A 54,920-nucleotide genomic window follows, 5' to 3' on the forward strand; every position below is an offset into this window, starting at 1 on the left:
TGCGCCGAAGGCCGCCAAGGCCGAGGCTGGCGAGGAGGAGGCCGAGAAGCCGAAGAAGGCCGCGGCCAAGAAGGCCCCTGCCAAGAAGGCCAAGGGCGAGGCGTCCGAGGCCTGAGACCGGATTTCCCGGCGCAGATAATCCGCGCCGGATCACCATTGCCGAGACTGTTCGTCCCGGTCTGTCGCTCCTGACAGAATGGTGCTCCGGCATTTCGTATCCGAGACGGGTGGCTTTCGCCGCCGATTCGGGTTAGAGAGACACGACAAGTTTTGAGGTAGGGCGTTATGGCTCACAAAAAGGCAGGCGGCTCGTCGCGTAACGGCCGCGATTCCGAAAGCAAGCGACTCGGCGTGAAGCGCTTCGGCGATCAGGCCGTCGTTGCCGGCAACATCATTATTCGTCAGCGCGGCACCAAGTGGCATGCCGGCGCCAATGTCGGCATGGGCAAAGACCATACCCTCTTTGCGACGACGAATGGCCGCGTCCGATTCACGACGAAACTCGGCCGAGCTTTCGTGAACGTAGTCCCGGCCCAAGAGGCCGCAGAGTAAAAGGCGGATAGGGAATTCTCTCGATCCGCCGGTTCCATCGAACCGAACGGATCAAGGGTAGAAGGCCCGAAACGGGTCTCCCGAAGGTCAGCGAAGGGGAGATGGGACCGAAGTCCCAGCTCCCTTTTTTCGTTTGCGCCGACGGAGAGACGAGAATGTTCCCCGAACTGACCCGCGACGATGTCTTCCGGCTCGAGACCCGCCGTCTCTGGCTGCGCTGGCCCCGCATCGCCGATGCCGACGCCATCCTTCGCCAGGCCGGCGAGAAGGCGGTGGCGGAAATGACGGCATCGATCCCCCATCCCTATCCATCCCAGGCGGTCGAGCCCTTCATCTTCGGCGCCCGCAAGGGCAATGCGTTGGGCGAGCACCTCGTGCTGGCCATCACCCCGCGGTCGAAGCCCAACGAGCTGATCGGCATGATCGGCGCGCACAAGCAGGCCTCCGGCGTGCCCTTCATCGGCTACTGGCTGGGCACCCCGCATTGGGGCAAGGGCTATGCGACCGAGGCGGTGCAGGGCCTGATCGACACGCTGTTCTCGCTGATCGACCTGGCCGCGATCGAGGCCGACACCCGCGTCATCAACCCGGCCTCGCGGCGGGTGCTGGAGAAGTCCGGCTTCCGGTCGGAGGGCTCCTTCCTGAAGTCGCTGCCGGCACGCGGCGGGCTGTTCCCGTGCGAGCAGTTCCGCCTCGACCGTTCGACCTGGTCGGCGCTCAAGAGCTGGAGTGCCAGCGGCTGGGCGCATGCGCCCGAGCTGGCCGAGGAGGCATCCGACGCACCGGAGCCCGAGCTTCCGCCCCGGCTGCAGCAGTCGCAGTCCCTGGCCGAGCCCTGTCCGGCCTGACGATCGCGGGAGGCGATGACCGGATCCGGACCGGCTGTCGCTCGCAGGGCTCCCAACATGAAATGCCCGGCTCAGCGCCGGGCATTTCTTGTTTGTGTCGTCGGGGCACAGCCGACCTGTCGGCTTGCCGCGTCACTTCACGAAGGTGCCGTGGAGCTCGTCCTCGATATGCACGCGGATGATCTCCTCGAAATTGGCTTCCGCCTTGAAGCCGAGCGCGAGGGCACGCTGCGGGTTGAAGTTTTGCGGCCAGCCGGCAACGATCTTGTCGATCACAGGGTCCGTCTCGCGCTTGATCCGCTTCACCACGTTCTCGCCGGCCACCTTGCGCAGCGTCTCGATCTGCTCGGCGACGGTGCAGGAATAGCCCGGCATGGTCAGCGCCCGGCGCGGACCGATCGCCGCGGTATCCATCGTCGCGGCATGGACGAGGAAACCGACGGCCGAGCGCGGTGAGGCATGCCAGTGGCGCACCTGGTCCGAGACGGGAAGAACGGCTTCCTCGCCATTGAGCGGCTCGCGGATGATGTTGGAGAAGAAGCCCGAGGCCGCCTTGTTGGGCTTGCCCGGCCGCACGCAGATCGTCGGCAGGCGGATGCCGACACCGTCGAAGAAGCCGCGCCGCGAATAGTCGCAGAGCAGGAGCTCCCCGATCGCCTTCTGCGTGCCGTAGCTCGTCAGCGGCGTGGTGAAGAACTCGTCCTCGATCTTCTCATGGAAGGGAGCGCCGAACACCGCCACCGACGAGGTGAAGACCAGCCGCGGCGCATAGCCCTCCGTCCTGCGGATCGCCTCGAACAGATAGCGGGTGCCGTCGAGATTGATCCGGTAGCCCTTGTCGAAATCGGCCTCCGCCTCGCCGGAGACGACCGCAGCCAGATGAATGATGACCTCGGGCCGCGTCGCGATGAGCTTCTCGGCCTCGCCCTCCATCGACAGGTCGGAAACCACGGTTTCGAAGTCGAAAGGCGCAGCCGGTGGCGGAGCGGCCGGCACCACGTCCTGCGCGGTCACGCGCGTGACAGGCTTGCCGCCCAGCCCGCCGTCGCGGGCCAGCCGCTCGATGAATTTGCGCCCGACCATGCCGGCGCCGCCGAGAACGAGGATATGCACGCTTGCCTCCCTGATATCTTATATGTCCGCTGAGTGCCGGCGTTCCGCAGCCATCCCGGCTTCCGGCCGGAACGGCATGCAGGCCGGCGCGTCCGGCGCGCCTCAGAGGGCGAAGCCGCCGTCGGCGAGATGGATCTGGCCGGTGGTATAGGTCGACTCGTCCGAGCCGAGATAGACGGCAAGCCAGGCGATCTCCTCGGCCGTGCCGAGCCGGCCCATCGGCTGCCGGTCGATGAAGGCCTGGCGCGCCGCCGCTTCGGTCACGCCGGTCGAGGCGGCCAGGTCCTTGATGCGCTGGTCGAGCGAAGGCGACTGGATCGTTCCCGGGCAGATCGCGTTGGAGCGGATGCCCTTCTTGATGAAATCGGCCGCAACCGCCTTGGTCAGGCCGATCACCGCCGCCTTGGTCGCGCCATAGGCATAGCGGTTCGGGATGCCGCGCACCGAGCCGGCGCCGGAAGCGATGTTGACGATCGAGCCGGCCCCCTTGGCGAGCATGCCCGGCAGGAAGGCCTGGATCGTGCGATGCATCGCCTTGACGTTGAGGTCGAAGGAGAAGTCCCACGCCTTGTCGTCGGTGTCGAGCACCGTGCCGTGATGGACGAAGCCGGCGGCGTTGACGAGGATATCGATCGGCCCGACCTTCTCGGCGAAGGCGTTGACGGCCTTGGTCGACAGCACGTCGAGCTTGCGCTTCTTCGCTTTCGGAATGCCCTCGAGCAGGGTGACGTCCTTGTCCGTCGCCCAGACCGTGGCCCCCTCCGCGACGAAGGCCTCCGCGATGGCCCGGCCAATGCCCTGCCCCGCTGCGGTGACCACCGCGACCTTGCCCTTCAAACGACCCGCCATGCTCTTGTCCTCTTTTTAGCCGGCTTTAGAAAATGTCTTGCGCATATGGGTGAGGCGCCGGTCGGCCATCTCCTCATGATGCGTGATGGTGAAGCCGAGGCGCTCGTACCAGCCGATGCGCTGGCTGAGGCTGGCGTGGGTGTAGAGGTGGACCGATTCGTAACCGAGCCCGCGCGCCCGCTCCTCGGCGAAGGCCATCAGGGCCGCGCCGAGCTTGCGGCCTGCGGCGCGCGGCGAGACCGCGATGCTCCAGATCGTGAAATCGTCGGCGTCGATCTCCAGCACCAGCACGGCCTCGAGCCAGCCCGCGCTGTCCAGCAGCCAGACCTCATGCTCGGCCAGCACCGCATTGTAGTCGGCGAGGCGCGGCAGCGACGGCACGCCGATGATCGCTTCGTTAGGCAGATAGGCCGCCTCCGTCAGCGCGACGATGGCCGGAATATCGGCGGGCGTGGCGCGGCGCGGCGTCATCGTCAGGCGTCGGCCTTGGCGAGATCGGCGAGAGAGGCTTTCTGCCGGCCCTCGGCATCGAAATTCTCGGGCGCCAGCCAGGCCCGGAAGGCGCGCGCGCGCGCCGGCCATTCGGAATCGAGGATCGAGAACCAGGCGGTATCGCGGTTTTCGCCCTTCACGACCATATGTTGCCGGAACAGGCCCTCGAACTGGAAGCCGAAGCGCAGGGCGGCCCGTTTAGAGGGTTCGTTGAGATTGTTGCACTTCCATTCATAGCGGCGATAGCCGAGCGAAAAGCCGTAGTCGCCGACGAGATAGATCGCCTCCGTTGCCACACGCGTGCGCTGCAGGGCTGGCGAGTAGGTGATCCAGCCGACCTCGAAGACACCATGGGCCGGCCTGATCTCCATGATCCAGAGATGGCCCTTGGCCTTGCCGTCCGCCTTGTCGATCACGGCCAGCGGCACGATGCCGGCGGTAGCCGCCATCGTCTCGAGCAGGGCGCGATAGTCGTCCTTGCTCTTCGGCGGCTTTGCCGGCAACCAGTCCCACATTGCGTCATGGCCTGCGGCAGCGGCCCAGATATCGTCGAGATGCCTGCTGACGTCGAGCGGCTCGAGCCGGCAATAGCGCCCTTCCAGCACCTTCGCCGGCGGGAACGGCGGCGCCTTCCAGTCCGCCGGAAGCATGGACTGCGCGGGCGGTGCGATCATCGGCATCATGGCTTCGTCATCTCCTGCCAGCCGGTGAGATCGGCGGTCACGGTCCACCCGGGCCCCAGCTCGCCGCGGATAGCCTCGACGATGGCTGCCCCCTCCGCCTCCCAGGCCAATTGCTCGACGGCATCGGGAAAGCGCGAGCGCGCCTCGTCATCCTCTTCATAGATCGCGTCGAACGCGTCCATCCAGGCTTCCAGCCGATCCGCAAGCTCGTCGGACAAGCCCGCATCCTCGGCATCGACGGCCTTGCGCCGGCCCTTGGGATCAACCATCCAGAGGCCGCTGCGGCCGAGCCAGGCCGGGGCGATCAGGAGCGTGTTGCTCATGAGCGCTCCGCGAGGTCTTTGGTGAAGAACGGGTTGAGCGGCGCCGAGGGACCGTTGCCGGCAAAGCCCTTGAAGCTGCCTTCCTCCGCGATCAGTCGCGTCGCCTCGATGAAGGCGGCCCAGGCGGCCCGCGCCAGCGCACCGCCGATCGAGATGCGCCGCGCACCGGCTGCCGCGATATCGGCGACGGTAAGCCCGAAATCGCCATAGACCAGCGCGTTGACCGGCTTGCCGCCGGCGGCGTTCACGATGGTGCGGATGTCGGCGACCGTCTTGGGCCCCGGCGCATAGAGAACGTCGGCGCCGGCCGCCGCATAGGCCTCGATGCGCCGCGCCGCTTCTTTCAGCGGCTCGGGATGGCCGGTCAGGAAACATTCGGCTCGCGCCGTCAGGACGACACCGGAGCCGGTCTCGTCGATCGCCTTGCGGGCCGCACGGACGCGCTCGACGGCCAGCTCGAACGGATAGAGCGGGTCTGCCTCCCGCCCCGTCGCGTCCTCGATCGAGAGCCCCGCGACGCCGGTCGCCACGCAGAGCTTCACATTGGCGGCGACCCCGTCGGGCGTATCGGCATAGCCGTTCTCGAAATCGGCGTTGACCGGCAGGTCGGGCACCGCCTTCACCAGCTCGGCGATGTGGGCGAGCATCATGTCGCGCGGCACATCCTGGTCGGCCCTGCCTTGCGTGAAGGCGAAGCCGGCACTGGTCGAGGCCAGCGCCTTGAAGCCCTGCCCGCGCAGCCAGCGTGCCGAGCCGAAATCCCAGGGGTTCGGCATGACGAAGCAGCCGGCCTCATGCAGCTTGCGGAACGATTCGACCTGCGGGGAATAGCTCATTTTAAATCGTTTCAGATCAGCGGGAACCGCGGGCTGGCATAGTGTCGGGCGCCGGACGGTTTGTCAGCCCCATCCCCGCGCATTCGTCGGCGGGGGTCTTTGCGCAGGCGGAATAGCCGCGGCGTCGTCCCGCACGCGCTGCGGCAGAACATGCCGCGGCGCAGAGGCGGGATCGCCTTCGGAAAGAATGGCGTACCGCGCTGGCAGCGAGCTCGCGTAGAGCGCTCCGGCGGCTGCACCGCCGCGCTTGATGCGGCAGTGCAGCCAGGAGTGACATCGCTCAGTGATTGTCGCGCGGCACGCCGAATTTCTTGTTGATTTTCTGATACTTGACCGCAGGTTTGAGGACCATGCCCTCGGAGAGCTCGTCGACGATCTTGCGCTGGATCTCCTGCCAGGGCGTCTGGCTCTTCGGATATTTGTAACCGCCCGCCGCCTTGAACGCAGCCTTGCGCTCGGCCAGCTCGGCATCCGAGATCAGGATGTCGGCGGTGCGCTTGTTGAGGTCGATGCGGACCTTGTCGCCCGTCCTGAGCAGCGCGAGCCCGCCGCCGGTCGCCGCTTCCGGCGAGGCATTGAGGATCGAGGGTGAGCCCGAGGTGCCTGACTGGCGCCCGTCGCCGACGCAGGCGAGCGCGGTGACGCCCTTCTTGATCAGGTAGTCCGGCGGCCGCATGTTCACGACCTCCGCCGCACCGGGATAGCCGATCGGCCCGACGCCGCGGATGAACAGGATGCAATGCTCGTCGATCGCGAGCGCCGGATCGTCGATGCGGTGGTGGTAATCCTCCGGCCCGTCGAAGACGATGGCGCGGCCCTCGAAGGCCATCGGGTCCTTCGGGTTCTCCAGATAGCGCTTGCGGAACTCCGGCGTGATCACGCTGGTCTTCATGATCGCCGAGTCGAACAGGTTGCCGGAGAGGTTGAGGAACCCGGCCTCCTTCTTCATCGGCTCGTCATAGGCCTTGATGACGGCGCGGTCGCCCGAGAAGGCGCCGGCGCAGTTCTCCTCATGGGTCCGGCCGTTCGCGGTGATGGCGGGCTTGAGCTTGCCCTTGGCGAGCAGTTCCGCGATCACGGCAGGCAGGCCGCCGGCGCGATAGTAGTCCTCGCCGAGATATTCGCCGGCCGGCTGCATGTTGACCAGAAGCGGCGTGTCGTAGCCGATCTTCGTCCAGTCCTCGTTGTCGAGCTTGACGCCGATATGCTTGGCGATGGCGTTGACGTGGATCGGCGCATTGGTCGAGCCGCCGATCGCCGAATTGATGACGATGGTGTTCTCGAAGGCCTCACGCGTCAGGATGTCGGAGGGCTTCAGGTCCTCCCAGACCATCTCGACGATGCGCTTGCCGGTGAGATAGGCCATCTCGTAACGGTCGCGATAAGGCGCGGGGATCGCCGCCGCGCCGGGCAGTGTCATGCCCATCGCCTCGGCCAGCGCATTCATCGTCGAGGCCGTGCCCATCGTGTTGCAATGGCCCGCGGACGGCGCCGAGGAAGCGACCAGATCGACGAAGCCCTTGTAGTCGATCTCGCCGGCCGCCATCATCTGGCGCGCCTTCCAGACGATGGTGCCCGAGCCGGTGCGCTCGCCGCGGAAGGAGCCGTTCAGCATCGGCCCTCCGGGCAGCGCGATCGCCGGGATGTCGACCGTCGCGGCTGCCATGATCTGCGCCGGCGTTGTCTTGTCGCAGCCGGTGGTCAGCACCACGGCATCGATCGGATAGCCGTAGAGGATCTCGACGAGGCTGAGATATTGCAGGTTGCGGTCGAGGCTCGCGGTCGGCCGCTTGCAGGTTTCCTGGATCGGATGGATCGGGAATTCGAAGGGCACGCCGCCCATCTCGCGGATGCCGTCGCGGATGCGCGGCGCGAGCTCGAGATGATGCCGGTTGCAGGGCGCGATGTCGGAGCCGGTCTGGGCGATGCCGATGATCGGCCGGCCCGACTGCAATTCCTCGCGCGACAGGCCGAAATTCATGGTGCGCTCGATGTAGAGCGCGGTCATGTCGGCATTGGCCGGGTTGTCGAACCAGGCTTTCGAGCGAAGCTGCTCGGGCTTGATGCGGCGCCGGCCCTTCCGCTTGGGGATCGCCACGGGGCGGTCCTGCCGCGGCACATTGCTCTCCGGGGTCTTCGCCATCGGACGCTCCTCTCCCGCGCTGCCGTCAAAACCCTGCGGCAGCGCTCTTTTCTTTAGAACGATATGACGATTATCCGGCTCGTTCCGGCCGCCCGCAAGGGGCCTTGTCACGATAAATCATACTATTTTTCATGCGCGCCCTGCATGGTCCGGAGGTCGGGCGGGCTTGCATCCCGGCTCGCTTTCCGGCGAAGACTGTGGCCAAGGCCGCATGCAGGCCGTTGGAAACGCTCACGTCGAGGCCATCATGCCCCTTCATGTCGCCCCCGCCTTCGCCCGCATCGGCGAGGAAAACGCCTTCGCCGTGCTGGCGCGCGCCACCGAACTGCAGCGGCAGGGCAAGGACATCATCAATCTCGGCATCGGCCAGCCGGATTTCTCGACGCCGGAGCATATCGTCGAGGCGGCGGTGAAGGCCCTGCGCGACGGCCACCACGGCTACACGCCGGCCAACGGCATCCTGCCGCTGCGCGAGGCCGTGGCCGCCGATCTGCACAAGCGCTTCGCCGTCGAGGTCTCGCCCGAGAGCGTGATGATCGTGCCCGGCGGCAAGGTCACCATGTTCATGGCGATCCTGATGTTCGGCGAGCCCGGCGCCGAGATCCTGTATCCGGACCCCGGCTTTCCGATTTACCGCTCGATGATCGAATACACCGGCGCGACGCCGGTCCCGGTGCCGATCCGCGAGGAGAACGGCTTCGCCTTCTCGGCCGAGGAGACCCTCGCCCTGATCACGCCGAGGACGCGGCTGCTGATCATCAACTCGCCCGCCAACCCCACAGGCGGCGTGACGCCGAAGGCGGAGATCGACAAGCTCGTCGCAGGGCTGGCCAACTTCCCCGATGTGGCGGTGATGTCGGACGAGATCTACGACCAGATGGTCTATGACGGCGAGAAGCATGTCTGCCTGCTGAGCTATCCCGAGATCCGCGACCGGCTGATCCTGCTCAACGGCTGGTCGAAGACCTATGCGATGACCGGCTGGCGCATGGGCTGGTCGGTCTGGCCCAAGCCGCTCTACGACAACGCCCGCAAGCTCGCGGTAAACTCGCATTCCTGCGTCAACGCCCCCGCGCAATGGGCCGGGCTCGCGGCGCTCACCGGCCCGCAGGATGCCGTCCACGCCATGGTCGCCGAGTTCGACCGGCGCCGGAGGGCGGTGGTGAAGGGGCTGAACGGCCTGCCGGGCGTCTCCTGCATCACGCCGAAGGGCGCCTTCTACGCCTTTCCGAACGTCTCCAAGACCGGCTGGAAGGCGAAGAAGCTCGCCTCGGCGCTGCTTGAGGATGCCGGCGTCGCCACCATCGGCGGCCCCGATTTCGGCATTCATGGCGAGGGCTATATCCGGCTCTCCTACGCCAACTCGCTGCAGAACATCGAGACGGCGCTGGAGCGGATGAAGGGCTTTCTGGAACAGGCCAAGGCCGCGTGAAGGACGCGCCCGGCTATCTCTGGCTGGCTGGTGCGATCATCAGCGAGGTCATCGGCACCTCCGCGCTGAAGGCTTCGCAGGAGTTCACGCGGCTCGTGCCGTCGCTGGTCACGGTCGTCGCGTTCCTCTGTGCCTTCTACTGTCTCTCGATCACGCTCAGGACCATTCCCGTCGGCATCGCCTATGCGATCTGGTCCGGCATCGGCATCGTGCTGATCAGCCTGATCGCGCTGGTGCTCTTCGGCCAGAAGCTCGACGCACCGGCCATGACCGGCATGGCGCTGATCATCGCCGGCGTCGTGGTCATCAACCTGTTCTCGAAATCAGCGGCCCATTGAGGCGCCGGCCGCGGCAGGCCGCGCTAGTTGCGCGCGGCGCTCGCCGTCACGCCCGGATCGACCTTGAAGCTTGACGCCTCGATCACCGCCGTGCCGATCATCGTCTTCACCGAGATGCGCACCGGCACCATCACGTCGGTCCCCGCCACCGGAGCGAGCCAGGTGGTGATGTCGCGATTCTCGGCCATGAACTTCGTGCTGGGCCTGAGGGCCCTGTGCCCGGCAATCGGGACATAGCGCGCCTGGCAGACGGAAACCGGGCCGCTATAGCCTTCCAGCTTGACGTGGCGCGTACCGGCACTCGTCAGCTTGATGTCGTAGCGGGCGGCACCATCGAAGATCGGCAGGGTGCGATTGCAGGCGCCGTCGCGGCCCTTGCCGTTGACGGGCATGATGAAGGCGCTGAGCGGATCGACGATGTTGCGCTTGTCACGCTCGCTCAGCGGCACGCGGTCCGGCTTCTCGTCGATCGGCGGCTCGATATCGATGCCGGCCACGCTGTTCTCGGCGAGCGCCATACGCACCGTGCGGCTCTCGCTGGAATTGGCGGAGCTGACGGCGAAGGTCTTCGGCGAAAGCCGCCCGCCGACCAGCGCGCCGGTCGCCGCACCGGAGCCACGCCCGCCGGTGACCCCGCCGACGACCCCGGTGAGCTTGGCGACGAGGTCGAGCTTATAGGCGGCGCCGTCGATATTGCCGCTCAAGCCCGCCTTGCCGAAGGTGATTCCGAGCAGCGAGACGTCGTACCTGGCATCGAGCGATGCCGCCGACGCCTGGGCGGCGAAAGAGGTCGCGAAGATCACACCTGCCAGGGACGATGCGACGGCGGGCTTCATCCAGTTCCTCCGGAGCGGCCGGTCATGCCGCGACATGCACTGCGAATCCGCCCGAATCGTGACGCCTGGCGGTGCTTTCGGTCGGCTTTCCATATCAGCATCCGGCCCGGCGCTTTACGATCCGTTAACGCTGGCGGACGGCTGCCGCCGGGGCCGGAGTTTTTCTTGACGCAGGCTCCGGCCTTGGCTATGGAACCGCGACTTCAATTTGACTTCCGGTGCTCGATGGCCGGCACGTCGCGTGTCGGCATTTTTATTTGAGCCCCCCGGGGATGCAAGGAACGATAACCATGGCCCGCCGTTGCGAACTGACCGGGAAAGCCACCCAGACCGGCCACCTCGTCAGCCACTCGAACCGCAAGACGAAGACCGTCTTCCGTCCGAACCTCGTGAACGTCACGCTGCAGTCCGACGCGCTTGGCCGCTCGGTGCGCCTGCGCGTCTCGGCCAACGCCCTGCGTTCGGTCGAGCATCGCGGCGGCCTCGACGCCTTCCTGCTCAAGGCCGCGGCCGGCGACCTCTCGACCGGCGCGCTTTCGCTGAAGCGCGACCTCGAGAAGAAGCTCGCCGCGAACTGAGCGAGCGACCTTTTCGGGTTTGAAGGAAGCGGCCGCAAGGCCGCTTTTTTCGTGCTTGGCTCGTCGTCGCGCTTGCCCGCATCGCGAACATTCACGCCGTGAATCGGCCTTTCCGGACCAAGATGCGGAGGGCCGGGACGAGCCCGGCCATCTCGGCAACGACGTCGTCCCTCAGGCCAGCTCGAATTCCAGCAGCAGCGTCCGCTGCAGGAACGAGAAATTGTCGTCCGAGATCAGGGTGAGAATCGTCCGCCCATCCTCGATATGGACCGACAGCCCCTCCATGTTGTCGATCTCGAACCCGAGATCCGCCTCGATCAGATACGTCCCGTCGAGCAGTGCTCCGGCCTTGAGATCGCGCCCGGCGATTCGCCTGATCCGCATGCCGACGCCCCGTAGCGGCTGATACCAGCGCTCGAGCAGCAGCATGTCGCCGGAAGGCAGGAAGGCGAGGTCGGTGATGTCGTAGCCGTCGTGCCGCGCCACCTTGAACAATCCGGGCTTCGGGCCGCCGAGGATGACGCCGAGCGTCGGCTCGTCCTGCTTGCCCGAACGCTCGGCGACGGCGACGAGCGCGCCCTTGAGCGGTCCACCCGGCACGACGCCGAGGGCCTCCAGCCCGCGGTTGCGCGGCAGCCGCTTGATCTCCGCCGGTACAGGCACCGAGCGTGCCCGCGCCTCCATTCCCTGCGCGCCCCAGTCGAACCGCACGATCGCGTGCCGGCGCTCGATCCCGACATAGGCAACACCGTTGGCGATGCAGAGGCTTTCTGCATCGTACAGCCCGGAGCGGGTCAGGGGGCGCCCCGAAGTACCGAGGATCGCCGCCATCTCGGCGTCTGCGAGCGCGATTGGCCGGCCACCTTCCGCCGCGGCCTTCGCGGTCAGCCAGTAGCCGCGATCGCTGACCGAGACGAGCTCCCGCCCGTCGACGGAACGCCACAGCCCCGAGAAGCCGCCGAAACGCGGATGCCCGCAGGAGAGCGCCAGCCCGCCCCGGAAAGTCAGGGGGCCGAAGCGCCGCTTCTCGGGGTTGCGCGGCTCGAAGGCCGCGATGCGCCGGGCGCCGATCGCGACGGGAAAGCGATGCTGCTCGATCGCCAGCGCCGCGCGCGGCAGTGCGAGCGAACCCAGCCCCGCGAGCAGGCCGCGACGGCTGAGGCGCATCAGTGCAGACGGCGCGAACCGGACGACGACCCCGAAGCCGGGCCGTCCTCCTCGAACAGCTCGGCGAGCTTCTCCGTCATCACGCCGCCGAGCTCCTCGGCATCGACGATGGTGACGGCGCGGCGATAGTAGCGCGTGACGTCGTGGCCGATGCCGATGGCGATCAGCTCCACCGGCGAGCGCGTCTCGATCTCGGCGATGACGTGGCGCAGATGCCGCTCGAGATAATTGCCGGCATTGACCGAGAGGGTGGAATCGTCGACCGGCGCACCGTCCGAGATCACCATCAGGATCTTGCGCTGCTCCGGCCGTCCGAGCAGGCGCTTATGCGCCCAGTCCAGCGCCTCGCCGTCGATATTCTCCTTGAGCAGCCCTTCTCGCATCATCAGCCCAAGATTCTTGCGGGCGCGGCGCCAGGGGGCGTCCGCCGCCTTGTAGATGATGTGCCTGAGGTCGTTGAGGCGGCCCGGATTCGCCTGCTTGCCCGACTGCAGCCAGGCCTCGCGCGACAGACCGCCCTTCCAGGCGCGGGTCGTGAAGCCGAGCAGTTCGACCTTGACGCCGCAGCGCTCCAGCGTCCGGGCCAGGATGTCGGCGCAGGTCGCCGCGACCGTGATCGGCCGCCCGCGCATCGAGCCGGAATTGTCGATCAGCAGCGTGACCACGGTGTCGCGGAAGTTGACGTCCGATTCCTGCCGGAACGAGAGCGGCTGGAACGGATCGAGGATGATGCGCGGCAGGCGGGCCGGATCGAGCGCGCCCTCCTCCAGGTCGAACTGCCAGGAGCGGTTCTGCTGCGCCATCAGGCGCCGCTGCAGCCGGTTCGCAAGCCGCGCAACGACGCCCTGGAGATGCGCGAGCTGCTTGTCGAGATAGGCGCGCAGGCGGGTCAGCTCCTCGGCGTCGCAGAGCTCCTCGGCGGTGACCGTCTCGTCGAACTTCGTCGTGTAGGCCTTGTAGTCGGTCGCCAGGCGGCCGTCGTTCTTGCCCTCGCGCGGGCGCGGGGCCTCGCCGGCCTCCTCGGATTCGGAGTTCTCGTCCTCCTCCTCCCAGTCGCCGGCCGGGGCATCCGTCGACTCGGAGGCGCCCTCCTGCAGTTCCTCGGTCGCGTCCTCGCTGACCTCGACCTCGGAGCGCTCGGAGCCGCTCTCCTGGTCGGATTCGCCTTCCTGCTGCTGCTGATCCTCGGAGGACTGGTCCTGATTGTCCTCGTCCTCGTCGGCGTCGTCGCCTTGCGCCGTCTGGTCGGCCATGTCGAGCGCCGCCAGCATGTCGCGCACCGTGCGCGCGAAGCCGCGCTGGTCCTCGATCGTCTTCGACAGCCGGTCGAGATCGTCGCCCGCCTTGGCCTCGATCTGCTCGCGCCAGAGATCCACGATCTTCTCGGCCGCCTTGGGCGGTTTCAGCCCGGTCAGCCGCTCGCGCACCATCAGCGCCAGCGCGTCCTCGAGCGGCGCGTCGGCGCGATCGGTGATCTCCTCATAGCGGCCGCCGCGATGGTAGCGGTCCTCCAGCATCGCGGTGATGTTGCCGGCCGTGCCGGACATGCGTCGCGCCCCGATCGACTCGACCCGAGCCTGCTCGATGGCGTCGAAGACGGCGCGGGCGGCATCGCCCTCCGGCGCCGCACGGCGATGGATCGCCGCGTCATGGCAGGCGAGGCGCAGCGCCATCGAATCGGCATGGCCGCGCAGGATCGCGACATCGCCGGCGGTGAGCTTGCGCGGCGGCTCGGGCAGCCGCGCCCGCTCGCCGACCAGCGAGGGCTTGTCGGCGGCGAAGACGATTTCCATCTCCGGCTTGCGTGCGATCGCCTTCATCGCGCCCGAAATCGCCCGCTTCAGCGGCTCGGCCGGGGCTTCCTTCGGCGTTCCGGGCTTGCGGTTCGAGATGCTCATAGCGCCTTCGTGAAGTGATGCAGCGTTTGACCGGCCACCGGATAATCCTCCATGCGGCCGCATTCGCGATAGCCGAGCTTGGGGTAGAAGCCCGGCGCCTGGATGCTCATCGTCGAAAGATAGACGCCGCGCGCGCCATAATCCTTCGCCTCCTGCTCCGCCTGGGCCAGCATCGCCGCCCCCATGCCGGTGCCGCGCTGGTTCCCGTCGATCCAGAACAGGTCGACATGAAGCCATTCCCACTTCAGTTCGCCAACCAGCCCGCCGAGAATCGCACCCTTGGCGTCGCGCAGGCTGATCGTCAGCGGCTTGCCGTTGCGCGGGCCGACCCGGTCCTGGTTATGGGCGCTGAGGCCCCGCAGCACCGCGGCGCGCGTCTCCTCCTGCTCGGGTTCGACCGTGATCGCGACCATCGCTCCCCCTAGCGCGAGCGCCCGTCGAACATCGTCGGCGAAAGCTCGGTCGGCTCGACCCCGGCGAGGCAGCGTACATTAACCGCGACCATCGGCGTGCCGTCGGGCCCGTTCGCCTTCGCGAAGGACTCGATGCCGCAGGTCTCGCAGAACAGGTGCTGGATCTTCTGCGTATGGAAGCGGTATTCGGTCAGCGCGTCCTCGCCCTTGGTCAGGGCGAAGGCGCTGGCCGGCGCGAAAGTCAGGATCGAGCCACGGCGCTGGCAATAGGAGCAGTTGCAGGTGAGCGTCCGCCCGAGATCGGTCTCGACCTCGTAGGCGACCCGCCCGCAGTGGCAGCTGCCCTGATACTGCGCCATGGCTTGCGTCCTCTCGTTAGCTGAGCACCACGTTCGCGGCGCTTTCCGGCAGTTCCTTGCCGAAGGAGCGCTGGAAGAACTCGGCCACCAGCGTGCGCTCCATCTCGTCGCACTTGTTCAGGAAGGTGACGCGGAAGGCGAAGCCGATATCGCCGAAGATCGCCGCGTTCTCCGCCCAGGTGATGACCGTGCGCGGGCTCATCACGGTCGAGAGATCGCCGTTCATGAAGGCGTTGCGGGTGAGATCGGCGACGCGGACCATCTTGTTGACGATGTCCTTGCCCTCGGCGGTCTTCTGGTAGTGCTTCGACTTGGCGAGAACGATCGCGACTTCGTTGTCGTGAGGCAGATAGTTCAGCGTGGTGACGATCGACCAGCGGTCCATCTGGCCCTGGTTGATCTGCTGGGTGCCGTGATAGAGGCCCGACGTATCGCCGAGGCCGACCGTGTTCGCCGTAGCGAACAGCCGGAAGGCGGGGTGCGGGCGGATGACGCGCTTCTGGTCGAGCAGCGTGAGCTTGCCGGACTGCTCCAGCACGCGCTGGATCACGAACATCACGTCCGGGCGGCCGGCATCGTATTCGTCGAAGACCAGCGCGATGTTGTTCTGCAGCGCCCAGGGCAGGATGCCGTCCTGGAACTCGGTGACCTGCTTGCCCTCCTTCAGCACGATCGCGTCCTTGCCGACGAGGTCGAGGCGCGAGACGTGGCTGTCGAGGTTGACGCGGACGCAGGGCCAGTTGAGGCGGGCCGCGACCTGCTCGATATGGGTCGACTTGCCGGTGCCGTGATAGCCCGAGATCATCACGCGCCGGTTATGCGCGAAGCCGGCGAGGATCGCGATGGTGGTATCGCGGTCGAAGCGGTAATCCGGGTCGAGATCCGGCACATGCGGATCGGCTGCGGAGAAGGCCGGCACCTCGAGATCCGTGTCGATCCCGAAAGTCTGGCGCACCGACAGCTTCATGTCGGGCAGGCCGGGCGCAGTCGTCGTCGTCATCTTCTTGTCTCCGGGCGCAGGGCCGTGGCCGGCAATTGCCGGTTGCCCAGTGCCGACCGAGGAGGGAGGCGGATGCTTCCTCATTAGAGCGAAAGACCGGAAGCGGCAATTCGCAAAGCTGCACCCCGGCCCTCGCAAAGGGCATGCCGGCTCACGGTCCCGAAGGAATCAACGCCGCTCGTCGAGCAGCCGTTTCACCACTGCGACAGCGCGTCCAGCATCGTCGGGACGCGGTCCACCAGCCGGCACCGCCCCTCCGATTCGTGTTTCGATCGCGCGAACCAGCGCTTCCGCCGTCAGCGGTCGCAACCCCGAGAGACGCAGGCACAGCGCCAGCCCGGCCTGCTCCAGCGCCTCGGCCCGGACCGCCTGCTCCGTCTCCGCCCCTTCATCGAAGGGCACGACGATGGCCGGCCGCCGTGCCGCGACGAGGTCGAGCACGGTGTTGTAGCCGGCCTGGCTGATCGAGAGCGCGCAGCCGGCGAGCAACACCGGGAAATCGGGGCGCGCCCGCTCGACGACGACGCGGTCCGATGCCGCGCCAGCAAGGCACAGGAAGGCTTCCTCGGACACGCCGCGCCCGACGAGGACGCGCCAGCGCCAGCGCGCCGGCCCGAGCCGTGCAGCCCGCAGGGCAAGCGCGAACAGCGGCAGGGCGGCGGCGGAGCCGCCACCGGAAACGAGGATCTCGCCATGATCCGGCGCGGCCGTGAGCGCTGGCACATCGGCGAGATAGCCGGTGTAGCGCAGCTTGCCGGCGAGCGCGGCATCGACCGGCCAGGATCGTTCGAGCGGCAGGAAGCTCTCCTCGCCATGCACCAGCACCGCGTCGAACAGGCGTGCGAGGCGCTCCTGCGCTTCCACGATCCGCGCCGGCTTGGGCGTCACCAGCACGTCCCGCACCGACGACAGGACAAGGGCCCGCGGGTTGGCCGCCTTCGCGGCGGCGATCACCGCCAGGAATTCTTCGGCCAATTGCCGGCGGCCGAAGGGGAAATGCTCGGTGACGACGACATCCGGCCGCAGCCGCGTCGCCAGTTCCTGCAATGCCGCCGTGCGGGCTGCCATCCGCCCTGGCTCGACCGCCCTGCCTGCCTCGTCGACCAAAGTCCGGAAATCGACGCCTTCGGTCCTGACCGCTGGCAATTGCGCGAAGGCGAAAGGCTCCCCCTCCATCGGTCGCAGCTTCATGCCGCCACTGGCGAGCGTCACCGCGAGGCCACCTCGCGCCAATGCCCGCGCCAGATGCGCCGCCCGTACCAGATGCCCGCTGCCGAGCAGATGCGTGACGACGATCAGCGCGGTGCCGCTCATGCGCCCTCGCCTGCAGAAGCGCGCAACTTGGCAGCGATCCTGTCGAGCCCCGCCGAGGCCGAGAACGCATCCGTCAGCCGCAGGAAGGCGGCATCGGCCAGCGCCGTGCGTTGTTCCGGAGCACCCGCCAGTTCGGCCAGCGCGGCGGCGAGCGCCTCGACATCGCCCGGCGACACGAGCAGGCCCTCCACACCGTGTCGCACGAACTCGGGAATGCCGGCGAAATCGGTCGAGACGATCGCCAGCTTCTGGCTCGCGGCCTCCATCACAACGTTCGGCAGCCCGTCGCGGTCGCCGTCGCCCGCCTGTTTCGACGGCAGCACGAAGATGTCGGCTGCCTGCAAGGCGGCGATGACCTCATGCTGCGCCTTCGGCCCGGCCCAGGTGACCCGCTCGGCCAAGCCCAAGGCCGTTGCCTGGTCCTTCAGGGCCGGCAGCATCTCGCCGCCGCCGATATGGGTCAGGCGCCAGTTCAGCACGCAGGGCAGCCGCGCCAGAGCTCCAAGCAGATCGTCGAAGCCCTTCTTGGCGACCGCCCGGCCGACCGTGACGAAGCGAACCGGCTCGGCGGGATCGGAACCGTCGCGCGCCGGCCGCGCCGCAGGCAGCGGAAACCGCGCGAGGTCGAGACCATGATAGAGGAGCGCGACCTTGTCCTCCCCCGCGGTCAGGCTCGCCAGCGCGCGGTGCCCGTCCTGCGTGCAGGTGACGCCCCAGGCGGCAGCAGCGATCTTCTCGCGCTTCTCCCAATCCGGCGTCGTCCAGATATCCTTGGCATGGGCCGAGAAAGACCAGCTCAAGCCTCGCAGCAGCGCGGCATAGCGGATCACCGAGGCCGGCGTGTGGAGGTAGTGCACATGCAGGTGCCGGATGCCGGCCGGCAATTCCCGCGCCATCACGCAGGCCTGGCCGAAACGGCGCCAGCGGTTGCGCGTCCGGTCGCGCGCGAGATCGCGCAGGAACGCCGGCAGCAATCGCCAGAGACCCGGCCGCCCTAGCGCGCCGAGCAGGCCACGCGCCACGCGGCCCGGCTCGTCGTGGAGATACTCCGGGAGATAGCGCACCGGCGCCGTGATCTGTCGGTGCATCAGGTGCCGGTCCGCATCGGTCGGGTGTCGCAGCGACCAGATCTCGAAGGCGAGCTGACGCTGCTGCAGGCCGAGCAGCTCCTGAGCGATGAAGGTCTCCGACAGGCGCGGATAGCCCTTCATCGCAATGGCGATGCGTGGCGTGGCGGCAGATGTCATCGCCGGCCGATCAGCATGAAACGGGTGTAGTTCTTCGTCGGTCGCGCGCCGGCGAACCAGATCTCGGCCAATCCCGCCTGCGCGCGGAAGGCGTCGAGGGATGGCACGCAACTGCGATGATCGGGTTCGCGGTAATAGTCGTTCGACTGCAGCAGCAGCGGCAGCCCCGCCGGCAGGCTCGCAAGCCAGCCCGGCACGTCGTCGAGATGCTCGCAACTCGTGTTGATGATCAGCCCGGGCGCCGGGGACAAGGCGGCGAAGTCAAGTTCGGTCATGTCGGCAGTCATGGCTCGGAAACGCCCGCTCGCGACATGGCGGTGGTTCAGCGTCTCCGCCACGGGCGCACAGGTCGGATCGACATCGAGGCTGACGAGACTCTCGATCTGCAGTCGTTCGTCTCCGAGCAGCAGCGCCCCGAGCACGCCGTACCAGGCTCCCAGCACCCAGACCGGTCCCTGCGGCCTCGGCAGGGTCTCGGCCAGTGCCTCGACCAGCCATTTCTTGGAGGCGATCTGCTTGTGATTGCACGCGATCGAAAGGTCCGGCGGCGCGCCCCTGCCATAGAGCCGGGCGACATCCGCGACAATCGGGTTGCCGGAAAGCGCCGCCATGCCGCGCAGCAGGTCGTGAAAGGCCTCGACGGGCGGTTCTGGCGTCATGGTTCGTTCGGGAGGCAATGGCTCGATGGGGAGCGCGGACCATAGGGATGCTGCCGCGCAAAGGCCAGAGCCGGCCGCTCTCCACCGCCGGGCTCACCGCCCTATCGCCTCCTGAGGCAGGTCCTCAGGGCTGGGCCGGCTTGTCGTCCGGACCCGGGGCGGCGGGCACAGGGGCCGGATCGGCCCGGCCGCCGGGCGGGGCGACCGGTGCCGCCGCGGCTGGCGCGTCTGCGCCGCGCTTGCGCCGGGCGATCTCGGGCGCACTGGCGAAGCCGAAGGCGGCCAGCGGCACCTCGCGCCCCTTGATCGCGACCTTGAGCGCGGTCGTGCCGGGATAGGTGCGGGCGGCGGTGCGGATCGTGTCGTCCGAGACGACGACATCGGCGAGCACGCGCCGCGTCGCCGATTCGAGCTGGCTCGCGATCATCACGGTTTCACCGACCGTGATCTCGCGGCGGCCGAGATTGTCGTTCCCGACGGCGCCGATGATGGCATTGCCGGTATGGATGCCGATGCCGATCCTCAGCGGCAGCGGCAACGCCGCGCCGAACTCGCGGTTCAGCGCCTCCACGGCGCGCACGATGTCCGCGGCTGCGGCAATCGCCGCCTGTGCGGCCCTGGCCGGCGTACCCTCGAGACCGAAGACCGCCATGAAGCCATCCCCGTAGAACGCGTCGATGCGCCCCTCATGGGCGGTGATCGCCTGGCTCATCTCGTCGAAGAAGCGATTGAGCAGCCCGATCAGCTCTTGCGGCAGCTGCCGCTCGGACAGTGCCGAGAATGCCCTGAGATCGGCGACCATGACCGTGAGGTCGCGGCGGCCGAGCATCGCGTCGGGCTCGAGGCTTCTGCCCGGCGCCGCATTGAGGCGGGAGGCGAGCAGGATCTGCACCTGAAGGTCGTCGCGCGGCCGGATCTGGCAGGCCAGCCTGACCCGATCCGGGGCGGCGATGCGCCTGAGCAGCCTGGCTTCGTTCGCTCCCGGCGCCGGCAGGGAGTCCGCGCCGTCGATCACCAGAACCCGGCAGGTGGCACAGCGCGCCCGCCCGCCGCAGAGCGCGGCATGAGGGATGCCGAACCGCCGGAACATCTCGAGCACGGTCGGCCCCGGCGCCAGCCGGCGGGTGCCGTGGCCGACGAAGCGCATCGTGATCTGCCCGGTCGTGCGGACGCGGATCTCGCGCGCGGCGACGAAGATCATGAAGCAGCCGACCAGGCCGTAGAAGACCGCCTTCGCCGACGTCACGTTGAAGGCGACCATGTCCCGCTGGGCCCGGGTGACGAGTTCGGGCGGCAGTCCCATCAGCTGCGCCTCGCGGGCTCCGACGAAGAAGCCGATCAGTGCCAGCAGCGGCACCAGGATCGCGCCAAGCAGGAACACGTCCCGCCAATGGCGGTAGCTCTCCCGCGAGCGCAGCAGGAAATGGATGCCGATCATGCCGTGCGCCCAGACCAGCAGCAGCAGCAGCGACTGGGTCAGCATCGAATAGGGCCACAGCCGCCGCAGCACGGAGTGATAGCTCTCGTCGACGTGGAAATAAGCGCCCATCACCCGGGTGTTGATGATGTGGTCGACCAGCAGCAGCGGAATCGCGAGACCGAGCGCGATCTGCAGCATCTCGCGGGCCGGCATCTTGAAGGTGCGGCGTTCGGCGACCCGCAGCAGGGCAAAGAACGGATGGACCACGAGGGAGCCGTAGAGCGCCACCGTGCCGACCCAGCTATGCCAGAACCAGTAGCGCCAGTTCTGGACCGCCTCCATCGCCTGGACGCCGAAGATTCCGACGGCGTGGTTGAGGAAATGCGAGGTCGCGAAGGCGAGCAGGACGAGTCCCGAGGCCAGGCGGATATCCCGGCTCCAGGACGAGACATGCTGCATGCCGGCGCCCATGGCGCCTCCACGGGCACCGGCATTCTGTGGCAGGCTCATGGCTGGACCCGTTCCCTCAAGCCGGTTCGCCGGCCAGCAGCGCGTTGGCGAGGCGGGCGACCCGATCCGCAAGGTCGCGGCTGACCGCAAGGCTGAATTCCGGCACCGTCTGCAGCAGCTCGAAGAACAGGTCTTTCGGAATCCGCAGGGCCAGCACGTCGGTGCCGGCCGACACCTTGCCGAGGAACTGCTTGCCGCTCAGCAGCGAAACGTCGCCGATGATGCTGCCGGCCTCCTTCTGGAAGCGGCGGCCGCCACCGTCGTCGCGCTGCTGCGCGAACTCCACGTCCCCCTGCAGGATGACATAGACTCCGTCGAGCCGCGCCGGGTCGCTGACGATGACGGAGCCGGCGGGAAAGCGCAGCCTTTCCCCCATCAGCGCGACGAGCTTGAGGCGCGAGGACGGCAGCTCGCGGAACAGCGGCAGCTCGCGCAAGCAGGCGATATCGGTTTCGAGCGTCATGACCCTACCTCCATCCGCTGGGCGCCCCCGAAACGGGGCGGCTGGCCGAGCGCATCGTTCGCGGCCTGTGGCGGCGTGCCGGCCTCGACGACACCCGTCGGCCCCTGGAAGAGCACCCGCAGGGGAACGTCCTGCAACAGGTTAGCATCTCCCATGAGAAGAAACAGCGTCATGCCGCTGCAATAGCGCCGCAACCGTTCGACGATCCCGGCAGGATCGTCCGAGATCGCCAGCAGCCCGGAGACGTCCAGCACGGCGATCTGCGGCGCCTTGATCAGGGCCTGCATCAGCGGCACCGCCTGTCGCAGGCGGGCCGGCAGATAACGCCCGCGGATGCCGCTTTCCGTATCGAGGCCGAGGCGATAGAGCGTCCCCTCCAGCCCCGCGCGCGACAGCGCCTGGTGGACCACGGCCGATACCTTGTGCTCGGCATCGGCGATGCCGTAGCCGATGCGCCCGAACAGCAGGTTGTCGCGCACGCTGGCCCCGAACATGACCCGATCCGGATCGTAGAACGCCACGTCGTCGACGGCATTGCCCGGCAGATGCCTGCGGAAGCTGGCCCGGGCGCGCAGGATTCGCTGCTGAAGACGCTGGTCGATCAGGTTGAGCCGGTGCTTGGGCTCGATATAGCCGAGCGCGAGTGCGACCAGATCGCACTCGGTTTCCGGATCGAGCGGCGAGCGCATGTCCTGCTTGGCCAGGGTCGCGGCCAGAGCGTTGAGGCGTTCGAAATCGAAGCCCGCACCGAAGGAGTAGCGCTCGAAGAGCGCGTGCCCGGTCGGCAAGCCGGCGAAGATCTCGACCACGGTCGCGACGATCCGGCTGCCCATCTCCGAGAGCGGCTCGATCAAGGCCTCTGCCCGCAGGATCGCATGGGCATAAGGCTCGAAATACAGGGTCGCGCTGTCGAAGCGGGCTGTCGTGCAGGTGCCGAAGATCAGGTTCTCGGCCATGGTCGCGTTGGAATTGTAGCGATCCGCGACGAAGGGCTCGATCAGATCGCCACGCTCGGCCCGCACGAGCTCGCGTGCGACGGCGCGCCGGGCGGTGATGATGCGCCGCCTCGCCTCCTCGCTGACGGGTGGCATCACCTTGCCGCCGAGCCCGAGATTATAGACGTCCTCGGTGCAGCCGAGCACATCGAGGAGATCGCGCACGCGCCGCGCGAGCGCCGCCCGGTCGTCGAGCCCCGCCCCGCCATAGTCGGTCCAGTCCGCCTCGAAGGGAAAGGGCGAGTTGCCGGAGCGGATCGCTTCCACGAAGCGGCGCTGCTCCCCGGCGGCAGCCTGCTCGGCCTTCAGGCCCGGCCGGTGCCGCTGCAGCGGCAGCAGGATGTTGTCCCGCATCGAGCCGGCGATGACCTCCGCCTCGTCGCCGGCGTAGCCGATGAGATGGCTCGCGCGCTCGACCGACATCGCCGCGAGGGGCTCGCCGTCGATCAGGACACGGCCGGCATAGCTGGTGGCCTGACGGCCGAGAATGCGTCCGAGAACGTCTTTTCCCCCGCCGGGAGGGCCGATCACCGCGACGATCCCCGGCCGCGATATCCTGAAGGACAGCGGCATCAGCAGCGGCTGGCCGCGATTGTCCAGCATCTGCAGCGCCTCGACCTGGATCTCGCCGGCGGCCGGCAGCGGCGTCACGGCCTTCTCCTCGTCGAGGATCAGCGTGTCGTCGCTGTTGAACTGCGAGATCACCTGGTCGTACTTGATGGTCACGTCGTTGCGCTGCTGGTCCCAGTCGATCAGCTCCTTGATCGGCGGCGGCAGATCGCGATAGGCGGCGATCACCGCGACGAGCTGGCCGATGTCGAGCCGGCCCTGCAGCGCGAAATAGCCGCCGATCGCGTAGAAGAAGAACGGCGTGATCTGCGCCAGCAGATTGTTGAGGAACTTGACCGCGAACTTGCGCTTGTAGAGCGCGTAACGGATGTCGAAGAGCGTGCCGAGGCGGCCTGCGATGTCGGACTGGACGTAAGCGGTCGCGCCATGGCCCTGGATCATCGGGCCGGCGTCGACGATTTCGCCGATGCGGCCCGCCAGCTGGCGCGAGGCAAGCTGGCGTTCGCGGCCGAGGCGCAGCTGCTCGCGCCGCAGGATCGGGATGATAATGGCCTGCGCCAGCACGATCAGCAGCGCGATGGAGCCGAGCCAAAAGCTTTGCGCCATGATGAAGACGAGCGCCGTCAGCGCCTGGCTGAGCAGGAAGACAGGCTGGATGAAGGCATCGCCGACGAAGCCGCCGATCGGCTCGACCTCGTCCTTGATCATGCTGGCGATCTCGGCCGGCTTGACGGCCCGCATCTCCTCCGGCCGGAAGCGCATGAGCTGGCTGAACAGATCGTAACGCATGCGCCGCAGCATGCGCTCGCCGAGAATGCCCTTGCGGACGTTGATGACGTATTTGAAGCCGCCATTGATCAGGACGAGCAGCAGGAAATAGCTGGACAGCCCGGCCAGCAGACCGAGCTGCCCGACCTGAATGCCGTCGAACAGCTTGAAGCTGGCCCCGCCCAGCCATGCCGGCAGATGGAGCGTGAAGTCCATCAGGGTCGTGGTCGTGCGGCCGTCCTTGAAGGCCCCGCCCTGGATGGCGTCGTTGACGATGCGCTTGGGAACGTCGAACGAGGCCCAGTTGAACGGGATCGAGACGAGGATGATCAGCAGGACGGTGATCTGCTCGCCGCGGCTCTTCTGCCAGATGTAGCGGAAAAGGTTGGGCTCCAAAGGAGGCGATCCTGTTCGGTGCGGCGAAGCGGCGCCCGGCTGCAGCGACGCCGCGGACCCGCACCAATCATATAGGGTTGACCAACTGCCGTGTACATGTGCCGTTCGACACGAAGCCGTGCCGCGCCCGCCCGGCGCGATAAGGGAACTTCATCGGCAAGACCACGCTTTCAACGTCTAGCGAGGCCGGGTAGGACTGTGATCTCTGGGGAAGCGTCAGTTCGGTTCATGGATATCCTTCGCGTCAGTGATCTGCGCATCGGCTTCACGGTTCACGGGCTGGCCCGCGACGTCGTGAAGGGCGTGAGCCTGCGGGTCCCCGCCGGCAAGACCGTCGCGCTGGTCGGCGAGTCCGGATCGGGAAAATCGGTGATCTCGCAGGCGATCATGGGCCTGCTGCCGCGCGCCGGCGACGTCACCGGCGGCGAAATCCTGTTCCGCGATCCGCTGGCGCCGGAGACCGTGATAGACATCGCCGCCCTTCCCCGCGAAGGCACCGGCATCCGGGCGCTGCGCGGCGGGCGCATCGGCATGATCTTCCAGGAGCCGATGTCGTCGCTTTCGCCGGTGCACACGATCGGCAACCAGATCGAGGAAGCCTTGCTGCTCCATCGGCCGATGCCGAAGGCGCAGGCCCGTGATCTGATCGAGGCCATGCTGAAGCGCGTCGGCTTCAAGGACCCACACCGCGCCTTCGGTCTCTATCCGTTCGAATTGTCGGGCGGCCTGCGCCAGCGCGCCATGCTGGCGATGGCGCTGATCTGCCAGCCGGCCCTGCTCATCGCCGACGAGCCGACCACCGCGCTCGACGTCACCATCCAGGCCCAGGTGCTCGACCTGATGCGCGATCTCCAGGCCGAGATGGGCATGGCGATCCTGCTGATCACCCACGATCTCGGCGTCGTCGCCAACATGGCCGACGAAGTCGTCGTGATCTTCCATGGCGAGATCATGGAGCGCGGCCCGGTCGAGGACATCTTCCGGCAGCCGCGCCACCCCTATCTCAAGGCGCTGCTCAAGGCCTCGCCGCATTTCGACATGGCGGAGGGCGAGCGTCTGGTCGCGCTGCGGGAGGCGCGCCCGCGCCCGCCCGCCGCGGCCAGGCCACCGGAGCCGCGGCCGGCGGAGGCGGCTCCGCTGCTGCGGGCGCGGCATCTCGAAAAGGCCTATGTCACCGGCTCGCGCGGCTTCTTCGGCAAGGGAAGCCTCTCGATCGTCAAGGCGGTCAACGACGTCTCCTTCGATATCCGTCGCGGCGAGTGCCTCGGCCTGGTCGGCGAGAGCGGCTGCGGCAAGACCACGGTCAGCAAGATCCTGATGCGCGCCGTCACGGCCGATGCCGGCGAGGTGATCTTCGACGACGGACGCGAGCGCGTCGATGTCCTGGCCCTCGAGGGCGAGGCCCTGCGCGCCTTCCGCCCCCGCGTCCAGATGATCTTCCAGGATCCGGTCTCCTCGCTCTCGCCGCGCATGACGGTGAAGAACATCCTGCGCGAGCCGCTCGCCATCCACGAACGTGGCGAAGGGACGGAGCAGGTCGAGCGGGTCAGCGCGCTGATGCAGGATGTCGGGCTCGATACCCGCTTCCTCAATCGCTACCCGCACTCGTTCTCGGGCGGGCAGCGCCAGCGCATCGGCATCGCCCGGGCGCTGGCCCTCGACCCCGACCTCATCATCTGCGACGAGCCGGTCTCGGCGCTGGACGTCTCCGTGCAGGCGCAGATCCTCAACCTGCTGAAGGACCTGCAGGCCGAGCGCGGACTGACCTTCCTGTTCATCTCGCACAACCTCGCGGTCGTGAACTACATGGCCGACCGGATCGCGGTGATGGCCAATGGCCGCATCGTCGAGCTGGCGCCGCGGCACGCGCTGTTCAACCGGCCCGTCCACCCCTACACCAAGGCGCTGCTGCGCTCGGTGCCGTTCGCCGATCTGGATCGCAAGCTCGACTTCAAGCTCGCCGCACCCGGCGGCGCCTCCGATGACAGCGGCTGGAACCGCGCCTTCAAGGCGGGGCCCGATAACGGCGAATTGACTCACCTGTCCCTTGGAGACGGGCACTATGTGCTGGCGCGCCCGAATACCGATGTGAAGGAGCTGGTGTCATGACGCAGCGCCGCCCGCGCCCGACACGCCGCGCAGCGCTCCTGCTCGGTTCGGCGGCGGTGGCGGGTCTCGGCCTGCCGCGCCGCCCGCGCGCCGCGCCCCGGCCGCCCTCGGCCATCGACAGCCCCTTCTTCGCCGATCGCGTGGCTGCGGGCGCATTGCCGCCGGTCGGCGATCGGCTGCCCGATATCCCGCGCGTGCTCGACATGGCGGGCCTCGGCCGCCGTGCCGGCCGCCATGGCGGCAACATCCGGCTGCTGATGGGCGACCAGCGCGACCTGCGCATGATGACGCTCTACGGCTACACCCGGCTCGTGGTCTACGACGACAACCTCGAGCTCGTCCCGGATGTGCTCGAGAGCTTCGACGTCGAGGAAGGGCGCGTCTTCACCTTGCGCCTGCGCCCCGGCCATTGCTGGTCGGACGGCTCCCCGCTGACCAGCGAGGATTTCCGCTACTGGTGGGAGGACGTCGCCAACAACGAGCGTCTCTCACCGGGCGGCCCTCCCCAGGCCTTGCTCTCGGCCGGGGAGCCGCCGGTCTTCGAGGTCCTGAGCGAGACCGAGATTCGCTACAGCTGGCAGTCGCCCAACCCGATCTTCCTGCCCGCGCTCGCCGCGGCCCAGCCGACCTACATCTTCATGCCCTCGCAATATCTGCGGCAGTTCCACGAGCGCCATGCGCGCAAGCACGAGCTCGCCATGAAGATCAAGGAGAACCGGGTCCGCGACTGGGGCGCGCTGCACGAGCGCAACTCGCGCATGTACCGCCCGGAGAACCCCAAGCTGCCGACGGTCGAGCCCTGGCGCAACACCACGCCCCTGCCCGCCGAGCAGTTCGTCTTCGAGCGCAACCCCTATTTCCACCGCATCGACGAGAATGGCCGGCAACTGCCCTATGCCGACGAGGCGACGATGACCATCGGCACCAGCTCGCTGATCCCGGCCAAGACGGCTGCGGGGGAAGCCGACCTTCAGGCCCGCTATCTGCGCTTCGACAACTATACCTTCCTCAAGGAAGCCTCGAAGCGGATGAACTTCGACGTCCGCCTGTGGAAGCGGGCCGAAGGCGCCTACTTCGCCCTGTTGCCGAACCTCAATGCCATCGACCCCGTCTGGCGCGATCTCAACCGGGACGTCCGCTACCGCCGGGCGATTTCGGTGGCCATCAACCGCGCCGACGTCAACAAGGTGATCTTCTTCGGGCTCGCGCGGGAGAGCGGCAATACGGCGCTGCCCGAAAGCCCGCTCTACGACCCGGCGCTCGCCGCCGCCTGGATTCAGCACGACCCCACCCTCGCCAACCAGTTGCTCGACGAGATCGGGCTGACCAGGCGCGACGACGACGGCATCCGCCTGTTCCCGGACGGGCGCCGGCTGGAATTCACCGTCGAGACCGCCGGCGAGAACACCGAGGAGACCGACATCCTCGACCTGCTGAAGCAGGATTTCCTGGCGGTCGGGATCAAGATCTATCCGCGTTCGGCCCAGCGCGACGTCTTCCGTCGCCGCATCCTGGCCGGCCAGACCGTGATGTCGGCCTGGGCCGGCATGGACAACGCGCTGGTCACGCCGGACATGGAGCCAGACGCGCTGGCCCCGACCTCCTCCGCCCAGTTCGAATGGCCGCGCTGGGGCCAGTTCTTCGAGACCAACGGCCGGGAAGGCGAGCGCCCTGCCCTGCCCGAGGCGAACGAACTCGTGCGCCTCTACGGCGAGTGGCGCCTGAGCGTGACCACCCGCCAGCGGCGCGAGATCTGGCGGCAGATGCTGCGGATCAACGCCGAGCAGCTCTTCACGATCGGCGTCATCAACAGCACCTTGCAGCCGATCGTCGTGTCCAAGGACCTCAACAACGTGCCGGAGCAGGGGCTCTACAGCTTCGAGCCCGGCGCCTTCCTGGGGCGCTATCTGCCTGACACCTTCTGGTTCGAGGCGCGAAAGACCGAGGGCGAGGGCTGAGCGGTGCTGCTTCGCTATATCCTCAAGCGCATGCTGATCATGATCCCGACGCTGCTGGTCACCAGCGCGTTGATCTTCACCGTCATCAACCTGCCTGAAGGCGACTATTTCGAGACGATGGCGGCCGAGATGCAGGCCCAGGGTGAGAAGGCCGACATGAGCCGCATCGAGTTCCTCAAGAAGGAGTACGGCTTCGACAAGCCGCCCCTGGAGCGCTATGTCCGCTGGGTCGCCGGCCTCGTCCACGGCGACATGGGGTACTCCTTCGAGTACCAGCGCCCCGTGCGCGACATCGTCGGCGACCGGCTGCTGCTGACGATGATCGTCTCCTTCGCCACCATCATCTTCACCTGGCTCGTCGCCTTCCCGATCGGCATCTATTCGGCGACGCATCAATACAGCTGGGGCGATTACGGCCTGACCTTCATCGGCCTGATCGGCCTCGCCGTGCCGCATTTCCTGCTGGCGCTCGTCTTCATGTACTTCGCCAACATCTGGTTCGGGATCTCGATCGGCGGGCTCGTCGATCCGCAATACCTCAACCAGCCGATGAGCTGGGCGAAGCTCAAATCGGTGCTCGAGCATCTCTGGATTCCGGTCATCATCATCGGCGCCGGCGGCACCGCCGGCATGATCCGCGCGCTGCGCGCCAACCTGCTCGACGAACTGCAGAAGCAGTACTACGTCACGGCGCGCGCGAAGGGCCTGCCGCCCGGCAAGGCGCTGCGCAAGTACCCCCTGCGCATGTCGCTCAACTTCTTCATCTCGGATATCGGCGACATCCTGCCCTCGATCGTCTCGGGCGCCGAGGTCGTCGCCATCGTGCTGTCGCTCCAGACCACCGGCCCGCTGCTCATCCGAGCCCTGCAGGCCCAGGACATGTATCTCGCCGGGTCCTTCCTGATGTTCCTTTCCTTCCTGACCGTGATCGGCGTCCTGATCTCGGACATCGCGCTGGCCATTCTCGATCCGCGCATCCGCTTGCAGGGAGCGGCGACGAAGTGACGGCGAACACGCTCAAGGATCTGCCGCCGGACGGCGCGCCGCTGCCCCATGCGGCCTCCACCGCCCCGTTCGAGCCCTACGCCACAGAGGAGATGACGCCCGAGCAGGAGCGGGTCTACCTCGCCTCGCAATGGCAGCTGATGTGGTGGAAGTTCCGCAAGCACAGGCTGGCGGTGATCTCCGCCGTGGTGATCGTCGTCATCTACGGCATGGCCGCCTTCGCCGAGTTCCTCGCGCCCTATCACTATACCACGCGCAACACCGACTTCATCCGCGCGCCCGGCCAGCAGGTCAGGCTCTTCCACGAGGGCGCCTTCGTCGGCCCCTTCGTCTACCCCTACAGGCTCCACCTCAACATGGAGAACCTGAAGCGGGAGTACACCGAAGACCGCGCCAACCCGCAGAAGCTGCGCTTCTTCTGCCGCGGCGACGGCTACACCTTCTGGGGCCTGCTACCGGGGAACCTGCATTTCGTCTGCCCCCCCGAGGGCAGCACCTTCTTCTTCCTCGGCTCCGACCGGCTCGGCCGCGACATGCTCTCGCGGATCCTCTATGGCGGCCGCATCTCGCTTTCGATCGGCCTGATCGGCGTCAGCATCTCCTTCGTGCTCGGCGTCATCATCGGCGGCATCGCCGGCTACTATGGCGGCCGGATCGATCTGGTGATCCAGCGCATCATCGAGATCGTGCAGTCGCTGCCGCACATACCGCTCTGGCTCGCGCTGGCCTCGATCATGCCACCCTCGTGGAGCCCGCTGCTGGTCTATTTCGGCATTACCGTCATCCTCGGCCTGATGGACTGGACCGGGCTCGCCCGGTCGGTGCGCTCCAAGCTGCTGTCGCTGCGCGAGGAGGACTATGTCGTCGCGGCGCAGCTCATGGGCGCGAAGCCCCGGCGCATCATCGCGCTGCACCTGGTGCCCGGCTTCATGAGCCACCTCATCGCCTCCGCGACGATCACCATCCCGCGCACCATTCTCGGCGAGACCGCGCTCTCCTTCCTCGGCCTCGGCCTCAGGCCGCCGATCACGAGCTGGGGCGTGATGCTCAACGAGGCGCAGAACATCAATGTGGTGGCGCTCTATCCCTGGTTGCTCTATCCCGTCGTCCCCGTGATCGTGATCATCCTCGCCTTCAACTTCCTCGGCGACGGCCTGCGCGACGCGGCCGACCCCTATCGCTAGAGCAGCTCTGCACCGCCCCAAGACAGCTTTGCGCATCGCGTTCCACACCCCGCTCAACCTGTTCGCCGATGGCGGCGTCTCCGGCGACCGGCGCATGGCGCGCCAGCTCGTCGCGGCTCTGGAATCGCTCGGCCACGTCGTCGAGCCCGTGAAGATCGGGCGCGGCTATCTGCGGGATTCTGAGGCCGCCAGTCTCGCCTGCCTTCAGGCCGAAGCCGAGGCCCTGCGGGAAAACCTGCTTGCAAGCTGGCGGGACGGGACGGCCGCGGCTCCCGATCTCTGGTTCACCTATCACAACTACTATCGCGCCCCGGACCTGCTCGGCCCGGAGATCGCGACGGCGCTCGACATCCCGTATGTCACGGCGGAAGCCAGCGATGCGGCACGCCGTGCCCATGACGAATGGGCACCGCACACCGCCATCGTGCGCCGCGGGCTCGATGCTGCCGACCTGCATTTCCATTTCACCGAGCGGGACCGGCTGGGGCTGGAGCCCTGGCGGCGGGAGGGAATCGCCCTCCTGCCGCTGCCGCCCTTCATCGCCTTCGACCGCAACCCGCCCCGACGGATTGCCGACGGCGGCCCGCCGCGGCTGATCACCATCGCCATGATGCGCGAAGGCACCAAGCAGAACAGCTATCTGGCGCTCGCCCGCATCCTCGACCGCATTCGCGATGCGGATTGGCGCCTCAGCATCGTCGGCGACGGCCGCAAGCGCGGCGAGATCGAACAGGCGTTCTCAGGCTTCCCCGCCGGACGCGTCGCCTTTCTCGGGCTGCTCGATCGCGAGCGCGCGCTAGGCGAGTTGTCACATCACGACATCTTCGTCTGGCCGGGCGTGCGCGAGGCCTATGGGCTGGTCTACCTCGAGGCGCAGGCGACCGGCCTGCCTGTCGTCGCCTTCGACAGCGGCGGCGTGTCGGCGACGGTCCAGCGCGACGAGACCGCGCTGCTGGCGCCGGAGGGCGATGAAGCAGCCTTCGCCGCGGCGCTCGCCGGGCTGCTGCGGGACGGCGCCCGCCGCGCCGCCATGGGCAAGGCGGCGCGGCGCTTCGTCCTGAGCGAGCGAACCATGGCGCGGGCAGCGGAAAGACTGGCCGAGGGCCTTGCGATCGCCTGCCGCAACCGCAGCCTCAAGCGCCAGGCTCGCGCCGGAGGCGCGCCGCTGCCATGACCGCCTCTGCCTGGGCTCCCCTCCTGGCCGAGCTCGATCGCTGGCATGCAACCGGCCGGCGGTTGCGGCTGTGGCTGCGCGATGACGACGCCGTCGCGCCGAGCGCCGCGCTCGACCGGCTGTCGGCCGCCGCCGCGCGCTTCGACGTCCCGATTCTGCTGGCGGTCATCCCGATGCTGGCCGATGCGGCATTGGCCGACGCGCTGCGCGGCAGGCTGCTGCTGCCCTGCCAGCACGGTTGCTGGCATCGCAACCACGCACCGGCCGGCGCGAAGAAATCCGAATTCGGCCCGGACCGTGCGGCCGATGCCGTCGACGCCGAGATCGCGCAAGCCTGGCGGCGCCTGCGCGATCTTCTGGGCGAAACCCTCCTCCCGATCTTCGTGCCGCCGTGGAATCGAATCGATCCGCGCCACGCGGCCCGGCTGCCCGCACTGGGCTTCGCCGGCCTGTCCTGTTTCCGCGACCATCGCAACGGGCCCGACGGCGGCCCGGCGCTCCTCAACACCCATGTCGATGTCATGGACTGGCATGGCGGGCGGGTGGGCAGGAGCGCCGCCGCGTTGGTCGGCGAGATCGCAACTCTGCTGGCAGGATGGCGCGAGGACGAGCCCGGCGCGGATGCGCTCGGCCTGTTGCTGCATCATCGCGACCACGACGAAGCCGCCTGGAGCGTCCTCGACGATCTGCTGACGATCGTGGCCGCTCACCCGGCCGCCGCCTTCGCCGATCCACGCAGCCTGCTTTACCCGGACGGGCTTGCCTGAAAAACCCGCTCAACCGGCGTTCAGACGGGCTTGGATCGGCTCGGGCCGCAGGCTATAGATGGGTACAGCCACGCCCCGGCATGGCTGTCTGGTGTGCTCGGCCCCGCCAGGAAGTCGTCTGACCTGTTCCGGAGGCCGGCGTTCCATGTCGTCCAACGTCATCGATCTGGCGAGCCCCGAACGGAGCCCGCGCAGTTCCCACGCTCCGCGTGTGCTGATCTACAGCCACGACACCTTCGGGCTCGGCCATATCCGGCGGTGCCGCGCCATCGCCAATGCGCTGATCGCGAGCTTTCCGCACATCTCCATCCTGATCGTCTCGGGCTCCTCCGTGATCTCGAGCTTCCAGTTCGGGGACGGGGTCGACTACGTCCGCATCCCCGGCGTCGAGAAGCAGAGCGACGGCCATTACGGCCCGCACCACCTCAACCTGGATCTCGACGATACGATCCGGCTGCGCACCGAGATCATCAAGCAGACCGTCCTCTCCTTCGATCCGGACGTCGTCATCGTCGACAAGGAGCCCGTCGGGCTGCGCGGCGAGCTTAAGCCGGCGCTCGATATCCTGCGCCGCCGCGGGGCGCGCATCGTTCTGGGCCTGCGCGACGTCCTCGACGAGCCGGCCAAGCTCCTCGAAGAGTGGCGGCACAGCGGCGCGCTCGACGCGCTGGACACGATCTATGACGATATCTTCGTCTACGGGCTGGAAAGCGTCTATCAGCCGCTGGCCGGCCTGCCGAACCAGCAGCGCTTCGCGGGCAAGACCCGCTATCTCGGCTACCTCAAGCGGGCCGTCCCCAGCCCGATGCCGCCCAACCGCTATCCGCGCGTCACCAAGCAGCCCTTCATCCTCGTCACCCCGGGAGGCGGCGGCGATGGCGCCGGCGTGATCGACTGGGTGATCTCCGCCTATGAAGCCGACGGCACCATTGCCCTGCCGGCGCTGATCGTCTTCGGCCCCTTCATGTCGCGCGAGAAGCGCAAGGAGTTCGCCGAGCGGATCGCGCGCAACCCGAAGCTGGAAGGCCTGGGCTTCGAGCCGCGGCTCGAGCTGCTGATGAACCGTGCCCACTGCGTCGTCGCCATGGGCGGCTACAACACCTTTTGCGAGATCCTCTCCTTCGACAAGCCGGCGCTGATCGTGCCGCGCGTGCGCCCCCGCCTCGAACAGGCGATTCGCGCCGGCCGCGCCGAAGAGCTCGGGCTGATCGATGTGCTCTACGATCCCTCGCAGAACGGCGAGGGCGAGCGCGATCCGATGGTCATGGCTGCCGCGCTCCACGCCTTGCCGAAGCGGCTGCCGCCCTCCCAGGCTTTCGTGCCGGACCTGCTGGACGGTCTTCCGACGATCTGCCGCGCGCTCGCCGACGACCTGTCCCCTCCGGTTCGCGGCCGCGCCCCGGCGCCGAGCGCCGTTTCGAGCTGACGGTTCCCGACTTGCGGCGATGCTGCCACTGGCAAAGCACTCGCGAGGGCTTTAAGCCTGAAACATGACGCTTTCGAACTCCCTGGTCCCCGTCGCCATCGGCGCCGTCGCCGTCGTCCTCCTGCTCGGATTGATCAACATGATGCGGGGTGGCAGCGCCAACACCTCGCAAAAGCTGATGCAGCTGCGCGTCCAGCTCCAGTTCCTGGCCATCGTCATCATCGTCTTCGTCCTGTGGTGGCGCAGCGGCGGGTGATCCGACCCCTCCTTGCAAGCCATTGATTTCATAGGACGTGACCAGAGATGAAGCTGGGGATCGCGGCGGTCGCAGAATGACCTCGCCACAATCCGAACACGGGTATGTGTGCTTCACTAACGCCAGCTCTCACCTTTCCCCGGTCGTCATGGTTCGCGTCGCGTTGCTCCTTCTTGCCAGTTGCCTGCTCAGTGTCCCGAGCTGGGCTCAGTCGGGGCCTCTGCCGCCAAACGTATCGAGCTATGCCCCTGCCACCCAGGCCCCGGCGCCAGGCTGGGAAGCGCGAATCGGCGGCGGCGTCGCCAATCCAGGCGGCCGTGAGGGGGGGCTGCTCAATATCGGCGGCGAACTTCTGACGCCACGGATCGTCCCTCTCAGCGATCGCTTCGCCGCCGCCTTCATTCCCCGCTTCAACATCGGCTCAAGCATCAATCTCAACGGGACGCGCTATGCCTATGCCGGAGCGACCTGGACGTTCGACATCGGCCGCGACATCTTCGTGGAGGCCAGCCTCGCGGCGGCGCTGCATGACGGCAAGACGGGCACGATCATCCCGGTGAATCGCCTCAGCCTCGGCTGCGACACCGGCACGCGCGAGGCCGCGGCGCTCGGCTTCCGCCTCTCCAACCGCTGGAGCCTCGTCACCTCGCTGGAGCATTTCAGCACGGCCGGCTGCTCCGGCCAGCCCGGAGCGCCCTCTCCGCGCGGCCCCGCAAATTTCGGCGCCAAGCTCGGCTACACCTTCTGACGGCCGGATCAGCGGCAAGAGCCAGCTTCCGTCGGCGCCGCGTCGCGCTATAAGCGAGGCATGGTTAAGCTCAACCGCATCTACACCCGCACCGGCGACAACGGCTCGACCGGCCTGACCGCCGGCCCGCGTCGTCCGAAATACGACCTGCGGGTCGCCGCCTACGGCACGGTCGACGAAACCAACGCATGCATCGGCCTGGCGCGGCTTCATGCCGCAGCCGAGGATTCCACCGTCGACGGAATGCTCGCGCGGATCAGCAACGACCTGTTCGATCTCGGCGCGGATCTCTCGACGCCCGAAACCGACACCCCCCTTTCCTTCGAGCCGCTACGGGTCGTCCAGGCTCAGGTCGACAGGCTCGAAAGCGAGATCGACACCCTCAACCAAGCACTGGCGCCGCTGCGCTCCTTCGTGCTGCCGGGTGGCACGGCGGCGGCGACCCACCTCCATCTCGCCCGCACGGTCAGCAGGCGCGCCGAGCGCCTCATGGTCGAGCTCGCCGCGACCGAGGGCGAGGCCGTGGCGCCACCCGCCCTGAAATACATCAACCGCCTGTCGGATTTCCTGTTCGTCGCCTCCCGCTTCCTCAATGCCAAGGCCGGCGGCGACGTGCTCTGGATCCCCGGCCAGAACCGCTGAGCCCGGCATGTTCGTCCCGATCTACGATGGGGTTCCCCTGCGCTTCACCCGCTCGGCCTTCGTGACCTACGGGCTGATCGCGGCATGCACGTTGTTCCAGCTCGCGCTCAGCTTCGGGCCGCATCGGGAGAACGACATCGCGGTTCTCGCCGGCTTCGGCCTGATTCCCTCGGTGCTCTTCGGCGCGGCGCAGCTGCCCGAAGGTCTCGCCCATGCGCCCCCTTGGCTCACGCTGTTCAGCAACATCCTGCTGCACGCCAGCTTTGCGCATCTGCTCGGCAACATGCTGTTCCTCTGGGTCTTCGGCGACAACGTCGAGGATGCGATGGGCCATGCCCGCTTTCTCGCTTTCTTCTTCCTGTGCGGTCTCGGCGGGTCGCTGGCCCATGCGCTGGCCAATCCGGACTCCGAGCAGCCTCTGGTCGGGGCTTCCGGCGCGATCTCGGGGGTGATCGCGGCCTATCTCATGCTTTACCCGCGCGTCCGCGTCTGGGGGCTCGCCTTCAAGTGGATCCCGGTGCATGTCCCGGCCGTCTACACCCTCGGCGGCTGGATCCTGTTCCAGGCTGCCTCGGCCTGGTTCGATCCGCAGGGCAATATCGGCTGGTGGGCCCATCTCGGCGGTCTCGCCACCGGGGCGGCATTGACGCCGCTTTTCATCCGGCGCGGCGTCCGCCTGTTCGGGCGGCGGATAGCCGGGTCGTGATGCCATGCCTCCTCACCCGAAGCCCCGGGGAACCGCGCACCCTGACGCCGTTGACAAGCGCAAATACCCGTCGCTACGGTCCGACCGCATTCCAGCCTAGGGCCGCGATGCCGCCATTCCGCCATTGTGATCGGCGGTGCGGCGCGAGGCGCATCTCTTCTGAACGGTGATCTGGCGATGAAGATCTTGGTGCCCGTCAAGCGGGTGGTTGATTACAACGTGAAGATCCGCGTGAAGGCGGACGGGTCCGGCGTCGAGCTGGCCAATGTGAAGATGTCGATGAACCCGTTCGACGAGATCGCGGTCGAAGAGGCGCTGCGCCTCAAGGAAGCCGGCAAGGCGACCGAGGTGGTCGTGGTTTCGATCGGCCCGGCGCAGGCCGCCGAGACGATCCGCACAGGTCTGGCGATGGGCGCCGACCGCGGCATCCTCGTGAAGGTCGACGGCATCGTCGAGCCGCTCGCCGTCGCCAAGCTCCTGAAGAAGGTGGTCGAGCAGGAGGCCCCCGGCCTCGTCATCCTCGGCAAGCAGGCGATCGACGACGATTGCAACCAGACCGGCCAGATGCTGGCGGCCCTGCTGGGCTGGGGCCAGGGTACCTTCGCCTCGAAGGTCGAGCTTGGCACCGACAGCGTCGACGTCACCCGCGAGGTCGATGGCGGCCTGCAGACCGTGTCGCTGAAGCTGCCGGCGATCGTCACCACCGACCTGCGCCTGAACGAACCGCGCTATGCCTCGCTGCCCAACATCATGAAGGCGAAGAAGAAGCCGCTCGACGAGACCACGGCCGAGGCGCTCGGCGTCGACGTGTCGCCCCGTCTCAAGGTGCTGAAGACAGCCGAGCCCGCCGGCCGCTCCGCCGGCGTCAAGGTGGCGAACGCCGCCGAACTCGTCTCCAAGCTCAAGACCGCCGGGGTGATCTGATGACCACGCTGCTGATCGCCGAACACGACAACGCCTCGCTCAAGGACGCCACCGCCAAGGCGCTGAGCGCCGCCGCCCAGCTCGGCGCACCCGTCCACATCCTCGTCGCCGGCCAGGGCTCGAAGGCCGCTGCCGATGCGGCTGCAAAGCTCGCCGGCGTCGAGAAGGTGCTGCTCGCCGATGACGCCGCTTACGGCCACGCGCTGGCCGAGCCGCTCGCCGCGCTGATCGTCAAGCTCGCCGACGGCTACGACGCGATCGTTGCCCCGTCCACAACCACCGGCAAGAACGTGTTGCCGCGCGTCGCCGCCCTGCTCGACGTGATGCAGGTCTCGGATGTCAGCAAGATCGTCTCGCCCGATACCTTCGAGCGCCCGGTCTATGCCGGCAATGCCATTCAGACGGTGCAGTCGACCGACGCCAAGAAGCTTTTGACCATCCGCACCGCCTCCTTCCAGGCGGCCGGCGAAGGCGGCTCGGCCGCGGTCGAGAGCGTCTCGGCCGCCGAGAACCCCGGCAATTCGTCCTTCAAGGGCGAGGAGGTCGCCAAGTCCGACCGTCCGGAGCTGGCTTCGGCCAAGATCATCATCTCGGGCGGGCGCGCGCTGGGGTCGGCCGAGAACTTCGGCAAGGTGATCGAGCCCGTCGCCGACAAGCTCGGTGCCGCCATGGGCGCCTCGCGCGCCGCGGTCGATGCCGGCTACGCCCCGAACGACTGGCAGGTCGGCCAGACCGGCAAGGTCGTCGCCCCCGAGCTCTACATCGCCGTCGGCATCTCCGGCGCGATCCAGCATCTCGCCGGCATGAAGGATTCGAAGGTCATCGTCGCCATCAACAAGGACGAGGAAGCCCCGATCTTCCAGATCGCCGATTACGGCCTCGTCGGCGACCTCTTCACCGTCCTGCCGGAGCTCGACGCCGAATTGGCGAAGGCCGGCAAGTAAGACGGGACGGCCATGCCGGGCCGCCCGCAGGGCGGCCCGTTCGCTCCCGCCGGGAGCAGGAAAGCGATCAGGAACCAATCATGTCGGACCAGGCGATCAGGAAGATCGGCATCATCGGTGCAGGCCAGATGGGCAACGGCATCGCCCATGTGACCGCAGCGGCGGGCTTCGACGTCAAGCTGCACGACATCGCCGAGGAGCGCATCAACGCGGCGCTCGCCACGATTGACGGCAACATGGCCCGCCAGGTCTCGAAGGGCGCCCTCTCGGACGAGGAGCGCCGCAGCGCCATCGGGCGCATCGCCCCGGCGATCGGCCTCGCCGATCTCGGCGATTGCGACCTCGTGATCGAGGCCGCGACCGAGAACGAGGAGGTCAAGCGCAAGATCTTCACCGCCGTCTGCCCGCATCTGCACCCGAAGGCGATCCTCGCTTCCAACACCTCCTCCATCTCGATCACCCGGCTCGCCGCCGCCAGCGATCGCCCCGAGCATTTCATCGGCATCCATTTCATGAACCCGGTGCCGCTGATGCAGCTCGTCGAGCTGATCCGCGGCATCGCGACCGACGACGGCACCTTCGAGCTCGCCAAGGACTTCGTCGGCAAGCTGCACAAGACGGTCTCGGTCTCGGAGGATTTTCCGGCTTTCATCGTCAACCGCATCCTGCTGCCGATGATCAACGAGGCCGTTTACACCCTCTACGAGGGCGTCGGCTCGGTCGATGCGATCGACACCGCGATGCGGCTGGGCGCCAATCACCCGATGGGCCCGCTCCAGCTCGCCGATTTCATCGGCCTCGATACCTGCCTCTCGGTGATGCAGGTGCTGCATGACGGGCTGGCCGATTCGAAGTACCGCCCCTGCCCGCTGCTGGTGAAATACGTCGAGGCCGGCTGGCTCGGCCGCAAGACCAAGCGCGGCTTCTACGATTATCGCGGCGAGAAGCCCGTCCCCACCCGCTGACCAGGCGTGGCAGGCCGCGGCGCGACCGGCCACGAGCCTCTGTACTTCCATAGCCGGCGCCGGCAGCCGAGCCTCTGCTCGCGCCGGTCTCCGCCCCAGCGGCAACAAGCTCCTTCACATTCCTGTCGTCTCGCGCTTACATTGATCGTCAGGCGGGATTCGTCCCGCTGGACGAAGCGGAGGTGCGACGGGTTTGACGGCGCATGTGATGCATCCGATGGCGTCGCCGGACGGCTGCCCGGCGCTCGTCCTCAATGCCGATTTTCGGCCCCTGAGCTATTATCCCCTGTCTCTCTGGAGCTGGCAGGACGCGATCAAGGCGGTCTTCATGGACCGCGTCAACATCGTCTCCGAATATGACACCGTGGTCCGCAGCCCGAGCTTCGACATGCGGCTGCCATCCGTGGTCTCGCTCAAGAGCTACATCAAGCCGTCGCGAACCCCGGCCTTCACCCGCTTCAACGTCTTCCTGCGCGATCGTTTCGCCTGCCAATATTGCGGCCAGCGCGAGGAACTGACCTTCGACCATGTCGTTCCACGCTCGAAGGGCGGGCTGACCACCTGGGAGAACGTCGTCGCAGCCTGCTCCCCCTGCAACCTGCGCAAGGGCGACAAGATGCCGGCGAGCGTCGAGATGTTTCCGGCCCAGAAGCCCTATGCGCCGACGGTCAACGACCTGCACCGCAACGGCAAGCTCTTCCCGCCCAACTATCTGCACGAAAGCTGGCTGGACTATCTCTACTGGGATTCGGAGCTGGAGCCGTAAGGCTTACGGCTTCGCGCGCTGCACCAGCCCGAAGAGGGCGATCAGGCAAAGCCCGGCCGAGACGACCGCGTTCCAGCCGGCAAGCGACAGGCCGAGGAAGCGCCACGCCGCCTCCCCGCAGGACACCACGCGCACGCTCTGCAACTGCTTCATGAAATCCTGGACGCCCGCCGCAGCCGCGGTGCCGCCGCCGCAATCGCTCGGCCCGAGGAACCAGCCCCATTCCACCCCGGAATGGTAGACGCCGAGGCCGGTGCTCCAGGCCATCAGGATCGCCAGCGCAAGCAACGCCGACCATTGCAGGCGCGCCGAACGCGCCAGCGCCAGAGCGGCCACCGAGACCGCGATGGCAGCATAATGAGGCCAGCGCTGCTCCAGGCAGAGCTTGCACGGCACCAGCCCCATCACGAGCTGGAAGTACCAGGCACCGGCGATCAGCGCAGCGCTGACGAGCCCGATCGCCGCGATCGGGCGCAGGCGAGACGACACCTTGTCCCGGCTGGAGGCTGCATCGAGAATGGAAGCGGTCATCGGCATCGGCTCAGCAGGAGAGAAGCTGGCCAGACCCTGCGACCAGCTTGAGGCCGAAATAAAGCAGAATCAGTAGGCCGGCCGCCATGACGGCGATCACTTTCAGGCGACGTTCGATGAAGTGGCGGATCGTGTCGCCATAGCGCCGGAGCAGAAACGCGAGCGCGAAAAACCGCGCCCCACGCGCGAGCACGCAGGAGATGACGAAGAAGGCCAGGCCGATGTGCACGGCTCCGGCCAGAATCGTGACGACCTTGATCGGGGGCAGATGGGCGAGCCCCGAGGTCGTCAGCAGGATCAGCGTGGTGTCCGGTCCGGCGCAGGCGCGCAATGTCTCGAAGGCGCCGAGCTTGCCATAGAATTCCAGCACCGGCCTCGCCAGCGCCTCGAAGGCGTAGTAGCCGATGGCATAGCCCATGATCCCGCCGAGCACGGAGAAGGTGGTCGCGATCAGCGCCAGCCGATAGGCCCGCATCGGCCGCGCCAGCGCCATCGGCACGAACAGCACATCGGCCGGGATCAGGAAGAAGGAGCTCTCGACGAAGGCGACGATCGCCAGCCACAGCTTGGCGCGGGGCCGGGCCGCGAGCGACATGGTCCATTCGTAGAGGCGCTTCAGCATGCTGCGCTCTAGAGCACGCGCCGGAGCGCGACGCAACGGCTTCGCGAGGCGGCTCGAAACCTCCTGCGGCGGCCCTGTCGAATCCCGGCGACGGCGTCATTCCACCGATTGACCGGCATCGACCGATCGCTATAGTCCGCCGGCCTGCGAGGGCCCCTGTGGCGGAATTGGTAGACGCGCTCGACTCAAAATCGAGTTCCGCAAGGAGTGCTGGTTCGATCCCGGCCAGGGGCACCATCGGCTGTTTACCGACAAAACGCGATCCACATGTTGGCTAGCGGCAACACGGTCGATCAGATCGAAAAGGCGATATTCGTTGTCTATCGCGACGTCCTCAATGCAGGAGCAAGTTTTATCGCCGACGCAGACCCGGATGATCCGCAGCAGCACATCGGCGCGCTGGATCAATTCGCAAGGACTTTCGAGCGCGACCTGCTCCGGCAATACGAGAGCGACTTCGGGCGTCTGGGATGGACCGGGATAACGTTCGATCAGCGGCAATCTGAAATCACATCACACTTGGCAACCGCCCGTGACAGGGTCGTCGGTGACTTCAAATTCGGCATGGCGGGAGGACGGCGTATGGCGATCAGGCCATCGGTACAGAATAATGTTACCTTTCACGGGCCGGTCAGCGGGTCGCCGGTAATCGCTCCGGGCGGGACGGTTAGCCAGACGTTCAATCACTCGGACGACGGCGTGCGGGCACTGGCCGACCGCATCCTCTCTGAACTGACAGCGACCACGGCTGCGGAAGCCGATGCGCGCCGCTTGGCAGAGGAGGCCATGGCCGAGCTGGCGAAGCAGAAGCCCGATCGATCGGCAATCGTGAAGGTCCTGATGAGAGCTGGTAACGGCTTGTTAGCGATTGGACGAACGACGCTCGCGGAGGTGACAAAGGAGATAGCCAAAGGGTACGCGACGCAGTTTGGGCTCATTCCGCCAAGCGATGAATGACAGCTTCGGAGCCATATCCAACGCTGGCGCCGCCGTGAACGCAGTTGGTTTTCCAAACAACGATTAGAAATAGCGATTTGGAAAGTTAAAATAAGACAATCTCCTCAATGATCGAATAGTTGGAAATATCACGATACTAAATTTGGAATAAATTTGGTTGATGAATACAAAAAAGCTGCTCTGATGCGCCCATCGCAGCGCGCGATTGGAGGTGCCGGATGGCAAATATTTGTTACACTTTCGAGATTAATGGGCGACCTGCATATGTCGCGTTCACGAGCGAGCATGATGCGCGAGATCGGCTTAGCCATGGATTTGACGCGATCGAGAACGGCCGCTCGGTTTTGCAGCCGGGCTACGTGGTTGCGTTCCGGCCGAGCACGCGCGACGAGATCGACGCATTCACCCGCCTCGCTGCCGAAGCCTGCCTCGCCGGCCGGATCGAATGGGAAGACGTTTTGGACGGCTTTCCTATCTTCTTGATCTCCGGCGCAGACCTCGCGTTTCCCGATACGGACATCAACACCGGCCTCCCCCTCGGAGCGCCGCGCGGACCTCTGCGGGCTTTCGGTATAGCGATCGAGGACCTGCAAACGCTCCACAGCGGCTCCGTGGCCGCCTGAACAACACTCGTTGGCGCCATCACGCGCCCACGGCGCCGAGGGATGCCTCGGCGCCCTTCCAGTTGTGTATCACCATCGGATCGTCCCATGGCCTTCTTCTCGATCACCTCGACCATGCGCACGGAGACCGGGACGAACGTCGTCTTCGTCTTCCGACCGGACGACCCAGCGATAGTGACGGAGGCCGCCTTTGGCGAGGCGCTTGCGAAGCGCGGCTGCATCGCAGGAACGCGATGGCGGTTCCGTGAGGCGCACGGCCGCCTGCTCGATCCCCGCCGGATCGTCATCGGACTGGCGGGGCTAATTCAGGCCACCAAATTCGTCCACCCAAGCGCCGAGGCAGCGCCGGAACCGGCAGATGGTTAGAAGTAAATATTTGCCAGAGGAGTTGTATCAGCTTGCTTCCAGTTTGATCCGAGCGCTGGCCGATGCCGACGCTGCTCTCGACCCGGCGGCCGTCTGTGAGCTTGCACCAAGCCATCACAAGAACGCCCTCTCGCGGCATGAAGGTGATCCTCGGGATAGACGCAGGATTGACAGCGACCAAGCCAGGCGGGATCGCTCTGGCGGCTGATGGAAGGAGCCGGCTGTCGCCTTTGAATAGTTTGGGCTAGGCAGCGTCACCAGAGGGAGTATCGTTCTGCGAGCGCCAAAACTCGTCGGCGTCAGGCACTCTGCCGTCCAGCCTACACATCCTTCCAAACCAATCCCTCAAGCCGAATTCAATCAGAAGATTTAAATGGTGTATACAGCGGGTCGGCTCAATATAATATTGAGCATCTTTGCCGAAATCACGATCTCCGATAACTACTTGGAAATTTGAATTTCCGTCGACGTTAAATAAACTTAGCATGTGTTTTCCCGAAAAATGCACATAGCCAGACGTCTCATTGTAAACTGTACTCATCCAAGGATTTCGTAGTGATATTTTTTCAACGAGAAATCTGTCGGTCATTTTCACACCGTCAAAGCTTTTCATGCGATTAATTTGAGCGCCGCCGAAAACATGCTTACAAAATTCACGGTGATCGGGAGCGAAAAATCCCGCATAGAGCCGAAGGACGGTATCTAGCTGCATCCTGACCAGAGGTAGAGCGCAGATCGAATTGGCCTGCTCGACCATCAGCCTATACCCGGAGGATAGACCCAAGGCTCGTTTACCGATCGCAAGCCCGAAGATGTCGGTAAATTGGAAAGGGCCGGGCTGCAAATGCTCAAAGCACACTTTCTTGATCGCTTCCTCAGAAGCAACAGTTGCTGCGACGGCGTCCTTGATGTGGGCATCTTCGGGAATAGGCCGGTCCATTTTTAGACCCATTGCTGGCGAGGAAGGTTTCGCCTTGTAGCGCCGCTGCGTATGGCACTGAAACCGGAAAGTGCCCAAAGGCAAAGAATGTCAATCGGCCTGTGGACGGACGTCTTGCCAGGCTTGTGACACAACCCTTCCGCGAGAAATGTACCGTTCCAGATTTCTAGGGAAGGGCGCTCAATGACCGACACTAGCTCGCAGCCCAATCCGCTTTATCAGCCGGTTTCTGAAGAGGAACGCCTGGTGATCCGGGAAGAGCTACGTCAGTGGGAGCGGGAAACGCAGAAGCGCAAAGAAGATAATGCTAAAGATGGCCAAAAGCTCTTTGCGCAGCATCACCAGTCGGAGCGGCAAGCCGCGCTGGCCAACGCCGCTGAATTCCAGAAGATGTTTGTGCGCTTTTCGTTTCTTCTGAACGGCGGCGCCATTATTGCTCTTCTTGCCTTGGTCGGCTCACTCAGCGGAAAGAGTGATGCCTCCCACATCGCTCAAATTGCACAGTTCACACGGAAGCTTTTGTTGGGTGTCGAGTTCTTCCTCGTCGGGCTAGCTGCCGCCGCCGCGTCGGCGGGGGTCGCACTACTGGCCTGGCAAATCTCAGCTAGCACCTTTCTGCATGCAGGCCATACCTCGAATATTGTATCGGGATTTCCAGTATTCGGCGGAACTGATGAACGCGAAGAGGCCAAAAACTTCGATCGCAGCGATAAATTAGCTCCTGTCGCGATGTATTTCTCAGCGCTCATTTCATGTGGCTCCCTTGGGATTTTTATTGTCGGCGCCATCAAAGCTGCAAAGGCATTCTCTTATTTCAGCCTTTTGCGCTGACCACGATCGAGGTGAATTGTGAGCACCATTCGAACCAGTCCGCTTGATGAAATAGTTTGGCAGGACATCGTGGATTTGGCTGCCAGCGGCGTCGCCGAAGACGCCATGCTCGAATTCAAGGGCCTGCTGCCGGAGAAGAACGGCAAAGAGCACCCTTGGTATGGCGGTCGCGACCAGATCACAGACTTCACGCGCGACGAACTGGCCGCTGAGGTCGTTGCGCTAGCGAACGCCTACGGCGGCCGGCTCATCATCGGCGTAGCCGAGACGCAAGATAGGCCGCGCAAGGCAGCGGGGACGGCTCTGCTTCCTCGCTGCGAGAAATTCGCCGAGCAGTTCGAACAGGCGCTCCGATCCATCGTCGATCCCCCGATCGGCGGCTTGCAGATCAGAGCGATCACCAATCCAGAGACGGACGATACCGGCGCGGTGGTGATCGCAGTTCCGGCCTCCGATCTCGCGCCGCACGGTATCGGACGGCCGCCGGCCGCCTACGTCCGACGCGGAACATCGTGCGAGCCCATGACGATGCGCGATCTTCAATCGGCATTCTGGGAAGCGCGGACGCGCCGCGAACGCATCGACCAACTTCGTGAAAAAGCTCGTACGGAAATGCGATCTCTATTCGACCGCATCTTGAAGCTCGGAATTCCGCAGACAAGAAATGCTGAGGCAATTCCGGCAGGGTCGCCAGGGATGTGCGTTCGCATGAACGCGATCCCTCACCAATCCCTCAACCTTGGGCCGCTCAACGCCAACTCGAATTGGCTGCTCAATCTGTGCCCAAATGAAGGCGAGGTCTGCGACGTGCAGCACGTCGAGTTGCCGAAGGCGGGCCGACACCATGGTTGGACGCCTCGCGCGCACGGCGTAACCGCCCAGCACATTGGCCCTTGGACATGGACCCTAATGGAGGATGGTTCCCTTTCTGCGCTGGGCTATTCGTCGGCCCGCGAAAACCAGTATTTTCCCGGTTGGTACGTCGGCTCATTTGCCATGTTCATCGCAACCGCCGAGCGAGTGCGCCGCCGAGCTGGAAGACCTGACGTTCCCGTTGAAGTCGATTTTGAGTTTTTGCATGACGGTTCGGCCCGCACGCATACGGGGCATGGCAAACATTGGCCGCCGCCAGCGCAGAATATCGAGATTGGGCCATTCCTGCTTGAGGCTCGTGATAAGCTCTCCGAGTTGATGAAGGAGATCGAGCGCGTGGTCTGGAATGGTTTCAGCGTCCCGTTCGTGATGCCGTCTGGCATAAATTTCGAAGGTGTCTTCGAGCCGGGCGGATGGAGCAGTGATCGATAATGCAGAAGCGATGCGGGCTGGCGCATCGTTCCCGGCCGCCGTCGTGCTCTTCGACGGCCCCAGTAGAGGCTCGCGAAGCCGTTCGACGGAGAATAATCCAGTGCGATCAGTCGAGCCGCTCGCACCTTTCTAGATCGTCCTCGTCGAAGACGCGCTCCGCCACGGCATAAGGCGGCCCCCGGAACCAGCCCTCGGCTTCTGCCTCGCTCCGTGAGAGCATGACTGTCGTGATCGCGTCGCCGTCCTTCTTGGTCTTCTCGACCCGATCCACACGGATCGCGGTGATGACCCGCGACCCGATGTCCGTGCAGCGCCAGACACCATCGCCGCTCCGGAACTCCATGCCGATCTTGAAGCCCGCGTGTTCCATGGACACTCCTAATACCGAAGCCGGGACAGTGCGCTCTCACCGCGTCGCATCAGCGTTGTGACAGGTTTTCGACCCGTTGTGACCGAAACAGGCGCGGCTGTGACGTCTTTGGCGTTCCTTGTGACAGGTTTTCCGCGGTTTGTGACACGATTGGCGCGATGCTGTGACACGAGAAGGCGGTCTACCTCAACGGCGAATGCTGCAATGGTCTGGATGGACGCGGGATTACGACCATCAGATTGATACGCATCGGCAGTAGGAGAACGGCATGCAGCAAACAGGAATGAAGCGCGGTCATGCTTGCCTGATCAGCTATGCGGAGACGGCCGATCGGAGTTTTCCGCTGATCCTGGTCGTTGGGAGAGAGCCGAACGAGGACCTGCCGCCCTCGGAGGCGACGGGGCCATATGACTTTCGAACTTCGAAGAATTGCGCGTTCTGGAATGTCGCCTACAGCCTCCTCGGCAGCGTCGGAACCCCTCCCCGCTCAACCGCCCAGATGAAGGCACAGGCGGAGGCAGCGGCTGCATCGCCTATCCTCTTCGCGGACGCCCTGCCGCTAACGCTTCGGCACGCCGCTAAGAACAAAGCTGCGCAGCGGCTCGCGATCAGCGATGCCGCGATCGAGCGGCACGTCGCCGCAGTGTTCTCTCATCGCGAACTGATCGACAGGGTCCGCGTTATCATCCTCAGCGGGCTCGGCCCGTCGTTCGAAAGATCTGTGGCGGTGTATCGGCGCCTCGCCGAGGCTCGCAGCGTCGCTCTTGCCGAGTTGCCCTTTTTCTATCCGACCAATATGCCCGCGATCCGAGAGCGCCTCGGCAAAGAACTGAGGAACCACCTCGCCGACGTCCTGAGCGACTTCGATCATCACGCGCGTCTGATGCCGGCGTCAGCAGTGGCATGATCATCAGGCAGATCGGCCGGCTCAGCGCGGCAACCTCCCCTGCCCCGATCGTGTCTCAGGTCTCCTGCGCCGTCGCCATTGATCCGGACTGGCCCGCGATCGAAGCTGCGATCCGAGCGCTCGATGACGAACAGTTCATGGTCCTGCTCTCGGCGCGAGACGATCTTGACTGCGCGATCGATCCTGGCGCGCTCGCTGTGACGTTCCAGCCGGGCTTTGGCTTCTCGCTCTTTGAGGCAGCTTACCTCTCCGAGCGTTCGCCGAAGGTCTGGCGGACACGATCGGCGGGTAGCTGCTTGGGCCGGAGCGAGGTCGATCTCGAACTCGCGCTCCTCCTCGCCGAGACGTTCGCGCGGACTGGGAGGTTCAGCGATCTCGATCGGGTCTATGCCGATCGAACCGGCTGACCTATGATCGCGACGGCGAGCCGGACCTGCAATGCCAGCGGTCTCCGCTAATCCACAGATTTGAATGCAATGTTGGCATTTCTGTTGGAAGGCGAAACTTCCACCGTCCGAATTTGATTTACCAATGAAGCCGTTAGCGATTTTACACGGGTCCGGCCAGGGGCACCACCTCGCCCGCCTGTGGCGATGCGGATGGTCCTGTCGCTATCCCAGATCAGAAGCTCACCTTGATCTGCGCGGAACCGCCAAGGCGATTGCTGTCGCCCGAGACTTCCCCATCGAGGTTGAAACCGACCGAGACACGCTCTGAAATCCGGGCCGAAACACCGGCCGAGAGCAGCGCGCTGTCACGCTCGCCCCGGGCTCCCGCCGCGGCGAAGCTCGCTCCGGGGAGGCCGAGCAGGCTCGCGGTCAGCCCGGCGTCACGCTGGAAATAATGCGCCCAGGCGGCCCGCACATAGCCGGTCACCGCGACGCCTGCGATCACCGTGTCGGCGTCGATCTGCGCGCCGACCTCGCTGCGACTGGTCACGTCGTCGCGCTTGGCCAGCGCGAGCGCGCCGGCATTGGCACCCGCCCAGTTGGCCTCGACGACCGCGGGGCTATGCGCCCATGTCGCCTGGATCGCGGCGAGCGGCGACAGGATGAAGCCGTTCATCCCCAGCAGCGCGGCGCTGGCCTGCAACCGCCCGCTCCAGGCCGTCGTCGCGTAGGAGGACGACAGGCTCGATCCCAGCGCCGGAATGCCCCGGCGGACGTCGTTGTCAAGGCGGGCATAGCCCAGGGCGCCACCCAGCTTCACGGCGCCGAGTTGCGTCGTCCCGTAAAGGCCGGCCTGGAAGACGTCGGCATCCACCTTGCCGAGCAAGCCCGGCAGCGAGGCACGCGCCTTGCCGCCCGAGACAGCGAGGCCCGCCACGGTTCCCGGCAGCAGCCGGAGATCGACGCCGGCGGCGAGATGCGCATCGTCGAGCGTCCGCCGTGCCGAGCCGATGGCGGCCGAACCGTCCGTGCGTCCACGCGAGCCGAAGGCCGACCCCCAAACCGAATAGAGCGGTGCATCGAGCCGGGAAGGCTGCTGCGGGCTATCGACGCCTTTGCGGACGAGTCCGGAGAACGCCGCCGTACCGGGGCCCGGCGCGCCCAAGCCCGCCAGCCGCCCGGCGGCTGTCGGATCCAGCATGGCATGCAGGAACTGGTCCGCCGCCGCTGTCGCCATGGCGGGAGCTGCGCTGTGCACTTCACCCGAGAGGCTGTTGACCGCAGCCGAAATCGACCCTGCAGGCAGGTTGTAGATGCCGAACAGCGAGGACGGGTCGCCTCCATTGGCGACTATAGCGTCGATGGCCGAAGCGATGGACGTAGCATTGCTGGAACCCATCGCTCCCAGCGGCTTTGGTCTCAGCGTCAGCAGGACATCGTTGGCGGTGTAGCTGACCGCGGTTGTCACGCCGGCGCCGAAACTGCCGGAGGTATCGACCGGGCTGAAGGTGCCGCTCGTCCCGCCGGCCGCCGAGAGGAGCGTGTAGGGGTTGTTGAACGCGTAGCTTCCGCCCAGCGGCACCAGCCGCAGCGTGCCGGCCAGCGAGGCCGTTCCGCTGACATTCACCCGATCCGAGACGCTGCCCTGGATTTCCGCGACGTAGGTCGAGCCGGTTGAGAGGCTGAGATTGCCGTTGACGGTGAGCGTGCCGGGCGAATTGCCGGGCGAAAGCGTGCCGCCGTTGACGATGGTCGTCGGCACCACGCCGGAGCCGCCCAGCGTTCCGCCGGACATCACCGTCAGGCTCGACGATGCCGCCAAGGTGCCGTTGACGATCAGCTTGCCGGCCTCGACCGTAACGCCCCCCGACAGTGCCGCGCCGTTACCGGTCAGGGTCCAGACGCCGGCACCGGATTTCGCGAGGTTGGCAAAGCCCTGAAGGGTTCCCGTTGCTCCGACCGATCCAAGATCGAGCACGGCGGAGGCGGCTCCGGTCAGCTCCAGCATGTTGTTGCTGCTGAGATTAGTGACCTTGCCGAGGAGCGCCGCCGTGTCGGCGAGGACCAGGCGGTTGTTGCCCGAACCCATGGCGACCGCCGTCCCGAGCGCCGAGCCGGCGGCAATGCTGCCGTTGACGACGACCGTGCTATCGCCGTTGCCGGTCTGCACCGCGATCGCGCCGCTGGTGCTGATCGTACCGGTGTTGTCCAATCGGTTGGTGGTGCCGCTCAGCGACACGGCAAGGCCACTTGTCGCGGTGACGCTACCGGAATTGAGAAGCGAAACCGCGCCGACCGTGGCCGTTGCCGTGACGCCGCCGGCGCCGGTCACCGCGCCGGCATTGTTGATCGTGACCGCGCCGTTGCTCGTTTCCGCAAGGATCGCGGTGTCCGAGTCGGCGATGACGCGGCCGGCTGCCGTGTTGGTGACGCTGACATCGGCGCTCCCGGTCGCGGAAATTCCCTGATTGGCTGCGGAGGGTCCGAGTCCGGTATCCCGCTCTGCCTCGATGCGGCCGCTGTTCACCACGGATACGTTTCCGTTATCCGCCATCGCCTGCACGCCGATGTAGTTGCGAGCCAGCACCGAGCCGGAATTATCGATGGCGACATCGCCCGATTGCGACCAGGCGACGAGGCCCTGGCGCGTGGTCGAGGTGACTGTCCCGGAATTGTCGAGGCTGGCGGTTCCGAGATAGTCGATGACGCGAATGCCGGCGAGATAGGCGTTCACGAGGCCGCTGTTGTTGACATAGACCGGCACCGCGGTGGTGCCGCCGATCGGGCTGCCATCCGCATAGATGCCGCGATTGTCGGTGGAGGTCACGCTGCCGGTGTTGGTGATGCTGACCGAGCCGGCATTGCTGGTCGCCGTGAGAGCGTCCGATCCCGTGGAGGTGATGGTCGCCCCGCTCGTCACGACGATGTTGCCGCCGACCTGGTTGCGGATCCAGACACCGCCCGATCCGCCCGAATTCTCGAGCGTGACATCCGATCCGAGGTTGACGGTGATGAATGCCGGCAGCGTCTGGGAGGAAACGTTGACCGCACCATTACCGGGCGCGACCACCGACGTGTTGGTCACGGTCAGCAGCATCGAGATCGGCCCGGAGCCGACGGATGGCGACACCGAATAGTTGATCCATCCGCTCGGGATGGCCAGGCCGGAAACCTCGAGGCTGGTCGCGCCGCTGGCGTTGGGCTGGATGTTCACGCCGCCGGAATCGCATTGGAATACGGTCACCGAGCCGGAGGTGGAGCAGCCGACCGCCGCCACATCTGAACTGCCCATAGCCGCGGCAAGCGCGCAGACCAGCGCCGCGAGCGAAACGCCGCGCCTCAGGCTCCGGTGCATTCTGCAGCGCCGGTCGGTCGGTGAGCGCATGGCGGTCGTCATCATCAGTCCCATTCGTCAGGCGTGTGGCGGGTCAGAACCTCGCCCGTCCTGCCACAGCTTTGCCGCAATCGGCCCCGATTCGGTAGTTTCCCGGGCGGCTTGTCCCCCCAATGCCGACGCATGACGGAACGCGCGCCCGGCCGGCGCGGACGCTCAGGGCCGTTGCAGTACCTGCCGTGCCGTGCCGCCTGCGGGCCGGCTGCTGCTCATCGGCCCAACCACCTCGCGCATCGCGACATAGGTGTAGAAGGTGGAGACGTTGGGGTCGTCATGGAAGACCTCCCGCGCGAAGGCGGCATAGGCCTCCATGCTCTCCACCTGAAGCTGGAGAACGAAATCGGCGCCTCCGGTGACGTAGGAGGCCTGCCGGATCTCCGGTCGCGAGGAGAGCTTGCGGGCGAAGGCGTCGGCGAGTTGCGAACCGCGGACAAGCGACACCAGGACATGGATCGTGACGGGAACGCCGAGCACGGCCGGGCTGACGATCGAGATGTCGGCGGTGATGACCTTGTCGGCCCGCAGCCGGCGCAGCCGGCGCAGCACGGCGCTCTGCGAGAGCCCGACCCGCTCTGCCAGGATGCGGGCCGGCGTCTGGTTGTCGCGCTGCATCTCCTCGAGCAGGGCGCGGTCGAAGCGATCGATATCGGCCATTTTCATCACGGCATTCCTGTGGCCGGCGAAAATAGTCGCGAAGCGCTGAAAAACGCCAACTAAAACTGCCAGCTCCCGGCTAGTCTTGGGCTCGTCGTCGATGCGCGCGGGGTCGTCGCGCACAAGCAGGAGCCTCGAAAGACAATGAGCAGGAAGAGCTGGAGCCCGCGCAGCCTCGCAGCGCAGGCGATGGGGACGATCGACCCCGTGACCAAGGCCGTCGTGCCGCCGATCCATGTCGCGACGACCTATATCCGCGACGAGGACAATGGCTACGCGACCGGCTTCATCTATGGCCGCCCGGACAACGCCACGACGCACGAGGCCGAGGGACTGCTCGCCATGCTGGAAGAGGCCAAAGCCGGCGCGCTGCTCTTCGGCTCCGGATCGGCGGCGGCGACGGCGGTGTTCCAGGCTCTCTCGCCCGGCGACCATGTCGTCGTCTCCAAGGTGATGTACTGGGCCTTGCGCAACTGGCTGATGACCGAGGCGAGGCGCTGGGGCCTGGCGGTCGAATTCGTCGAGACCGACGATCTCAAGGCGGTGAAGGCTGCGGTCAGGCCGGGAGTGACCAAGCTGGTCTGGATCGAGACCCCCTCGAACCCGCTCTGGACCATCACCGATATCGCCGCGGTGGCGGAGATCGCGCACAAGGCCGGAGCGAAGCTCGCCGTCGACTCGACCTGCGCCTCGCCAATCCACACCCGCCCGCTCACGCTCGGCGCCGACATCGTCATGCACTCGGCGACAAAGGTGCTGAATGGCCATTCCGACGTGATCGCCGGCGCGCTCTGCGCGCGTGAGGACGATGAGTTCTGGGGCCGCGTCAAGACGGTGCGCAAGGGACAGGGCGGCATTCTCGGGCCGTTCGAAGCCTATCTGCTGATGCGCGGCATGCGCACGCTTCATGTCCGCCAGGAGCGCCAGTCGGCTTCGGCGATGGCACTCGCCGAACGCCTTTCGGCCCATCCGCGCGTGGCCCGGGTACTCTATCCGGGGTTGCCGCAGCATCCCGGGCACGATGTCGCCGCGCGCCAGATGGAGAACGGCTTCGGCTTCATGCTTTCGGTCCAGGTCACCGGCGGCGAGGCCGCGGCGATCGGCACGGCAGCGCATGTCGAACTCTACAAGCGCGCCACCTCGCTAGGCGGCGTCGAAAGCCTGATCGAGCATCGCGCCTCGATCGAGGGCGCCGGCTCGCCCTGCCCGACCGACCTGCTGCGGCTCTCGACCGGCATCGAGGATGTCGACGACCTCTATGACGATCTCGACCAGGCGCTGAAGGCGGGACACGCATAGCGCCGTCGCGGTCCGCGGACCGTCACGGCCAGATCGCCTTCGCCGCCTGAAGGTAGGCGGCTCGCTCCGCAAGCCCGTTGCGGCCGCCGTTGACCAGCCTGGTCACGGCGGCGACGTCGTCGGCATCGGCCGCGGCATTGATGGCGCGCTCGCTCCAATAGGCGAAGGCGACGGCAAGCGATAGAGCGGGCTCCGCCGCCCGCTCCGGCAGAGCTTCGAGATCGATGCCGAGGATCCGCCCGAACCGGCGGTAATTGGCGCGACCGGTCAGTTGGAAAATGCCGCGGCCGTGATAACGCACGCCATCGCCCGCCTGGACGTTGCCCAGGTCCTGACGCCCCTCGTAACGCAGGTAGTACCGGGCTCCGCCATACTCCTCGAGCGTTCGGAAGCCGTCCGTCTCATGCGCCGCCTGGGCGAGGAAATGACAAAGGCGCTGCCGCGTGTCGACGCCGTGCTCCGACGCCAGCCGGTCGAACCCCTCGGCGATTCCTTCCAGGATGTCCGGCTTGGCGGCGGGAACCAGGCGCAGGAGGCGCGCCTTCGTCACCGACAGAGCCGGCGGCGGCGATGTTCCGAAAATGGATGAGACGATGCCCCTGATCGACATGACCGGCCTTCCTCCAAAGAAGGCCATCTTCATGCCGGAACGGACAACGGGGATAAGTCGCGGGCTCCCCGGCCCGGCCGTCAGCCGCCGACGGCTGTGTACTCGGTCTCGATCGAGGACGCGTGAACCTCGTGGTCGAAGCCGTAGATATGGATCGAGATCGCCTCTCCGGGGCCGAAATTGCGCATCCGATGGATGTTGGGACCGGACGGCAGCATGCAGGCGACGTAGCCCGGCTGGCGCTGCTGCTCCTCGGTCGGCACGGCCCGGCTGGCGTCGATGGCACGATACCAGGTCTCGGTGACGGTGCCGGAGACGACGCCGAAGCAGCAGGAGCAGTGGTGATCGTGGATCGAGGTGGCGGAGCCCTCGCCCCAGACGATCGCCCAGACGCTGACCTTTTCGTTGCCGGCGAGGAGATTGCGGCAATAGGCGCCGGGCGTGCGCGCCAGCGGCAGGCGCTGGATCAGATCCGGCATGGCCACCAGTTCGCGCAGCACCTCTCGGGCGGCGCCGAGATAGTCTCGCGAAAGAGTGCCCTCGTCGCTGCGCAGGCTGCGAAGAACCGCACCCTGCCGCTCCGCGCTCAGAAAGCCCTGCATCCCGTTCACCCCTCCATCAATTCGGAGAAATGATAGCCCGCGGGCATGGGCAGGCGTTTGCGTAGATCGAGAATTTTCTCCTCCGAACGCAATGCGATACCCAACAAAGATCAGATACTGGAAAAATTTGCCTCTGCATGCTCCAGTATGAGAATCTGGTTCCTAGTTTAGGAGACTTCGATGGCCAAGCTCGATGCCTTCGACCTGCGCATCCTCGCGCGCTTGCAGGAGGATGCCAGCCTGGCGCTCGCCGAACTGGCGGACGCCGTCGGCCTGTCGCCCTCGCCCTGCTGGCGCCGCGTGCAGAAGCTCGAGGACGCCGGCTACATCAAGCGCAGGGTCGCGCTGCTCGACCGTCAGAAGCTCCAGGCCGGCGTCACCGTCTTCATCGCCGTCAAGACCGCGCGGCATTCTATGGAATGGCTCGAGCGCTTCCATGCGGCGGTGCACGACCTGCCCGAGATCGTCGACTTCTACCGGATGAGCGGGGAGATCGACTATCTGCTCAAGGCCTATGTCTGCGACATCGCCGCCTATGACGCGCTTTACAAGAAGCTGATCTCCCGCATCGACCTCAACGACGTGACCTCGATGTTCGCCATGGAGGAACTGAAGTCGACGACGACGATACCGCTGGGCTTCGCTGTGGAGGAATGAGGCGGAAGGCAAGAACGGGCGCCCAAAAGGAGCGGCATGCCTGCCGCTCCCATCCGACTCCTGCGCGAGGTGCCGTTCAGAAGCGAT

The 54,920-nt window shown here is 66.3% G+C and carries 58 protein-coding genes and 1 tRNA gene (2 of these 59 only partly in view); 31 read left to right on the forward strand and 28 right to left on the reverse strand.

The genetic code is table 11. The annotated features are described in order from the left end of the window. The 3 genes from rplU to BGO20_RS19590 all read left to right on the forward strand — a co-directional run. Positions 1-115, forward strand: partial view of a 50S ribosomal protein L21 gene (gene rplU, locus BGO20_RS19580; protein WP_291659147.1) — the 3' end only. Its footprint begins 377 nt before the window's first position; only the last 115 of its 492 coding nucleotides appear in the window; its start codon lies off the left edge, out of view; it ends in the stop codon at positions 113-115. Between the two features lie 170 nt (positions 116-285). After that, positions 286-552 carry a 50S ribosomal protein L27 gene (gene rpmA, locus BGO20_RS19585; protein WP_038363769.1) on the forward strand — a complete coding sequence of 89 codons (267 nt, stop codon included), beginning with the start codon at positions 286-288 and terminating at the stop codon, positions 550-552. A 155-nt stretch (positions 553-707) separates the two neighbouring features. Beyond that, positions 708-1,400: a GNAT family N-acetyltransferase gene (locus BGO20_RS19590; protein ID WP_291659148.1), complete on the forward strand. Its 693-nt coding sequence runs from the start codon at positions 708-710 to the stop codon at positions 1,398-1,400. A 132-nt stretch (positions 1,401-1,532) separates the two neighbouring features. On the opposite strand, the gene denD is transcribed toward BGO20_RS19590, so the two are convergent. The 7 genes from denD to BGO20_RS19625 form a co-directional block, all read right to left on the reverse strand. Beyond that, positions 1,533-2,513 (reverse strand): D-erythronate dehydrogenase, encoded by a 981-nt coding sequence (denD, locus tag BGO20_RS19595; protein WP_291659149.1) that lies wholly within the window; start codon positions 2,511-2,513, stop codon positions 1,533-1,535. 102 nt (positions 2,514-2,615) lie between these two features. Then, on the reverse strand, positions 2,616-3,362 hold the full coding sequence (locus BGO20_RS19600) for an SDR family oxidoreductase (protein ID WP_291659150.1): 747 nt from the start codon (positions 3,360-3,362) through the stop codon (positions 2,616-2,618). A gap of 15 nt (positions 3,363-3,377) precedes the next feature. Continuing rightward, on the reverse strand, positions 3,378-3,833 hold the full coding sequence (locus BGO20_RS19605) for a GNAT family N-acetyltransferase (protein WP_291659151.1): 456 nt from the start codon (positions 3,831-3,833) through the stop codon (positions 3,378-3,380). A gap of 2 nt (positions 3,834-3,835) precedes the next feature. Further along, complete coding sequence (locus tag BGO20_RS19610; protein WP_291659152.1) at positions 3,836-4,537, reverse strand: GNAT family N-acetyltransferase; 702 nt, start codon at positions 4,535-4,537, stop codon at positions 3,836-3,838. After that, positions 4,534-4,860, reverse strand: coding sequence for a hypothetical protein (locus tag BGO20_RS19615; protein ID WP_291659153.1), 327 nt, complete (start codon positions 4,858-4,860; stop codon positions 4,534-4,536). The genes BGO20_RS19610 and BGO20_RS19615 overlap by 4 nt, the downstream gene beginning before the upstream one ends. Beyond that, positions 4,857-5,696, reverse strand: coding sequence for an isocitrate lyase/PEP mutase family protein (locus BGO20_RS19620; protein ID WP_291659154.1), 840 nt, complete (start codon positions 5,694-5,696; stop codon positions 4,857-4,859). Before BGO20_RS19620 ends, BGO20_RS19615 begins: the two co-directional genes overlap by 4 nt. A 280-nt stretch (positions 5,697-5,976) precedes the next feature. After that, positions 5,977-7,839 (reverse strand): IlvD/Edd family dehydratase, encoded by a 1,863-nt coding sequence (locus BGO20_RS19625; protein WP_291659155.1) that lies wholly within the window; start codon positions 7,837-7,839, stop codon positions 5,977-5,979. A 247-nt stretch (positions 7,840-8,086) separates the two neighbouring features. Between BGO20_RS19625 and BGO20_RS19630 the strand changes: the two genes are divergently transcribed. Continuing rightward, positions 8,087-9,271, forward strand: a complete 1,185-nt coding sequence (locus BGO20_RS19630) for a pyridoxal phosphate-dependent aminotransferase (protein ID WP_291659156.1) — start codon at positions 8,087-8,089, stop codon at positions 9,269-9,271. After that, positions 9,268-9,609 carry a DMT family transporter gene (locus tag BGO20_RS19635; protein WP_291659157.1) on the forward strand — a complete coding sequence of 114 codons (342 nt, stop codon included), beginning with the start codon at positions 9,268-9,270 and terminating at the stop codon, positions 9,607-9,609. The genes BGO20_RS19630 and BGO20_RS19635 overlap by 4 nt, the downstream gene beginning before the upstream one ends. 23 nt (positions 9,610-9,632) lie before the next feature. On the opposite strand, the gene BGO20_RS19640 is transcribed toward BGO20_RS19635, so the two are convergent. Then, complete coding sequence (locus BGO20_RS19640) at positions 9,633-10,445, reverse strand: DUF3108 domain-containing protein (RefSeq protein WP_291659158.1); 813 nt, start codon at positions 10,443-10,445, stop codon at positions 9,633-9,635. Between the two features lie 290 nt (positions 10,446-10,735). Between BGO20_RS19640 and rpmB the strand changes: the two genes are divergently transcribed. Further along, complete coding sequence (gene rpmB, locus BGO20_RS19645; protein ID WP_291659159.1) at positions 10,736-11,023, forward strand: 50S ribosomal protein L28; 288 nt, start codon at positions 10,736-10,738, stop codon at positions 11,021-11,023. Positions 11,024-11,194: 171 nt separating this feature from the next. On the opposite strand, the gene BGO20_RS19650 is transcribed toward rpmB, so the two are convergent. The 11 genes from BGO20_RS19650 to BGO20_RS19700 all read right to left on the reverse strand — a co-directional run bounded on the left by BGO20_RS19650 (position 11,195) and on the right by BGO20_RS19700 (position 24,202). Next, the gene (locus tag BGO20_RS19650; protein WP_291659160.1) at positions 11,195-12,190 is read right to left on the reverse strand and encodes an esterase-like activity of phytase family protein; all 996 of its coding nucleotides are present in this window, start codon (positions 12,188-12,190) and stop codon (positions 11,195-11,197) included. Then, complete coding sequence (cobT, locus tag BGO20_RS19655; protein ID WP_291659161.1) at positions 12,190-14,088, reverse strand: cobaltochelatase subunit CobT; 1,899 nt, start codon at positions 14,086-14,088, stop codon at positions 12,190-12,192. Before cobT ends, BGO20_RS19650 begins: the two co-directional genes overlap by 1 nt. Continuing rightward, entirely contained in the window at positions 14,085-14,501 is a 417-nt protein-coding gene (locus tag BGO20_RS19660) for a GNAT family N-acetyltransferase (protein ID WP_291659162.1), read from the reverse strand. Before BGO20_RS19660 ends, cobT begins: the two co-directional genes overlap by 4 nt. 8 nt (positions 14,502-14,509) lie before the next feature. Further along, complete coding sequence (locus tag BGO20_RS19665; RefSeq protein WP_291659163.1) at positions 14,510-14,860, reverse strand: GFA family protein; 351 nt, start codon at positions 14,858-14,860, stop codon at positions 14,510-14,512. A 16-nt stretch (positions 14,861-14,876) separates the two neighbouring features. After that, positions 14,877-15,860: a cobaltochelatase subunit CobS gene (gene cobS / locus BGO20_RS19670; protein ID WP_291659164.1), complete on the reverse strand. Its 984-nt coding sequence runs from the start codon at positions 15,858-15,860 to the stop codon at positions 14,877-14,879. 168 nt (positions 15,861-16,028) lie between these two features. Next, positions 16,029-17,174 (reverse strand): glycosyltransferase family protein, encoded by a 1,146-nt coding sequence (locus BGO20_RS19675; protein WP_291659165.1) that lies wholly within the window; start codon positions 17,172-17,174, stop codon positions 16,029-16,031. Next, the gene (locus tag BGO20_RS19680; protein WP_291659166.1) at positions 17,171-18,421 is read right to left on the reverse strand and encodes a glycosyltransferase; all 1,251 of its coding nucleotides are present in this window, start codon (positions 18,419-18,421) and stop codon (positions 17,171-17,173) included. The genes BGO20_RS19675 and BGO20_RS19680 overlap by 4 nt, the downstream gene beginning before the upstream one ends. Beyond that, positions 18,418-19,080 (reverse strand): class I SAM-dependent methyltransferase, encoded by a 663-nt coding sequence (locus BGO20_RS19685; protein WP_291659167.1) that lies wholly within the window; start codon positions 19,078-19,080, stop codon positions 18,418-18,420. The genes BGO20_RS19680 and BGO20_RS19685 overlap by 4 nt, the downstream gene beginning before the upstream one ends. 124 nt (positions 19,081-19,204) lie before the next feature. Next, a complete protein-coding gene (locus BGO20_RS19690) occupies positions 19,205-21,010 on the reverse strand; it encodes an adenylate/guanylate cyclase domain-containing protein (protein WP_291659168.1) in 1,806 nt (601 codons plus the stop codon). 16 nt (positions 21,011-21,026) lie between these two features. Beyond that, on the reverse strand, positions 21,027-21,473 hold the full coding sequence (locus BGO20_RS19695) for a Crp/Fnr family transcriptional regulator (RefSeq protein WP_291659169.1): 447 nt from the start codon (positions 21,471-21,473) through the stop codon (positions 21,027-21,029). Then, a complete protein-coding gene (locus BGO20_RS19700; RefSeq protein ID WP_291659170.1) occupies positions 21,470-24,202 on the reverse strand; it encodes an ABC transporter transmembrane domain-containing protein in 2,733 nt (910 codons plus the stop codon). The genes BGO20_RS19695 and BGO20_RS19700 overlap by 4 nt, the downstream gene beginning before the upstream one ends. 228 nt (positions 24,203-24,430) lie before the next feature. On the opposite strand from BGO20_RS19700, the gene BGO20_RS19705 reads away from it, so the two are divergent. The 15 genes from BGO20_RS19705 (at position 24,431) to BGO20_RS19775 (ending at position 39,776) form a co-directional block, all read left to right on the forward strand. Next, positions 24,431-26,311, forward strand: coding sequence for an ABC transporter ATP-binding protein (locus BGO20_RS19705; RefSeq protein WP_291659171.1), 1,881 nt, complete (start codon positions 24,431-24,433; stop codon positions 26,309-26,311). Continuing rightward, positions 26,308-28,269 carry an ABC transporter substrate-binding protein gene (locus tag BGO20_RS19710; RefSeq protein ID WP_291659172.1) on the forward strand — a complete coding sequence of 654 codons (1,962 nt, stop codon included), beginning with the start codon at positions 26,308-26,310 and terminating at the stop codon, positions 28,267-28,269. Before BGO20_RS19705 ends, BGO20_RS19710 begins: the two co-directional genes overlap by 4 nt. A 6-nt stretch (positions 28,270-28,275) precedes the next feature. After that, positions 28,276-29,274, forward strand: a complete 999-nt coding sequence (locus BGO20_RS19715; protein WP_291659924.1) for an ABC transporter permease — start codon at positions 28,276-28,278, stop codon at positions 29,272-29,274. Continuing rightward, the gene (locus tag BGO20_RS19720) at positions 29,271-30,458 is read left to right on the forward strand and encodes an ABC transporter permease (RefSeq protein ID WP_291659173.1); all 1,188 of its coding nucleotides are present in this window, start codon (positions 29,271-29,273) and stop codon (positions 30,456-30,458) included. Before BGO20_RS19715 ends, BGO20_RS19720 begins: the two co-directional genes overlap by 4 nt. Positions 30,459-30,486: 28 nt before the next feature. Beyond that, positions 30,487-31,632 (forward strand): glycosyltransferase family 4 protein, encoded by a 1,146-nt coding sequence (locus BGO20_RS19725; protein ID WP_291659174.1) that lies wholly within the window; start codon positions 30,487-30,489, stop codon positions 31,630-31,632. A gap of 62 nt (positions 31,633-31,694) precedes the next feature. Continuing rightward, positions 31,695-32,399, forward strand: coding sequence for a polysaccharide deacetylase family protein (locus BGO20_RS19730; protein ID WP_291659175.1), 705 nt, complete (start codon positions 31,695-31,697; stop codon positions 32,397-32,399). 145 nt (positions 32,400-32,544) lie between these two features. Continuing rightward, a complete protein-coding gene (locus BGO20_RS19735) occupies positions 32,545-33,825 on the forward strand; it encodes a glycosyltransferase family protein (protein ID WP_291659176.1) in 1,281 nt (426 codons plus the stop codon). Positions 33,826-33,889: 64 nt separating this feature from the next. Further along, complete coding sequence (locus tag BGO20_RS19740) at positions 33,890-34,081, forward strand: twin transmembrane helix small protein (protein ID WP_291659177.1); 192 nt, start codon at positions 33,890-33,892, stop codon at positions 34,079-34,081. A 163-nt stretch (positions 34,082-34,244) separates the two neighbouring features. Then, positions 34,245-34,829, forward strand: a complete 585-nt coding sequence (locus BGO20_RS19745) for an acyloxyacyl hydrolase (protein ID WP_291659178.1) — start codon at positions 34,245-34,247, stop codon at positions 34,827-34,829. Between the two features lie 60 nt (positions 34,830-34,889). After that, entirely contained in the window at positions 34,890-35,471 is a 582-nt protein-coding gene (locus BGO20_RS19750) for a cob(I)yrinic acid a,c-diamide adenosyltransferase (protein WP_291659179.1), read from the forward strand. A gap of 7 nt (positions 35,472-35,478) precedes the next feature. Continuing rightward, a complete protein-coding gene (locus BGO20_RS19755) occupies positions 35,479-36,177 on the forward strand; it encodes a rhomboid family intramembrane serine protease (protein ID WP_291659180.1) in 699 nt (232 codons plus the stop codon). Between the two features lie 177 nt (positions 36,178-36,354). Then, positions 36,355-37,101, forward strand: a complete 747-nt coding sequence (locus BGO20_RS19760) for an electron transfer flavoprotein subunit beta/FixA family protein (RefSeq protein WP_291659181.1) — start codon at positions 36,355-36,357, stop codon at positions 37,099-37,101. Further along, positions 37,101-38,045, forward strand: a complete 945-nt coding sequence (locus BGO20_RS19765; RefSeq protein ID WP_291659182.1) for an electron transfer flavoprotein subunit alpha/FixB family protein — start codon at positions 37,101-37,103, stop codon at positions 38,043-38,045. The genes BGO20_RS19760 and BGO20_RS19765 overlap by 1 nt, the downstream gene beginning before the upstream one ends. Positions 38,046-38,125: 80 nt before the next feature. Then, a complete protein-coding gene (locus tag BGO20_RS19770) occupies positions 38,126-39,010 on the forward strand; it encodes a 3-hydroxybutyryl-CoA dehydrogenase (RefSeq protein ID WP_291659183.1) in 885 nt (294 codons plus the stop codon). A gap of 208 nt (positions 39,011-39,218) precedes the next feature. After that, positions 39,219-39,776 carry an HNH endonuclease gene (locus tag BGO20_RS19775; protein WP_291659184.1) on the forward strand — a complete coding sequence of 186 codons (558 nt, stop codon included), beginning with the start codon at positions 39,219-39,221 and terminating at the stop codon, positions 39,774-39,776. Between the two features lie 3 nt (positions 39,777-39,779). Here BGO20_RS19775 and BGO20_RS19780 read toward each other — a convergent pair whose 3' ends face one another. Together BGO20_RS19780 and BGO20_RS19785 are read right to left on the reverse strand one after the other, a co-directional pair. Beyond that, positions 39,780-40,307: a disulfide bond formation protein B gene (locus BGO20_RS19780; protein ID WP_291659185.1), complete on the reverse strand. Its 528-nt coding sequence runs from the start codon at positions 40,305-40,307 to the stop codon at positions 39,780-39,782. Between the two features lie 10 nt (positions 40,308-40,317). Continuing rightward, positions 40,318-40,929, reverse strand: coding sequence for a YqaA family protein (locus tag BGO20_RS19785; RefSeq protein WP_291659186.1), 612 nt, complete (start codon positions 40,927-40,929; stop codon positions 40,318-40,320). Between the two features lie 152 nt (positions 40,930-41,081). Here BGO20_RS19785 and BGO20_RS19790 point away from each other — a divergent pair. The 4 genes from BGO20_RS19790 (at position 41,082) to BGO20_RS19805 (ending at position 42,875) form a co-directional block, all read left to right on the forward strand. Next, positions 41,082-41,166: transfer RNA gene (locus BGO20_RS19790), tRNA-Leu, on the forward strand. A gap of 30 nt (positions 41,167-41,196) precedes the next feature. Then, complete coding sequence (locus BGO20_RS19795) at positions 41,197-41,886, forward strand: hypothetical protein (protein WP_291659187.1); 690 nt, start codon at positions 41,197-41,199, stop codon at positions 41,884-41,886. A gap of 218 nt (positions 41,887-42,104) precedes the next feature. Beyond that, a complete protein-coding gene (locus BGO20_RS19800; protein ID WP_291659188.1) occupies positions 42,105-42,509 on the forward strand; it encodes a hypothetical protein in 405 nt (134 codons plus the stop codon). 87 nt (positions 42,510-42,596) lie between these two features. Further along, a complete protein-coding gene (locus BGO20_RS19805) occupies positions 42,597-42,875 on the forward strand; it encodes a hypothetical protein (protein ID WP_291659189.1) in 279 nt (92 codons plus the stop codon). A gap of 244 nt (positions 42,876-43,119) precedes the next feature. On the opposite strand, the gene BGO20_RS19810 is transcribed toward BGO20_RS19805, so the two are convergent. Next, a complete protein-coding gene (locus BGO20_RS19810; RefSeq protein ID WP_291659190.1) occupies positions 43,120-43,815 on the reverse strand; it encodes a hypothetical protein in 696 nt (231 codons plus the stop codon). 183 nt (positions 43,816-43,998) lie between these two features. Here BGO20_RS19810 and BGO20_RS19815 point away from each other — a divergent pair, with 183 nt between their 5' ends. Together BGO20_RS19815 and BGO20_RS19820 are read left to right on the forward strand one after the other, a co-directional pair. Then, positions 43,999-44,646 (forward strand): hypothetical protein, encoded by a 648-nt coding sequence (locus tag BGO20_RS19815; RefSeq protein ID WP_291659191.1) that lies wholly within the window; start codon positions 43,999-44,001, stop codon positions 44,644-44,646. A gap of 18 nt (positions 44,647-44,664) precedes the next feature. Continuing rightward, a complete protein-coding gene (locus tag BGO20_RS19820) occupies positions 44,665-45,951 on the forward strand; it encodes an AlbA family DNA-binding domain-containing protein (RefSeq protein ID WP_291659192.1) in 1,287 nt (428 codons plus the stop codon). 106 nt (positions 45,952-46,057) lie between these two features. Here the strand turns inward: BGO20_RS19820 and BGO20_RS19825 are convergent, their stop codons facing one another. Then, on the reverse strand, positions 46,058-46,321 hold the full coding sequence (locus BGO20_RS19825; RefSeq protein WP_291659193.1) for a hypothetical protein: 264 nt from the start codon (positions 46,319-46,321) through the stop codon (positions 46,058-46,060). 268 nt (positions 46,322-46,589) lie between these two features. Here BGO20_RS19825 and BGO20_RS19830 point away from each other — a divergent pair, with 268 nt between their 5' ends. After that, entirely contained in the window at positions 46,590-47,228 is a 639-nt protein-coding gene (locus tag BGO20_RS19830; protein ID WP_291659194.1) for a hypothetical protein, read from the forward strand. After that, on the forward strand, positions 47,225-47,635 hold the full coding sequence (locus tag BGO20_RS19835; RefSeq protein WP_291659195.1) for a hypothetical protein: 411 nt from the start codon (positions 47,225-47,227) through the stop codon (positions 47,633-47,635). The genes BGO20_RS19830 and BGO20_RS19835 overlap by 4 nt, the downstream gene beginning before the upstream one ends. A gap of 214 nt (positions 47,636-47,849) precedes the next feature. Here the strand turns inward: BGO20_RS19835 and BGO20_RS19840 are convergent, their stop codons facing one another. After that, a complete protein-coding gene (locus BGO20_RS19840; protein ID WP_291659196.1) occupies positions 47,850-51,017 on the reverse strand; it encodes an autotransporter outer membrane beta-barrel domain-containing protein in 3,168 nt (1,055 codons plus the stop codon). A gap of 150 nt (positions 51,018-51,167) precedes the next feature. Next, positions 51,168-51,671, reverse strand: a complete 504-nt coding sequence (locus BGO20_RS19845) for an Lrp/AsnC family transcriptional regulator (RefSeq protein ID WP_291659197.1) — start codon at positions 51,669-51,671, stop codon at positions 51,168-51,170. Between the two features lie 138 nt (positions 51,672-51,809). Between BGO20_RS19845 and BGO20_RS19850 the strand changes: the two genes are divergently transcribed. Then, positions 51,810-52,964, forward strand: coding sequence for a trans-sulfuration enzyme family protein (locus tag BGO20_RS19850; RefSeq protein WP_291659198.1), 1,155 nt, complete (start codon positions 51,810-51,812; stop codon positions 52,962-52,964). Positions 52,965-52,986: 22 nt separating this feature from the next. Here the strand turns inward: BGO20_RS19850 and BGO20_RS19855 are convergent, their stop codons facing one another. After that, positions 52,987-53,574 carry a glycoside hydrolase family 19 protein gene (locus BGO20_RS19855; RefSeq protein WP_291659199.1) on the reverse strand — a complete coding sequence of 196 codons (588 nt, stop codon included), beginning with the start codon at positions 53,572-53,574 and terminating at the stop codon, positions 52,987-52,989. Between the two features lie 80 nt (positions 53,575-53,654). After that, complete coding sequence (locus BGO20_RS19860; protein WP_291659200.1) at positions 53,655-54,176, reverse strand: cysteine dioxygenase; 522 nt, start codon at positions 54,174-54,176, stop codon at positions 53,655-53,657. Positions 54,177-54,356: 180 nt separating this feature from the next. Here BGO20_RS19860 and BGO20_RS19865 point away from each other — a divergent pair, with 180 nt between their 5' ends. Continuing rightward, positions 54,357-54,833 carry an Lrp/AsnC family transcriptional regulator gene (locus BGO20_RS19865; protein ID WP_291659201.1) on the forward strand — a complete coding sequence of 159 codons (477 nt, stop codon included), beginning with the start codon at positions 54,357-54,359 and terminating at the stop codon, positions 54,831-54,833. Positions 54,834-54,909: 76 nt separating this feature from the next. Here BGO20_RS19865 and BGO20_RS19870 read toward each other — a convergent pair whose 3' ends face one another. Beyond that, positions 54,910-54,920 carry the final stretch of an OmpW/AlkL family protein gene (locus tag BGO20_RS19870; protein ID WP_291659202.1) on the reverse strand. Its footprint extends 679 nt past the window's final position, so only the last 11 of its 690 coding nucleotides appear in the window; its start codon lies off the right edge, out of view; it ends in the stop codon at positions 54,910-54,912.

It is taken from the genome of Allobosea sp. 67-29 (assembly GCF_001898115.1).
Taxonomy (GTDB): domain Bacteria; phylum Pseudomonadota; class Alphaproteobacteria; order Rhizobiales; family Beijerinckiaceae; genus Allobosea.

Excerpts from the sequence above, each read along its gene's own strand:
- rpmA (WP_038363769.1), top strand. The coding sequence starts at position 286 with ATGGCTCACAAAAAGGCAGGCGGCTCGTCGCGTAACGGCCGCGATTCC.
- BGO20_RS19590 (WP_291659148.1), top strand. The coding sequence starts at position 708 with ATGTTCCCCGAACTGACCCGCGACGATGTCTTCCGGCTCGAGACCCGC.
- BGO20_RS19600 (WP_291659150.1), bottom strand. The coding sequence starts at position 3,362 with ATGGCGGGTCGTTTGAAGGGCAAGGTCGCGGTGGTCACCGCAGCGGGG.
- BGO20_RS19605 (WP_291659151.1), bottom strand. The coding sequence starts at position 3,833 with ATGACGCCGCGCCGCGCCACGCCCGCCGATATTCCGGCCATCGTCGCG.
- BGO20_RS19610 (WP_291659152.1), bottom strand. The coding sequence starts at position 4,537 with ATGATGCCGATGATCGCACCGCCCGCGCAGTCCATGCTTCCGGCGGAC.
- BGO20_RS19615 (WP_291659153.1), bottom strand. The coding sequence starts at position 4,860 with ATGAGCAACACGCTCCTGATCGCCCCGGCCTGGCTCGGCCGCAGCGGC.
- BGO20_RS19620 (WP_291659154.1), bottom strand. The coding sequence starts at position 5,696 with ATGAGCTATTCCCCGCAGGTCGAATCGTTCCGCAAGCTGCATGAGGCC.
- BGO20_RS19625 (WP_291659155.1), bottom strand. The coding sequence starts at position 7,839 with ATGGCGAAGACCCCGGAGAGCAATGTGCCGCGGCAGGACCGCCCCGTG.
- BGO20_RS19630 (WP_291659156.1), top strand. The coding sequence starts at position 8,087 with ATGCCCCTTCATGTCGCCCCCGCCTTCGCCCGCATCGGCGAGGAAAAC.
- BGO20_RS19640 (WP_291659158.1), bottom strand. The coding sequence starts at position 10,445 with ATGAAGCCCGCCGTCGCATCGTCCCTGGCAGGTGTGATCTTCGCGACC.
- rpmB (WP_291659159.1), top strand. The coding sequence starts at position 10,736 with ATGGCCCGCCGTTGCGAACTGACCGGGAAAGCCACCCAGACCGGCCAC.
- BGO20_RS19650 (WP_291659160.1), bottom strand. The coding sequence starts at position 12,190 with ATGCGCCTCAGCCGTCGCGGCCTGCTCGCGGGGCTGGGTTCGCTCGCA.
- cobT (WP_291659161.1), bottom strand. The coding sequence starts at position 14,088 with ATGAGCATCTCGAACCGCAAGCCCGGAACGCCGAAGGAAGCCCCGGCC.
- BGO20_RS19660 (WP_291659162.1), bottom strand. The coding sequence starts at position 14,501 with ATGGTCGCGATCACGGTCGAACCCGAGCAGGAGGAGACGCGCGCCGCG.
- BGO20_RS19665 (WP_291659163.1), bottom strand. The coding sequence starts at position 14,860 with ATGGCGCAGTATCAGGGCAGCTGCCACTGCGGGCGGGTCGCCTACGAG.
- cobS (WP_291659164.1), bottom strand. The coding sequence starts at position 15,860 with ATGACGACGACGACTGCGCCCGGCCTGCCCGACATGAAGCTGTCGGTG.
- BGO20_RS19675 (WP_291659165.1), bottom strand. The coding sequence starts at position 17,174 with ATGAGCGGCACCGCGCTGATCGTCGTCACGCATCTGCTCGGCAGCGGG.
- BGO20_RS19680 (WP_291659166.1), bottom strand. The coding sequence starts at position 18,421 with ATGACATCTGCCGCCACGCCACGCATCGCCATTGCGATGAAGGGCTAT.
- BGO20_RS19685 (WP_291659167.1), bottom strand. The coding sequence starts at position 19,080 with ATGACGCCAGAACCGCCCGTCGAGGCCTTTCACGACCTGCTGCGCGGC.
- BGO20_RS19690 (WP_291659168.1), bottom strand. The coding sequence starts at position 21,010 with ATGAGCCTGCCACAGAATGCCGGTGCCCGTGGAGGCGCCATGGGCGCC.
- BGO20_RS19695 (WP_291659169.1), bottom strand. The coding sequence starts at position 21,473 with ATGACGCTCGAAACCGATATCGCCTGCTTGCGCGAGCTGCCGCTGTTC.
- BGO20_RS19705 (WP_291659171.1), top strand. The coding sequence starts at position 24,431 with ATGGATATCCTTCGCGTCAGTGATCTGCGCATCGGCTTCACGGTTCAC.
- BGO20_RS19710 (WP_291659172.1), top strand. The coding sequence starts at position 26,308 with ATGACGCAGCGCCGCCCGCGCCCGACACGCCGCGCAGCGCTCCTGCTC.
- BGO20_RS19735 (WP_291659176.1), top strand. The coding sequence starts at position 32,545 with ATGTCGTCCAACGTCATCGATCTGGCGAGCCCCGAACGGAGCCCGCGC.
- BGO20_RS19740 (WP_291659177.1), top strand. The coding sequence starts at position 33,890 with ATGACGCTTTCGAACTCCCTGGTCCCCGTCGCCATCGGCGCCGTCGCC.
- BGO20_RS19750 (WP_291659179.1), top strand. The coding sequence starts at position 34,890 with ATGGTTAAGCTCAACCGCATCTACACCCGCACCGGCGACAACGGCTCG.
- BGO20_RS19755 (WP_291659180.1), top strand. The coding sequence starts at position 35,479 with ATGTTCGTCCCGATCTACGATGGGGTTCCCCTGCGCTTCACCCGCTCG.
- BGO20_RS19760 (WP_291659181.1), top strand. The coding sequence starts at position 36,355 with ATGAAGATCTTGGTGCCCGTCAAGCGGGTGGTTGATTACAACGTGAAG.
- BGO20_RS19765 (WP_291659182.1), top strand. The coding sequence starts at position 37,101 with ATGACCACGCTGCTGATCGCCGAACACGACAACGCCTCGCTCAAGGAC.
- BGO20_RS19770 (WP_291659183.1), top strand. The coding sequence starts at position 38,126 with ATGTCGGACCAGGCGATCAGGAAGATCGGCATCATCGGTGCAGGCCAG.
- BGO20_RS19775 (WP_291659184.1), top strand. The coding sequence starts at position 39,219 with ATGCATCCGATGGCGTCGCCGGACGGCTGCCCGGCGCTCGTCCTCAAT.
- BGO20_RS19780 (WP_291659185.1), bottom strand. The coding sequence starts at position 40,307 with ATGACCGCTTCCATTCTCGATGCAGCCTCCAGCCGGGACAAGGTGTCG.
- BGO20_RS19785 (WP_291659186.1), bottom strand. The coding sequence starts at position 40,929 with ATGCTGAAGCGCCTCTACGAATGGACCATGTCGCTCGCGGCCCGGCCC.
- BGO20_RS19795 (WP_291659187.1), top strand. The coding sequence starts at position 41,197 with ATGTTGGCTAGCGGCAACACGGTCGATCAGATCGAAAAGGCGATATTC.
- BGO20_RS19800 (WP_291659188.1), top strand. The coding sequence starts at position 42,105 with ATGGCAAATATTTGTTACACTTTCGAGATTAATGGGCGACCTGCATAT.
- BGO20_RS19805 (WP_291659189.1), top strand. The coding sequence starts at position 42,597 with ATGGCCTTCTTCTCGATCACCTCGACCATGCGCACGGAGACCGGGACG.
- BGO20_RS19810 (WP_291659190.1), bottom strand. The coding sequence starts at position 43,815 with ATGGACCGGCCTATTCCCGAAGATGCCCACATCAAGGACGCCGTCGCA.
- BGO20_RS19815 (WP_291659191.1), top strand. The coding sequence starts at position 43,999 with ATGACCGACACTAGCTCGCAGCCCAATCCGCTTTATCAGCCGGTTTCT.
- BGO20_RS19825 (WP_291659193.1), bottom strand. The coding sequence starts at position 46,321 with ATGGAACACGCGGGCTTCAAGATCGGCATGGAGTTCCGGAGCGGCGAT.
- BGO20_RS19830 (WP_291659194.1), top strand. The coding sequence starts at position 46,590 with ATGCAGCAAACAGGAATGAAGCGCGGTCATGCTTGCCTGATCAGCTAT.
- BGO20_RS19835 (WP_291659195.1), top strand. The coding sequence starts at position 47,225 with ATGATCATCAGGCAGATCGGCCGGCTCAGCGCGGCAACCTCCCCTGCC.
- BGO20_RS19840 (WP_291659196.1), bottom strand. The coding sequence starts at position 51,017 with ATGATGACGACCGCCATGCGCTCACCGACCGACCGGCGCTGCAGAATG.
- BGO20_RS19845 (WP_291659197.1), bottom strand. The coding sequence starts at position 51,671 with ATGAAAATGGCCGATATCGATCGCTTCGACCGCGCCCTGCTCGAGGAG.
- BGO20_RS19850 (WP_291659198.1), top strand. The coding sequence starts at position 51,810 with ATGAGCAGGAAGAGCTGGAGCCCGCGCAGCCTCGCAGCGCAGGCGATG.
- BGO20_RS19855 (WP_291659199.1), bottom strand. The coding sequence starts at position 53,574 with ATGTCGATCAGGGGCATCGTCTCATCCATTTTCGGAACATCGCCGCCG.
- BGO20_RS19860 (WP_291659200.1), bottom strand. The coding sequence starts at position 54,176 with ATGCAGGGCTTTCTGAGCGCGGAGCGGCAGGGTGCGGTTCTTCGCAGC.
- BGO20_RS19865 (WP_291659201.1), top strand. The coding sequence starts at position 54,357 with ATGGCCAAGCTCGATGCCTTCGACCTGCGCATCCTCGCGCGCTTGCAG.